The organism is Candidatus Accumulibacter sp. ACC005 (assembly GCF_907163215.1).
Classification (GTDB): Bacteria; Pseudomonadota; Gammaproteobacteria; order Burkholderiales; family Rhodocyclaceae; genus Accumulibacter; species Accumulibacter regalis.
In genome coordinates this window covers 229,112-286,782 of record NZ_CAJQUB010000005.1, presented here as the reverse complement: position 1 = coordinate 286,782, position 57,671 = coordinate 229,112, and the positions used below count along the sequence as shown (strand labels likewise).

At 64.5% G+C, this 57,671-nt stretch carries 44 protein-coding genes and 7 pseudogenes (1 of these 51 cut by a window edge); 20 read left to right on the top strand and 31 right to left on the bottom strand.

Annotated elements, in window-relative coordinates; genetic code table 11:
- Positions 1 to 653 (top strand): annotated as a pseudogene (locus QZ613_RS06405) (DMT family transporter) (it extends 264 nt beyond the left edge of the window).
- A gap of 42 nt (positions 654 to 695) precedes the next feature.
- Here QZ613_RS06405 and QZ613_RS06400 read toward each other — a convergent pair.
- Positions 696 to 1,547, bottom strand: a pseudogene (locus tag QZ613_RS06400) (Tn3 family transposase); the annotation flags it as partial.
- A gap of 135 nt (positions 1,548 to 1,682) precedes the next feature.
- On the opposite strand from QZ613_RS06400, the gene QZ613_RS06395 reads away from it, so the two are divergent.
- Together QZ613_RS06395 and QZ613_RS06390 are read left to right on the top strand one after the other, a co-directional pair.
- Complete coding sequence (locus QZ613_RS06395; protein WP_043564369.1) at positions 1,683 to 1,937, top strand: plasmid stabilization protein; 255 nt, start codon at positions 1,683 to 1,685, stop codon at positions 1,935 to 1,937.
- On the top strand, positions 1,934 to 2,350 hold the full coding sequence (locus tag QZ613_RS06390) for a type II toxin-antitoxin system VapC family toxin (protein WP_291901210.1): 417 nt from the start codon (positions 1,934 to 1,936) through the stop codon (positions 2,348 to 2,350). Before QZ613_RS06395 ends, QZ613_RS06390 begins: the two co-directional genes overlap by 4 nt.
- A gap of 191 nt (positions 2,351 to 2,541) precedes the next feature.
- Here QZ613_RS06390 and QZ613_RS06385 read toward each other — a convergent pair whose 3' ends face one another.
- The 4 genes from QZ613_RS06385 to QZ613_RS06370 all read right to left on the bottom strand — a co-directional run bounded on the left by QZ613_RS06385 (position 2,542) and on the right by QZ613_RS06370 (position 9,423).
- The gene (locus QZ613_RS06385; protein WP_291901209.1) at positions 2,542 to 5,667 is read right to left on the bottom strand and encodes a bifunctional diguanylate cyclase/phosphodiesterase; all 3,126 of its coding nucleotides are present in this window, start codon (positions 5,665 to 5,667) and stop codon (positions 2,542 to 2,544) included.
- Between the two features lies 1 nt (position 5,668).
- Positions 5,669 to 6,991 carry a diguanylate cyclase gene (locus tag QZ613_RS06380; RefSeq protein WP_291866199.1) on the bottom strand — a complete coding sequence of 441 codons (1,323 nt, stop codon included), beginning with the start codon at positions 6,989 to 6,991 and terminating at the stop codon, positions 5,669 to 5,671.
- Between the two features lie 268 nt (positions 6,992 to 7,259).
- Positions 7,260 to 7,709, bottom strand: coding sequence for a response regulator (locus QZ613_RS06375; RefSeq protein WP_043564363.1), 450 nt, complete (start codon positions 7,707 to 7,709; stop codon positions 7,260 to 7,262).
- 82 nt (positions 7,710 to 7,791) lie between these two features.
- Positions 7,792 to 9,423, bottom strand: a complete 1,632-nt coding sequence (locus tag QZ613_RS06370) for an ATP-binding protein (RefSeq protein ID WP_291866201.1) — start codon at positions 9,421 to 9,423, stop codon at positions 7,792 to 7,794.
- Positions 9,424 to 9,822: 399 nt separating this feature from the next.
- Here QZ613_RS06370 and QZ613_RS06365 point away from each other — a divergent pair, with 399 nt between their 5' ends.
- Complete coding sequence (locus QZ613_RS06365) at positions 9,823 to 10,938, top strand: phosphoserine transaminase (RefSeq protein WP_043564360.1); 1,116 nt, start codon at positions 9,823 to 9,825, stop codon at positions 10,936 to 10,938.
- An 85-nt stretch (positions 10,939 to 11,023) separates the two neighbouring features.
- Entirely contained in the window at positions 11,024 to 12,196 is a 1,173-nt protein-coding gene (locus tag QZ613_RS06360) for a 3-phosphoglycerate dehydrogenase family protein (protein WP_043564474.1), read from the top strand.
- 79 nt (positions 12,197 to 12,275) lie between these two features.
- Here QZ613_RS06360 and QZ613_RS06355 read toward each other — a convergent pair whose 3' ends face one another.
- Positions 12,276 to 13,286 (bottom strand): histidine phosphatase family protein, encoded by a 1,011-nt coding sequence (locus QZ613_RS06355; protein WP_291981825.1) that lies wholly within the window; start codon positions 13,284 to 13,286, stop codon positions 12,276 to 12,278.
- Positions 13,287 to 13,461: 175 nt separating this feature from the next.
- The gene (locus QZ613_RS06350) at positions 13,462 to 16,011 is read right to left on the bottom strand and encodes an FtsX-like permease family protein (RefSeq protein ID WP_291981823.1); all 2,550 of its coding nucleotides are present in this window, start codon (positions 16,009 to 16,011) and stop codon (positions 13,462 to 13,464) included.
- A gap of 152 nt (positions 16,012 to 16,163) precedes the next feature.
- On the opposite strand from QZ613_RS06350, the gene QZ613_RS06345 reads away from it, so the two are divergent.
- Both QZ613_RS06345 and QZ613_RS06340 read left to right on the top strand, forming a co-directional pair.
- Positions 16,164 to 16,913, top strand: coding sequence for a transporter substrate-binding domain-containing protein (locus QZ613_RS06345; RefSeq protein ID WP_291981821.1), 750 nt, complete (start codon positions 16,164 to 16,166; stop codon positions 16,911 to 16,913).
- A gap of 15 nt (positions 16,914 to 16,928) precedes the next feature.
- Positions 16,929 to 18,314, top strand: a complete 1,386-nt coding sequence (locus QZ613_RS06340) for a GGDEF domain-containing protein (RefSeq protein ID WP_291866210.1) — start codon at positions 16,929 to 16,931, stop codon at positions 18,312 to 18,314.
- 139 nt (positions 18,315 to 18,453) lie between these two features.
- Here the strand turns inward: QZ613_RS06340 and QZ613_RS06335 are convergent.
- Positions 18,454 to 19,512 (bottom strand): annotated as a pseudogene (locus tag QZ613_RS06335) (glycosyl hydrolase family 65 protein); the annotation flags it as partial.
- 126 nt (positions 19,513 to 19,638) lie between these two features.
- On the opposite strand from QZ613_RS06335, the gene QZ613_RS06330 reads away from it, so the two are divergent.
- Positions 19,639 to 20,769, top strand: coding sequence for an ISAs1 family transposase (locus tag QZ613_RS06330; RefSeq protein WP_291868322.1), 1,131 nt, complete (start codon positions 19,639 to 19,641; stop codon positions 20,767 to 20,769).
- Between the two features lie 16 nt (positions 20,770 to 20,785).
- Here the strand turns inward: QZ613_RS06330 and QZ613_RS06325 are convergent.
- The 5 genes and pseudogenes from QZ613_RS06325 to QZ613_RS06305 all read right to left on the bottom strand — a co-directional run.
- Positions 20,786 to 28,390, bottom strand: a pseudogene (locus QZ613_RS06325) (glucoamylase family protein); the annotation flags it as partial.
- Between the two features lie 195 nt (positions 28,391 to 28,585).
- Positions 28,586 to 29,779, bottom strand: coding sequence for an AI-2E family transporter (locus QZ613_RS06320; protein WP_291866706.1), 1,194 nt, complete (start codon positions 29,777 to 29,779; stop codon positions 28,586 to 28,588).
- A 158-nt stretch (positions 29,780 to 29,937) separates the two neighbouring features.
- Positions 29,938 to 30,252: a BON domain-containing protein gene (locus QZ613_RS06315; RefSeq protein ID WP_042330203.1), complete on the bottom strand. Its 315-nt coding sequence runs from the start codon at positions 30,250 to 30,252 to the stop codon at positions 29,938 to 29,940.
- 97 nt (positions 30,253 to 30,349) lie between these two features.
- Complete coding sequence (locus QZ613_RS06310; RefSeq protein ID WP_043564358.1) at positions 30,350 to 30,604, bottom strand: GlsB/YeaQ/YmgE family stress response membrane protein; 255 nt, start codon at positions 30,602 to 30,604, stop codon at positions 30,350 to 30,352.
- Between the two features lie 702 nt (positions 30,605 to 31,306).
- Positions 31,307 to 31,507, bottom strand: a pseudogene (locus tag QZ613_RS06305) (CsbD family protein); the annotation flags it as partial.
- 953 nt (positions 31,508 to 32,460) lie between these two features.
- Here QZ613_RS06305 and QZ613_RS06300 point away from each other — a divergent pair.
- From QZ613_RS06300 to QZ613_RS06280, 5 genes and pseudogenes are all read left to right on the top strand, one after another.
- Complete coding sequence (locus QZ613_RS06300; protein ID WP_043564355.1) at positions 32,461 to 32,664, top strand: CsbD family protein; 204 nt, start codon at positions 32,461 to 32,463, stop codon at positions 32,662 to 32,664.
- Positions 32,665 to 33,033: 369 nt separating this feature from the next.
- Positions 33,034 to 33,568, top strand: a pseudogene (locus QZ613_RS06295) (transglutaminase family protein); the annotation flags it as partial.
- Between the two features lie 112 nt (positions 33,569 to 33,680).
- Complete coding sequence (locus tag QZ613_RS06290; RefSeq protein WP_043564353.1) at positions 33,681 to 34,970, top strand: cation:proton antiporter; 1,290 nt, start codon at positions 33,681 to 33,683, stop codon at positions 34,968 to 34,970.
- A gap of 203 nt (positions 34,971 to 35,173) precedes the next feature.
- Positions 35,174 to 35,662, top strand: coding sequence for a phasin family protein (locus QZ613_RS06285; protein ID WP_043564352.1), 489 nt, complete (start codon positions 35,174 to 35,176; stop codon positions 35,660 to 35,662).
- A gap of 873 nt (positions 35,663 to 36,535) precedes the next feature.
- A pseudogene (locus QZ613_RS06280) lies at positions 36,536 to 36,784 on the top strand (transposase); the annotation flags it as partial.
- A 38-nt stretch (positions 36,785 to 36,822) separates the two neighbouring features.
- On the opposite strand, the gene QZ613_RS06275 reads toward QZ613_RS06280, so the two are convergent.
- The 7 genes from QZ613_RS06275 to QZ613_RS06245 all read right to left on the bottom strand — a co-directional run bounded on the left by QZ613_RS06275 (position 36,823) and on the right by QZ613_RS06245 (position 40,767).
- Positions 36,823 to 37,107: a hypothetical protein gene (locus QZ613_RS06275; RefSeq protein WP_043564349.1), complete on the bottom strand. Its 285-nt coding sequence runs from the start codon at positions 37,105 to 37,107 to the stop codon at positions 36,823 to 36,825.
- Between the two features lie 337 nt (positions 37,108 to 37,444).
- A complete protein-coding gene (locus QZ613_RS06270) occupies positions 37,445 to 37,735 on the bottom strand; it encodes a GlsB/YeaQ/YmgE family stress response membrane protein (RefSeq protein WP_043564347.1) in 291 nt (96 codons plus the stop codon).
- Positions 37,736 to 37,883: 148 nt separating this feature from the next.
- Positions 37,884 to 38,087 (bottom strand): CsbD family protein, encoded by a 204-nt coding sequence (locus QZ613_RS06265; RefSeq protein ID WP_043564345.1) that lies wholly within the window; start codon positions 38,085 to 38,087, stop codon positions 37,884 to 37,886.
- A 357-nt stretch (positions 38,088 to 38,444) separates the two neighbouring features.
- Positions 38,445 to 38,867, bottom strand: coding sequence for a carboxypeptidase-like regulatory domain-containing protein (locus tag QZ613_RS06260; RefSeq protein WP_291866695.1), 423 nt, complete (start codon positions 38,865 to 38,867; stop codon positions 38,445 to 38,447).
- Positions 38,868 to 39,513: 646 nt separating this feature from the next.
- Positions 39,514 to 39,825 (bottom strand): hypothetical protein, encoded by a 312-nt coding sequence (locus QZ613_RS06255; RefSeq protein WP_291866693.1) that lies wholly within the window; start codon positions 39,823 to 39,825, stop codon positions 39,514 to 39,516.
- Between the two features lie 82 nt (positions 39,826 to 39,907).
- Positions 39,908 to 40,126 carry an osmotically-inducible lipoprotein OsmB gene (locus QZ613_RS06250; RefSeq protein ID WP_043564340.1) on the bottom strand — a complete coding sequence of 73 codons (219 nt, stop codon included), beginning with the start codon at positions 40,124 to 40,126 and terminating at the stop codon, positions 39,908 to 39,910.
- A gap of 350 nt (positions 40,127 to 40,476) precedes the next feature.
- Complete coding sequence (locus tag QZ613_RS06245) at positions 40,477 to 40,767, bottom strand: hypothetical protein (protein WP_043564338.1); 291 nt, start codon at positions 40,765 to 40,767, stop codon at positions 40,477 to 40,479.
- A 216-nt stretch (positions 40,768 to 40,983) separates the two neighbouring features.
- Between QZ613_RS06245 and QZ613_RS06240 the strand changes: the two genes are divergently transcribed.
- The 5 genes from QZ613_RS06240 (at position 40,984) to QZ613_RS06220 (ending at position 45,398) form a co-directional block, all read left to right on the top strand.
- Positions 40,984 to 42,464, top strand: a protein-coding gene (locus QZ613_RS06240; RefSeq protein ID WP_291981884.1) for an IS3 family transposase whose coding sequence is annotated in 2 segments (ribosomal slippage) — positions 40,984 to 41,371 and positions 41,371 to 42,464 — 1,482 coding nt in all. Because the reading frame shifts where the segments join, the coding sequence is not laid out codon by codon here.
- A gap of 169 nt (positions 42,465 to 42,633) precedes the next feature.
- Positions 42,634 to 43,371, top strand: coding sequence for a Crp/Fnr family transcriptional regulator (locus QZ613_RS06235; protein ID WP_291866688.1), 738 nt, complete (start codon positions 42,634 to 42,636; stop codon positions 43,369 to 43,371).
- Positions 43,372 to 43,561: 190 nt separating this feature from the next.
- Positions 43,562 to 44,266 (top strand): Crp/Fnr family transcriptional regulator, encoded by a 705-nt coding sequence (locus QZ613_RS06230; protein ID WP_291866686.1) that lies wholly within the window; start codon positions 43,562 to 43,564, stop codon positions 44,264 to 44,266.
- A gap of 275 nt (positions 44,267 to 44,541) precedes the next feature.
- Entirely contained in the window at positions 44,542 to 44,757 is a 216-nt protein-coding gene (locus QZ613_RS06225) for a glycine zipper 2TM domain-containing protein (protein WP_043564334.1), read from the top strand.
- A 440-nt stretch (positions 44,758 to 45,197) separates the two neighbouring features.
- Positions 45,198 to 45,398 (top strand): hypothetical protein, encoded by a 201-nt coding sequence (locus QZ613_RS06220; protein WP_043564332.1) that lies wholly within the window; start codon positions 45,198 to 45,200, stop codon positions 45,396 to 45,398.
- 156 nt (positions 45,399 to 45,554) lie between these two features.
- Here the strand turns inward: QZ613_RS06220 and QZ613_RS06215 are convergent, their stop codons facing one another.
- On the bottom strand, positions 45,555 to 46,775 hold the full coding sequence (locus QZ613_RS06215; RefSeq protein ID WP_043564456.1) for a YbfB/YjiJ family MFS transporter: 1,221 nt from the start codon (positions 46,773 to 46,775) through the stop codon (positions 45,555 to 45,557).
- Between the two features lie 102 nt (positions 46,776 to 46,877).
- Between QZ613_RS06215 and QZ613_RS06210 the strand changes: the two genes are divergently transcribed.
- Complete coding sequence (locus QZ613_RS06210; protein ID WP_291981819.1) at positions 46,878 to 47,759, top strand: LysR substrate-binding domain-containing protein; 882 nt, start codon at positions 46,878 to 46,880, stop codon at positions 47,757 to 47,759.
- A gap of 12 nt (positions 47,760 to 47,771) precedes the next feature.
- Here the strand turns inward: QZ613_RS06210 and QZ613_RS06205 are convergent, their stop codons facing one another.
- The 8 genes from QZ613_RS06205 to QZ613_RS06170 all read right to left on the bottom strand — a co-directional run bounded on the left by QZ613_RS06205 (position 47,772) and on the right by QZ613_RS06170 (position 55,682).
- Positions 47,772 to 47,912: a hypothetical protein gene (locus QZ613_RS06205; RefSeq protein WP_291903922.1), complete on the bottom strand. Its 141-nt coding sequence runs from the start codon at positions 47,910 to 47,912 to the stop codon at positions 47,772 to 47,774.
- 167 nt (positions 47,913 to 48,079) lie between these two features.
- Entirely contained in the window at positions 48,080 to 50,056 is a 1,977-nt protein-coding gene (locus QZ613_RS06200) for an acetoacetate--CoA ligase (protein ID WP_291903921.1), read from the bottom strand.
- Positions 50,057 to 50,090: 34 nt separating this feature from the next.
- Positions 50,091 to 50,498 (bottom strand): thioesterase family protein, encoded by a 408-nt coding sequence (locus tag QZ613_RS06195; protein ID WP_043564328.1) that lies wholly within the window; start codon positions 50,496 to 50,498, stop codon positions 50,091 to 50,093.
- A 119-nt stretch (positions 50,499 to 50,617) separates the two neighbouring features.
- A complete protein-coding gene (locus QZ613_RS06190; RefSeq protein ID WP_291864577.1) occupies positions 50,618 to 52,420 on the bottom strand; it encodes an acyl-CoA dehydrogenase C-terminal domain-containing protein in 1,803 nt (600 codons plus the stop codon).
- A gap of 162 nt (positions 52,421 to 52,582) precedes the next feature.
- On the bottom strand, positions 52,583 to 53,308 hold the full coding sequence (locus tag QZ613_RS06185) for a hypothetical protein (protein WP_291864581.1): 726 nt from the start codon (positions 53,306 to 53,308) through the stop codon (positions 52,583 to 52,585).
- Position 53,309: 1 nt separating this feature from the next.
- Complete coding sequence (locus QZ613_RS06180) at positions 53,310 to 53,975, bottom strand: energy-coupling factor ABC transporter permease (protein ID WP_291864584.1); 666 nt, start codon at positions 53,973 to 53,975, stop codon at positions 53,310 to 53,312.
- Between the two features lie 22 nt (positions 53,976 to 53,997).
- The gene (locus QZ613_RS06175) at positions 53,998 to 54,930 is read right to left on the bottom strand and encodes an FAD-binding protein (RefSeq protein WP_043564322.1); all 933 of its coding nucleotides are present in this window, start codon (positions 54,928 to 54,930) and stop codon (positions 53,998 to 54,000) included.
- Positions 54,931 to 54,932: 2 nt separating this feature from the next.
- Positions 54,933 to 55,682, bottom strand: coding sequence for an electron transfer flavoprotein subunit beta/FixA family protein (locus tag QZ613_RS06170; protein WP_043564320.1), 750 nt, complete (start codon positions 55,680 to 55,682; stop codon positions 54,933 to 54,935).
- Positions 55,683 to 56,099: 417 nt separating this feature from the next.
- On the opposite strand from QZ613_RS06170, the gene QZ613_RS06165 reads away from it, so the two are divergent.
- On the top strand, positions 56,100 to 56,675 hold the full coding sequence (locus tag QZ613_RS06165; RefSeq protein ID WP_043564318.1) for a TetR/AcrR family transcriptional regulator: 576 nt from the start codon (positions 56,100 to 56,102) through the stop codon (positions 56,673 to 56,675).
- A gap of 162 nt (positions 56,676 to 56,837) precedes the next feature.
- Here QZ613_RS06165 and QZ613_RS06160 read toward each other — a convergent pair whose 3' ends face one another.
- The gene (locus QZ613_RS06160) at positions 56,838 to 57,113 is read right to left on the bottom strand and encodes a type II toxin-antitoxin system RelE/ParE family toxin (RefSeq protein ID WP_043564315.1); all 276 of its coding nucleotides are present in this window, start codon (positions 57,111 to 57,113) and stop codon (positions 56,838 to 56,840) included.
- The gene (locus QZ613_RS06155) at positions 57,113 to 57,382 is read right to left on the bottom strand and encodes a ribbon-helix-helix domain-containing protein (protein ID WP_043564313.1); all 270 of its coding nucleotides are present in this window, start codon (positions 57,380 to 57,382) and stop codon (positions 57,113 to 57,115) included. The genes QZ613_RS06160 and QZ613_RS06155 overlap by 1 nt, the downstream gene beginning before the upstream one ends.
- Positions 57,383 to 57,671: the final 289 nt, after the last annotated feature.

Sequence of the window (57,671 nt, the reverse complement as noted above, 5' to 3'; positions counted from 1 at the left end):
CCTGGCGCTGCACTTCGCCACCTGGATCACTTCGCTCGAATACACCTCGGTGGCCAGCAGCACGGCGCTGGTGACCACCAACCTGCTCTGGGTCGGCATTGCGTCGTTTCTGCTCTTCGGCGAGAAGCCGAGCGCGGTGATGGTCCTGGGCATCGTCATCTCGCTTTCCGGCAGCCTGCTCATCTTCTGGAGCGACAGCCAGAGCAGCGTTGCCGGCAGCGACCCCGTTGCTCGGCAACTTCCTGGCCATCGTCGGCAGCTGGTGCTTTTCCGCCTACCTGCTGATCGGGCGACGCCTGCGCGCCAACCTGCCGCTACCCGCCTACGTCTGGCTGGCCTACGGCAGCGCCTCGCTGTTTCTGCTCGTCGCCTGCCAGTTGAGCGGCACGCCGCTCGGCGGCTACACCGGCGCCGCCTACCTGATCGCGCTGGGCATGGCGCTCGGCCCGCAGCTGCTCGGTCATACCGCGTACAACTGGTCGCTGAAACACGTCTCCGCGACCTTCATCGCCGTGGTCACGCTCGGCGAACCGGTCGGCAGCGCGGCGCTGGCCTGGATATTTTTCGCTGAGGCCTTCGCTCTCGTGCAGGGAATTGGCTTTGTGCTGCTGCTTTTCGGGATCTATCTGGCCGCGCGCGGCGAAGGACGCTGAGGCAGCTTGGGGCTGTGTAAGCCGGAACCGCCGAAAATTCCGTCATCCCAACTCCAGCCCCGCCACGAGCGCATCCAGGTCGATCACCTTGCCATTACTGAGGAAGGTATAGTGCCCGTTCAGGAAGATGTGCCGCCAGGCTGTCAGCGGAATTTGCGTAATCAGCGCCAGTGTCTTGGTGTTGCCGCGTGCCGCGAACTTTGTCAGCAGCTGCGACAGGAGGGCTGAGTTGTAGTAGATGATGGCGTTGGCGATCAGGAGTGCGCACTGCTTGCTGATCTCGATTTCGATGTCGGTGCGCCCGGTCAATTCCTTCTTTCCGCCGACCTGCGCGATGGTCGAGCGTAGCTGGTGGTAGGACTCGATGCGATTCTGCGAGCGGTGCACGTTACGTTCCGGTTGCGGATCGCGCAGGTAGCGCAGCGTGTAGATGCTGCGGATCAGCTTGTCGAACTCGAAGATCGCGTGCCGCGTCGGGTTCGGCGATTGGTGAAACGCGGCTCGAAGCGTTGGCCGAACCAGTGCAGGATGGCGAAGTTGGCCTTGTTGACGCTGTGCATGTCGCCGGTGATCGCGGTCGGCGCGATTTCCGAGGTATTGCGATAGCAGATGTCGAACACATGGTGGCCTTCGTATTCGTGCACGCCGATGAGGTAGCCGTCGAGCGGCACATGGTTGCACAGCCGCGTGTAGGCAACCGCGCCCTCGCCGCGCCCAAAATATTTGCGCGAGTCGCGCCTTCACGGTCGGCCGCTCGACGCCAAACTGCTGGCCATCGACAGCACCGTACAGCGTCTCAAGGTCGAACGAGTAGTATGGGAAGATGGGCAGCGCGGCGATGGCGTTACTGACGCGGTCATTGGCGGCATGCAGTGAGGCCTGGCGCAGATACTGTGTAAGCGCCCTACGCCACCACGTTGTCGCAAAACAGATGTTTTCCGACACGGCTAACGCTCTCACTCAGCCTTGAAGGAATGCATTCGTTTTAGTAAACTAGATGCATCGAATGCATTCTTATGAGGTGCCGCTATGGCGATGCTGACAGTCCGCAATTTGCCCGACGATGTACACCGCGCGTTGCGGGTGCGTGCCGCTCAACATGGCCATAGCACTGAGGCCGAGGTCCGCGAGATTCTGGCGATCGCGGTCAAGCCAGAGACGCGCGTTCGCCTGGGTGAGGCCCTTGCAGCATTGGGCCGCAAGATCGGCCTCACGAACGAGGATTTCGAGGTCATCCACCAAGAGAGAGACAAGACGCCGGCCGCGCCGCTGAGGTTTGAATGATCGTTCTCGATACCAATGTCGTCTCCGAGGCGATGAAACCAGAGCCGCATCCGGCCGTGCGGGGCTGGCTGAATGATCAAGTCGCCGAAACGCTGTATCTGTCCAGCGTGACGCTGGCAGAGCTTTTGTTTGGCATCGGGACGCTCCCAGCCGGCAAACGCAAGGACATGTTGACACAGACTCTTGACGGTCTGATGGGACTGTTCAGGGATCGGGTGCTGCCATTCGACATCGATGCAGCACGGCGCTATGGCGAGTTGGCCGTGAAGGCCAAGTCCGGCGGTAGAGGATTCCCAACCCCTGACGGCTACATCGCAGCGATCGCAGCCTCGCGGGGGTTCATCGTGGCGTCACGCGATACAAGTCCCTATAAGGCCGCCAGCGTCACCGTCATCAATCCGTGGGAAGCGTAGAGATGCTCAGATGCCGGCGGATGACACAACTGCTCGTTCTATCCGCCTCAGGCTGACCGAACTTTCGGCGGTTCCGGCTTACAACCCCAGCTTGCCCTGCGCCCGATGAGTCGGGCAAAAAAACACCGCCGACCGCGTGGCGCAGAGAATTCCGACCGCCAGCTCCCCGCCACCCGGCCGGTCGTTCATCGCTATCCGTTTTCTCGGGGGCCCGCCAGGAAAACGTCGAAATCGGCGACCGGCAGCGGCCGGCTGAACAGGTAGCCCTGGTAGGCATGGCAGCCCTGCGCCGCCAGGGCGTCACGCTGCGCGGCGGTTTCGACCCCCTCGGCGATCACCGACAGGCCAAGCGTGCTGGCCAGGGCGATGATCGTGCGCGCGATCACTTCGTCATTGGGATCGGTGAGCAGATCGCGCACAAAGGACTGGTCGATCTTCAATTGATCGAGCGGCAGGCGCTTGAGATACGACAGCGACGAATAGCCGGTGCCGAAATCGTCCAGGGAAAAGCCGACGCCGTGGTCCTTGAGCGTACCCATCCGGTCGATCATTCCCTGTACGTTGTCAAGCAACATGCTCTCGGTCAGTTCGAGCTTCAGGCGTTGAGGATCCGCACCGCTGCTGGCCAGAACGGCGAGCACCTGGTCGACAAAGTTCGGCTGCCGGAACTGCCGCGCACTGACATTGACCGAAACGGTAAATCGCCTCGTCCCCACCTGCTCCGCCCAGACGGCCAGCTGCGCACAGGCGGATTCCAGCACCCACAGCCCCAGCGGCAGGATCAGACCGGTTTCCTCGGCGAGGGGAATGAACTCGGCCGGCGAGACGAATCCGCGCTGTGGATGCTGCCAGCGGACCAGCGCTTCGGCGCCGATGACCGCACCGGCGGCGTCCACCTGCGGCTGGTAGAAAAGACGCAATTGATTCCTCTGCAAGGCTTCGCGCAGGTCTTTCTCGAGGCTGGCGCGAGCGGTCACCACCGCCTGCATCTGCGGGTCGAAGAAACGCAGGGTATTGCGGCCCATGGCCTTGGCTTCGTACATCGCCAGGTCGGCGCGCTTCATCAGTTCGTCGATGCCTTCCTGACTGTCCCCGAACAGGGTGATGCCGACGCTTGGCGTATTGTGATACTCGTGCCCGTCCAGATCGTAGGGGCGATTGAGTGCGGCAAGGATCTTCTCGCCGATGCTCCGACTCTGGCCAGCCGCTTCCTGCGGTTGCCGGGCGAGGTCCTCGAGCATGACCACGAACTCGTCGCCGCCGAGGCGGGCAACCGTATCGCGTTCACGAACGCAGGCCGACAGCCGCTTGCCGACCTGTTTCAGCAAACGGTCACCCATGTCGTGTCCGAGGGTATCGTTGAGCGTCTTGAAATTGTCGAGATCGATGAACAACAAGGCCCCCTGTCGGTCTCTGCGCGTACTCGCCACCAGCGCCAGGCGCAGACGGTCGTGCAGCAGGCGGCGGTTGGGCAGGCCGGTCAGCGCATCGTAAAAGGCCAGATGGCGGATCTCTTCCTGCGCCTGCTTGCGCATGGTGATGTCGGTCAGCGTCGACACGTAGTTGGTGACTTTCTCGTCGCCGTCCCGGACTGCGGAAATGGTCAGCCATTCGGGGTAGATCTCGCCGTTCTTGCGCCGGTTCCAGATTTCACCCTGCCAGGTTCCCGTGCGCTGGAGTGTGTCGCGCATCGCCGAATAGAAGGTGGCGTCGTGGCGGCCCGAACTGAGCAGCTTCGGCGTCCGACCGACACAGTCCGCAGAGGAGTAGCCCGTGATCTCGGTGAACGCCTTGTTCACGCGCAGAATGACGCCGTTGGCGTCGGTAATGAACATTCCCTGCTGCGACTCGAAGGCCGTCGCAGCGATGCGTTCCCACTGCTCGGCCTGCTTCTTGTCGGTCACGTCGTGCGAGACGACAAGCACACGCATCACCTGACCGCTCTTGTCGTTGATCACTTTTCCCGTCGACGCCATGTGCCGGACGCTGCCGTCGTGTCGCACCAGGCGGTACTGCAGTTCCTGACCGACGCCGGTTTCCGCCGTCTGCCTGAACGCGTCGATCACCCGCTCACGGTCATCTGCATGCACGTCGGCGAATGAATCGCTGCCCTGCAGGTCTCTGCTCACGCCAAAGAACTGCCGATACGAGGGACTGTTGTAGAGCCGCCGCCCTTCGAGATCGAGGACGGCGATGTGTTCGCCGATGCTTTCGGAAATCAGGCGGAAGAACTCGCGTTGCTCGCGCAGGCTGGCTTCGAGTTCCTTGCGCTCGCTGATCTCCTGGGTCGTACCGACAGCGCGCAGCGGTTGGCCCGAAGCGTCGAACTCGACCTCGGCCCGCTGCGCAATCCAGCGCACGACGCCGCCGATGACGACGCGCAGTTCGACGGCCAGGGGCTTTCCGGCCAGCGCCATGGTGCTGGCTTTCTTGAGCGCCTGACGATCATCCCGATGCACCAGTGCCATGAAGCCGGCAATGCTGCCGCCACTGCCTGCGGGAAGGGCAAAGATCCGGCGGGTCTCGGCCGACATGCGAACCTGTCCGCTGGCCAGGTCGACGACCCAGCTGCCGACACGAGCGACCGCCTGCGCGCGCTCGAGCTCGGCTGCGCTGGCCTGCACTTCGGCGGTGCGCTGCGCGAGAGCGCTGCCCAAGCGGCTTATGTCATCGATGTGCTGCCGATGCGCGCGCGTCAGGAAAGTGATCAGCAGCAGCGCGACGACGACGCAGACGATTTGCACGAGGCCGTAGAGCATGGCCGGCGTTGACGGTTGCGGCGGCAGCAGGGCCGACCGCTCGGCGACCACGAAGCCGGTTATCGCGGCCACGGTCAGCGCCGTGAGCAGGAGCGCCGTGCGCCTGCCCAGCAGCCAGCCGCCCATGAGAATAAGCAGCGGGTAAGCGATGATCAGCAACGCCCGCACCCCCCCGAAGAACGGCGACAGGCTGGTCACGGCCAACCACAGCCCCCAGACCAATACCGCCAGCGCGGTACGCACCCGACCACTGTCGAGCAGGCGCAGGGCGCTCGTGGCCAGCAGCACGATGGCGACCGGCCCGACCGCCCGCCAGGGCTGATCCGGGATGATCAGCAGCATGGTCAGCAGCACGCATGCCGCGGCAACGAGAATGGACCAGGCGGTGTAATTGAGGAAGCGTCGCGAAGGGAGCCAGCTCTGCGTCTGACCGTCGCCCTGTTCGAGCAGGTCTGCGGAGGCAGCGCCGAGCACGGGGAGGCCCTGCCCTCCGCCATCGATAGTCGATGCCGCCGGGCGGTTATCCGCGCCTTCCGGCGGTTGCTGCGTCTCTACCAAGCTAGGCCCTTGTCGTTTCGGCGAGTTCCCGGAAGAAACGGTAGCAGCTGCGGCCCGCTTTCTTGGCGTGATACATCGCCGTGTCGGCGTTCTTCAACAACCGGCTGACGTCTTCGCCGTGCTCCGGATAGACGGCAATTCCGATGCTCGTCGAGATGTCGATGCGGTGTGGACCGATGGCGAAGGGACGCTTGACCGCAGCGAGGACCTTGCGGGCGACAACTGCCGCATCGGCGGCCTTGTCGATCTGCGCCAGCAGAATCACGAATTCGTCGCCGCCGACGCGCGCGACGGTGTCGGAACTCCTCGGCGCACAGCCGCGCAAACGGAGCGCGACCTCCTTGAGCAGGAGGTCGCCGACATCATGACCGAGGGTGTCGTTGACCGGCTTGAAGTCGTCCAGATCGAGGAACATCACGGCCAGCGTCCCCTGCTCCCTGCGCACCTGTGCCAGTGCCTGGAACAAGCGGTCGCTGAGCAGCATGCGATTGGGCAGGTCGGTCAGCTGGTCGTGGTGGGCGAGGTGCTGGACGCGCTCGTCGGTGGCCTTGCGTTCGGAGATATCCTGCATGATGGCGACAAAGTGTCGAATACTCCCGTCGCCGCCGGTGACCGGCGAAATGGTCAGCGCCGCGTCAAAAAGGCTGCCGTTCTTACGCCGGTTGACCAGCTCTCCGGTCCACACCCGCCCGGCCAGAATGGTCTGCCACATGCCCTCGTAGAAGTGCCCGTCCTGCTTCCCCGAATTGAGCATTTCGCCGGGATTGTGACCGACGACTTCGGCGGTCGCAAAGCCGGTGATTTGCGTGAACGCCGGATTGGCCCATTCGATCGCTGCCGAGAGATCGGTGATCACGATGCCGCTGGCCACGGCGTTGAGTGCCGCATCGAGCAGGTGCAGGCGTGATTCGAGCTTCTGGCGGACCAGCGCATGCCGTATCGCTCGCCCCAGCGCATCGTGCTGGAACAACTGTCCCTTGGGCAGATAATCCTGCGCGCCTGCCTGCAAGGCCGCTTCGGCGAGTTGGTGGTCATCCTGGCCGGTGAGAACGATGATCGGCACCGTCGGCGCAGCGGCTCGCATACGTTCCACGGTGGTGATTCCGGCGGAATCCGGCAGCGACAAATCGAGCAGCACCACGTCAGGCTTGTTGAACGCAGCGGCCGCAATCCCGTCGGCGAGCGTTGACGCCCAGATCACCGGATCGTCTTCGCCGATGCGCTTCAGGCCGGCAAGGCGAACATTGCTTCGAATCAGGCCCAGATCACCGGGGTCGTCCTCGATCACCAGGATCGAGATCCGCCTGCGGGTCGACTTCTTCATGCGCTACCCCCGTCTCTCCCTTGCCGCCCACCACCGGCCGACGCGAACACCAGGCCAGGCACGCCGCACGCCCGGGTGCCTGGCCTGCTCCCGCCGACGCGTTCGGCGCCGATTTCGCTGGTTCCTGTCGGGCCCCCAAGGCGGTTCCCCTGGAACAATAGCAGCACTTTCCCTCTGTCGCGCATCGTTGCCATCCGCGTCCGGTGCAAGATCAAGCCAATGCCTTGATGGCAGCGTTTCGCACGGGCTTGCTCACGGCGCTCCTCGCTCATCGATTCTCGGGCAACCTTACCAGAGAGATCCAATACTCGCTCAGCTGACGAATCTCGACGATGAATTCATTGACATCCAGCGCCTTGGTAATGTAGCCGGAGGCACCGAGGCGGTAGCTGTCGCGTACGTCACGATCGACTTCCGAAGTACTCAGGACGACGACCGGAATGTCACACAGGGCCGGATCGCCCTTGACCACGGCGAGAAACTCGCGGCCGTCCATGCGCGGCATGTTCAGATCGATCAGGATCAGGTCGGGACGCACGGCCATGGCAAAGCGCCGACCTTCCCGCTGCAGGTACTCCAGCGCCTCGCGACCATCGAGGACGTGCTGCAGGTCGACGTGAAGGCGGTTCTCGGTCAATGCCCACTTGACCAGGTGCGCGTCAGCCGGCTCATCGTCGGCGAGCAGAACAACAAAGGGCGACAGGCGTTTGCCGATCATCTTCGTTCCCGGCGAGCAGTCTGGCAGCGCGCGAAGCAGGCAGCAGCCCCGAGCAGGCGCTTCGACCGCGGCGTGAGCATCGTCAAGCGCTTTCCCGGGGCAGCGGCAGTGACACGCAGAAGCGGCTGCCCTGCCCCTCTCCGGGCGAGTCGGCCCAGATGCTTCCACCATGGTGCTCGGCAATCTTGCGACACAGCGCCAGGCCGACGCCGCTGCCCTCATAGCTGGCGCGGCTCTGCAAGCGCTGGAAGACCTGAAAAAGGCGGCCGATCTGGCCGCGGTTGATGCCCACCCCGTTGTCGCTAACGGTCAGGCACCACTGCGCGCGCGCGACCCGGCTCGCCACCCTGATCTCCGGGCGCCGCCCGGCGACGCGGAATTTGGCCGCGTTGGCGATCAGGTTCTGCAGCAGGCGCAGGATTTCGTCGGGGCGCACCCAGGCGCGTGGCCAATGGCCACGGACGCTGATCTTGGCCTGCGCCTCGGCGATCGCCGGCTGCAGGAAGAGCAGTGCCTCGTCGACGATGGCCCGGGTTTCCAGCCAGGTGGGCGGCTCGCCGAGGCGACCGACGCGCGAATACTCGAGCAGCGCAACGAGCATTTGATCGAGACGGCGGGCACCTTCGATGGCGAACTTGAAGTGCTCGCGCTGCTCGTCGTCCAATTGCCCGGCAAGACCGATGCCGAGCAATTGCAGGTAACTGGCGACCATTCGCAAGGGCTGCCGGAGATCGTGCGAGATGGCGTAGCTGAACTGCTCCAGTTCGGCGTTCGAGCGTTTCAGCTCCTGCTCCGCCTGCTTGCGTTCGGTGATGTCCTGGGTCGTCCCCAGGCAGCGCAGCGGCGTGCCATCGGCGGCGCGCGTCAGATCCGCTTGCTGGCGGACATGGCGCAGCGTCTCGCCGACAATGATTCGATGTTCGTGCTGGAAAACCGCGCCATCGGCGAGTGCAGCTCGCCAGACCTCCTCGACCGCCTGGCGGTCGTCGGCGCAGACGCGCTCCAGGTAACTGCGGTAACTGCCCCGCGTGCCTGCAGGCAGGCCAAAGATGCGGCAGGTTTCCGCCGACAGGTGCATTTCGTCGCTGGCCAGCTCGTAGGTCCAGCTGCCGACATGGGCGACCGACTGGGCGCGGATCAGCTTGTCCTCGCTCTCGCGGAGAACGACCAGCGTCTGGTCCAACTCGCGCACCTTCTGCTGCAGGTCGGCCTGCAGGCTTTCCTGCTCGCGCATCAGCCGACAGGTGCGGATGGCCGAGTGCACCGCGACGAAGACCCGCTCGGCGCTCAACTCCGACTTGAGCAGGTAGCCGTCGATCTGGTAGTCGCTGACCACCTGTCGCTGCGGCGCGTAGCCCGGTTGCCCGGTGATCAGGACGATCTGCACGGTACGCCGCGCCAGCTCGTCGCGGATATGGCGCACCAGATCGAGGCCCGCGCGGTCGGTTTCCATGACCACGTCGAGCAGGATCAGGGCGATGTCCGGATGGGCGGCGAGCTCGTGCTTCGCTTGTTCGGCCGAAAAAGCATCGATGAGCCGCAGCCCTCGCCCGTCGATGTGCAGCTCGTGCAAGGCCAGGCGAAGAACGTGGTGCACGTCGGGCTCGTCGTCGACCAGCAGGACCTTCCAGGGGTCGTTGGCGAATTCCACGTCGACCGACGCCGCGGCGGACAAGCCGGCGAGCAAGTTGGCATCGTCGATCATCTCGGGCATAACGAGAACTCCTGTGCAAAATCCTTTTGGCTGCGATGAACCGCAGCCGCGACAAGCGCGCATCGAGCGCAGAACCGATCCCGGTTCGCCGAGCGCCGTCGATCACAGCGCCTCGGCCGAGGCAGATAACAGTCTATTACGACAGCAGCGCCGACTTCTTTAGGCCTGGCAGGCAAATGTCGGAATTCAAGGCTCCCGGAGTCGAGGCGGGTGCTGAAAGCTCGCCGCAAGCGCGGTCTGCGGCGGCAGCAAGAACCACCTCGGCAACCACTGCACGCAGCGCTTGCCTGCTGCCGGCAAAAAGACACTCTGCTACAATCCCGCTCTTCTTCAACGCCGGCTGGCAGCGCTTGGCCAAGCCCGTGATCAGCGGTTTCCTTCTCCCGGACAGAGGCAATGATGCAACCCACAGCAAAACCCAACAACCCCAATTTCTCGTCGGGACCGTGCAGCAAACGCCCCGGTTATGACGTCAACGCTCTGCAGCTCGATACCCTCGGTCGCTCGCACCGCTCGGCGCTTGGCAAGAAGGCGCTCGCGCTGGCCTGCTCGGAGACGGCGCGCATCCTCGGCTTGCCCGCGGGCTACCGTGTCGGTGTCGTCCCGGGATCGGATACCGGCGCCGTCGAGATGGCCATGTGGTCGCTGCTTGGCGAACGTGGCGTCGATGTCCTGGCCTGGGAGTCCTTCGGTTCGGGTTGGGTCACCGATATCGTCAAGCAGCTGAAGCTTGCCGATGTGAAGGCGCTCAAGGCCGACTACGGCGATATCGTCGACCTGGCGCAGGTCAACTTCGCCAATGACGTGGTGTTCACGTGGAACGGCACGACCTCGGGCGTCAAGGTACCGAATGGCGACTGGATTCCGGCGGACCGCGCCGGCTTGACGATCTGCGACGCAACCTCGGCCGTCTTCGCCATGGACCTGCCGTGGGACAAGCTCGACGTGGTGACCTTCTCGTGGCAGAAGGTCCTTGGCGGCGAAGGCGCCCACGGCATGCTGATCCTGAGCCCGCGCGCCGTCGCCCGCCTCGAGTCGTACACCCCGCCATGGCCCATGCCCAAGGTCTTCCGCCTGACCTCCGGCGGCAAGCTCAACGAAGGTATTTTTCGCGGCGAGACGATCAATACGCCGTCGATGCTCTGTGTCGCCGACTACCTCGACGCCTTGCAGTGGATCGAGGGCATCGGTGGCGTCAAGGCGGCGATTGCGCGCAGCGAAGCCAACCTGGCGGTGATCGCCGATTTCGTCGCCGCCCATGACTGGATTTCCTTCCTCGCCAGTGATCCGGCGACGCGCTCCAACACCAGCGTCTGCCTGAGTCTTGAACTCGACGCCGAGCGCGTGAAGAAACTCGTCAAGCTGCTCGACAGCGAAGGCGTTGCCTTCGACATCGGCTCGTACAAGGACGCGCCGGCAGGAATTCGCATCTGGTGCGGCACCACCGTCGACAGCGCCGATCTGCGGGCGCTGATGCCGTGGCTGGCCTGGGCCTACGCGCAGGTGGCGGCGTGAGTCGCCGAGCACTGCAGCAGGCAAGGCGCTGGCTGGCAAGCCGTTCAGCGTCATCACACAACCTCTCAATTTGAGCGACACTTTCATGTACAAGGTCAGAACCTACAACAAGATCGCGCTCAGCGGTCTCGATCGTTTCCCGCGTCAGGCGTATGAAGTCGGCAGCGACATCGCGCATCCCGACGCCTTCCTCCTGCGCAGCCAGAAGCTGCAGGGAATCGAAGTGCCGCAGTCGCTGCTGGCCGTCGCCCGCGCCGGCGCCGGGGTCAACAACGTGCCGGTCGCCGAGTACGGCAAGCTGGGCATCGTCGTTTTCAACACCCCGGGGGCGAATGCCAACGCGGTCAAGGAACTGGTCATGGCCGGCATGCTGCTTAGCTCGCGGGCCATCGTCGACAGCATGAACTTCGTGCAATCGCTCGGCGACCTCAAGGATCCGGCGGAAATGTCGCCGCGCGTCGAAAAGGAAAAATCGCGCTTCGCCGGCAACGAGCTCAAGGGCAAGACGCTGGGCATCGTCGGCCTCGGTGCGATCGGCTCGATGGTCGCCGAAATGGCGCTGGCCATGGGCATGAAAGTGGTCGGCTTCGACCCGGTGTTGTCGATCGACGCCGCCTGGCGCCTGTCCAACGAAGTCAGCCGGATGGAGAACCTGCAGTCGCTGCTGGCGCGTTCCGACTACGTGTCGATGCACGTGCCGGCCGTCGATGGCACCCGGCACATGATCAACAACGACACCCTGGCGGCGATCAAGTCCGGCGCCGTCCTGCTCAACTTCGCTCGCGAGACGATCGTCGACTCGGCCGCCGTCCTGCAGAGTCTCGCTGCCGGCAGGCTGGGCAAGTACGTCTGCGACTTCCCCGAACCCTGTCTGCTCGCTCACCCGCAGATCATTGCCATGCCGCATATCGGCGCGAGCACTGAAGAATCCGAGGAAAACTGCGCGGTGATGGCCGCCAATCAGCTGGTCGACTACCTGGAGAACGGCAACATCGTGAACTCGGTCAACTTCCCGACGATCAGCATGGAGCGCAGCCCGGGCACCTCGCGTATCGTCTTCTCCAACGACAATGTTTCCGGCGTGCTTGGCCAGGTGCTCTCGGTACTCGCCGAGAACAAGGTCAACGTGGTGGACATGATGAACAAGAGCCGCGCCGAACTGGCGTTCAACATCGTGGACGTCGAAACGCCCCCAGGCGACGACGTGGCCCGCGCCATCGGCGCGGTCGAGCACGTGATTCGGGTGCGCGTGATCTGATCGCAAGACCCGCCGGCAGCGCCGGCGGGTCCCCACGCCCCCTGCCGGCGCTGACGATCGGGGCCGGATCAGGGCCTCCTCAGCGCCCCTTGGCCAGCCTCTTTTCCAGCTTATCGACCAGTTTTCGCAAAGCCGGTTCGGCGATCAGGCGCTTGGCCTTCTTCACGTCCAGCCAGCGCCGCTCGCGGTGACTCTCCTCCCACTCGTCTTCGGGAACGCTTTCACTGACCGCCATCGGGAAGACCGCGACAGTGCACACGCCACCCCACTTCTTGTAGTCGTAATCACCCATCGGCTCGTCGTCGAGACGGCCACGAATGCCCGCCTCCTCCAGGGCCTCCTTTTCGGCCGAATCGCGTAGCGACAGCTCGGGTTCCTTGACTCCCTTCGGAATCACCCAGCGCGTCGCCTTGCGCGAGGCAATGAGCATGATCTGCAACTGGCCGTCGACCAGGCGATAAGGCAGAACCGCCGACTGCGTATAAAAATGATCCGGAACCGGGCCGCGTTCGTCGTCCTGGCTGCCGCCATTCCCCTTGCCCTTTTCGTCCCTTGCGTCCCTCTCGTCGGGCAGCTCGTCGGGAACCTGGCCGGGTCGGGTCACCGAGACCAGGGTCGCGCAGCCGCGCGCCAGCGTCGGCCAATCGGCGAACACTTCCAGATGCGCCAGCGCCGAGGTCGGCAGGACCTTGCCGTCGTCGGGGATTTCGAGCTCGCCCTCGGCCAGGTAGGCAAGCAGATCCTCCAGGCCGGGATTGTGTCCGACCAGCATCACTCGCTCGGCGCCCTGCGGGCAATCAGCCAGCGCCGCGAGCAGGAACTCGGCCGGTGCGGCATAGATGCGCTCGTCCCAGCGCACCTTTTTCAGCGACAGCCCCATTGCCTCACAAGCCGCCTCGGTCGTCGCCCGGGCGCGCTCGGCTGGCGAGCTGAGGACGACGTCCGGACGCAGCTTGCGGTGCCTGATCCAGGCGCCCATCTTGCGGCTACCGAGACGACCGCGGCTGACCAGTGGGCGATCAAAGTCGTCCTCGCCGGTGGTCCAGTCCGATTTTCCATGCCGCAACACCAGTAATGTCTTGCCCTTCATTCTCAAACTCCTTCTGCGCGCAGCGATTGGTGAACAAACGGGCTGCAAAGCGAACCCCGAAAAGCACCACGCGGTGGCGCCGGTGGAACAGCAATGATAACGGAAGGTGCCGCCGCTCCGCAGGGGCGCAGCGTGGCTGCGGCGTGTGGCTGGGCGTGGTCAGCTACGCGCAGCCTCACGCGCTGCCGGCGCGCAGCGTTTCCAGCGGCGCGCTCTGCAGCAGTCGCGAGGCGGCAAACCAGCCAGCGCCGGTGACCAGGACCGCGCCGCCGACAACGGCCGCCAGCGGCAGCCAGAAATTGATCGCCACCTCGAACTGGAACGCCTCGCGGGCCAGAAACTGCCCGATGGCAATGGCTCCCAGCGCGGCAATCAGACCGGACAGCGCGCCAATCGCTGCAAACTCGGCCAGCAAGGCGCGCCGCAGCTGTTCCCGACGGGCGCCCAGGGCACGCATCACCGCCAGTTCGTAGCGCCGCTCCTGTGCTGCCGACGCCAGGGCGGCGTAGAGCACAACGACGCCGGCGGCGAGCGTGAACAGGAAAATGAACTGCACCGCCTGCGCCACCTGATCCATGATCGACTTCAGCTGGCGCAGGATGGCGGCGACGTCGATGACCGTCAGGTTGGGAAACTCGGCCAGCAACGGGTTGACCAGATCCGCCTTCTCCGCGGGCAGGTGAAAACTGGTGATCCAGCTCGCCGGGTAGCCTTGCAGAACTGCCGGCGCCGTCAGCACGAAGAAGTTGACGCGCATCGTGTCCCAGTCCACCTTGCGCAGGCCAACGACGCGCATGCTGACCGTCTCGCCAGCGATGTCGAAATCGATGCGGTCGCCTACGGACAGGCCCAGCGTTCGCGCCAGACCATCCTCCACCGACGCCGCCGCCTCGTCCCTGCCCTCGAGGTCGGCCGCCGAGAACCAGCGTCCGTCACTCAGGTGGTTGCCTGCGGGCAGGTCGGCACGCATCGACAGATTGAACTCGCGTTCGATCAGGCGTTGCGCGCGATCATCGCGGTAGTCGGCGGCGCTGACCGGGGCCCCGTTGATCGTCGTCAGACGCCCGCGAATCATCGGCGCCAGTTCTGGCAGCAATCCGCGTGCGGCCAGCGCCGCGCGCACCGGCGCCACCTGTTCGGGCTGGATATTGACCACGAAACGGTTCGGCGCATCGGGCGGAACGGCTCTCTGCCAGGCGTCGAGCAGATCGCCACGGGTAACGGTCAGCAGGATCAGGGCCATGAAACCGAGGGCCAGGGCGACGATCTGCACGACGCTGGCCGACGCCCGCCGTTCGAGGCTGGCCAGGCCATAGCGCCAGCCGATGCCACCGGCGGTGCCGGCGCCGCCGCGCGCCGCCGCAGCCAGGCGGATCACCAGGCGGGCAATCAACGAAAACACCAGCAGCGCCGCGCTGAAGCCGGCGACGACGTAGGCGCCAAGCGCGATCTCGCCGGCAACCCAGAACATCAGGCCCGTCAGAACCAGAAAACCGATGAGATAGCCACCCAGCAAGGCTGCCTGCGGATTGCCCAGTTCGCCGCGCAGGACGCGCAGCGTCGGTACTTTCTTCAGTTGCAGCAAGGGCGGGACGGCAAAACCAAAGAGCAGCAACATGCCCACCGCCACGCCCTGCACCACCGGCAATAGGCCTGGTGGCGGCAACGGCGTGGCCAGCAACTGCGCCAGCCAGGCGTGCAGCGCGAAATGCGCCAGATAGCCGATGGCGCAACCGACGCCGGCAGCGAGCAGGCCGAGGACGGCGAACTGCCCCAGATAGAGACGCAGGAGAAGCCCCTGCGTGGCACCCAGACAGCGCATCACGGCACAGGGATCGAGATGCCGCTGGACGTAGCGCCGGGCAGCGAGCGCCACCGCCACCGCTGCCAGGACGACGGTCAGCAGGGCCGATAGACCGAGGAATTTCTGCGCCCGGTCGAGGGCGATGCGAATCTCCGGGCGGCCGTTCTGCGGGTCCTCCAGGCGCTGACCACGCACCAGGCGCGCTTCGATCTCACGCTGATAGCGCTTGACGAGCGCCGCGTCGCCCGCCAGGAGCAGGCGATAGCCAACGCGGCTGCCGACCTGCAGCAAGCCGGTGGCCGGCAGATCGTCGAGGTTCATCAGCAGACGCGGCGCAACGCTGAAGAAGTTGATGCCCCGATCGGGTTCCAGGGTGAGCACCGCCGCAACCCGCAGTGACGATTGTCCGACGGCGATCTGATCGCCGACACGCGCTGCCAGCGTCGATGCCAGACGCTCGTCGACCCATAGAGTTCCCCTGGCCGGGATGCCGTCGGCGGGTGCATCGGGAGCGTTCAGTGCCGGTGCAACGCGCAGCGAGCCGCGCAGGGGATAGCCGGTGCCGACCGCCTTGACCTCGGCCAGCTGGGAACGCATGTCGGCTCCCCGGCCACGACTGACCATGCTCGGGAAGGTTTGCGTCTCGACCACCTGCAGGCCGCGCGCGCGTACCTCGTCGGCAAAAGCCGCCGGCCACGGATGATCTGCGACCAGCAGCAGGTCGGCGCCGAGCAACTGGTGCGACTGGCGTTCGAGCGCCTGGCGCACGCGATCGGTGAAGAAGCCGACGGCGGTCAGCGCCGCCACAGCGATGACCAGCGCCGCGGCCAGCAGGCGCAACTCGCCGCCACGCCCGTCGCGGCGCAGCATTCGCCAGGAAAACGACAACAGCGAGCCAAGGTTCATGTCAACACGGTACAAGATCCACCGCTCCCGGCACAAGAAAAAGCCATCCGCATCTCGCTTGCTGCCTGGCGCGCTGCCCATGGCCGAGGGCCTGTCGCCGCGGGCCATTGGCAACCAGGACGGTCGGCGATGTTAGACTGGCACCCTGCGACATCAAGGGGAGCGCTGTGAAGGCCCGGACACCTCGCCAGGCGTGCTGCTTACTGCTTCTGGGACTCGCCGCCGGCGTGCTGGCACACGCGGGTGAACGCGTCCTGCGCGTCGCCATCCTGACCAACTCGCCACCGATGTCGTACACCGACGCCAGCGGCAAGCCGGCTGGTTTCAACGTCGGCGTGGCGCGCGCCTTGTGCGAGACCATGAAAGTCCGCTGCGAGTTGACCGTTGTCGAACTTGCCAAGGTCGTCGATGCCGTGGCTGCCGGTGAGTTCGACTTTGCGGCGGTCAGCCTGCTCGCCACGCCGGCACGCCAGGCCAGGGTTCTCTTCTCGAAACCGTATTACCGCTCGAACAGCATCTGGTTTTCCCAGCCGGGCGTCACGCCAGGCGCGACCAGCGCCCGTGTCGCGGCGGTCGCCGGCAGCGCGCAATATCGCTATGCCAGGGCGCAGGGCTGGAACGTCGTCGCCGTCGACCATCACTCTGCGCTCCCTGCCTTGCTCAGCGCAGGCAAGGTCAACGCGGTGCTGCTGCCGATGGCCACCTCCCTGAGCTTGCGCGCCAACCCCTTGATCCAGTCGCTCGGCCTGGAGACGACGGTCTTGCAGGCGCCTGAGTTGAGTGGTGACGTTGGCTTCAGCATCGATCCGCGAAATCCGCAATTGCGCGACCACATCAACGCCGCCTTCGATCAGATAAAACGCGATGGGCGCTTCGATCGCCTAAACACCGAGTACCTTCCCTTTCGCTTGCAGTAGTCGAGGAAACGACCGTTGACCGCTCTCCTGCGCACTCTTCGCGGCGCCCTCGCAGTGGACTGGCGAGCATTCCTGCGTGCGCACTGGACGCAGCGCAGCTGGCCTGCAGGAAAGGCTCTTGGCTGGCTTGGCGCGCTCTTCGGCGTGGCCTTCCTGGCGCAGATTCTGTGGCTGGCGAGCGACCAGCGCCAGGTGCTGGAGAGCTCCGAGCGCCTGCTGGAACGAACCGTCCCGAGTACGCTGGAACACTTTCGCGTGGCGCGTAACCTCGAACAGCTGCGCCTCGAAGGCGAGCGCGTTTTTTCGGGCCGCACGCCCGTCGCGCGCCAACAGGCCCGGTTCATCGTCAGCCTGCTGAGCAGCCACCCGGCGATGCTCGCCGACAGCAGAGTCGCCGCGCTGGCCAGGGAGGTTGACGCTCTTCTCAGCCAGGCCGCGCGCCAGGGCATGAGCGAGCAGCACTACGCCGAATGGGAAACACTGTCCAGTCGCTTGAGCCTGTTGGCCGACGATATCTCGACCGAAGGCGTCAATCTGGCCAGCGCCGACCTGCAGCTGATGTCGACGACCATGCTGCGCAGTCAGGTCAAGCTGGCGCTGGTTATGGCGCTGGTCGCCCTCTTTTTGGGCGGTTTCCTCTTCCTCATCCACCGGCATTTGATTCGCCCCTTGCAGGAAATGGACGATGCGCTGCGCGAACTGCGTTCCGGGCAGGCGTTGACGCCATTCTCGACGACCGCGATGGCCGAGATCCGGGCCGTCGAAGGGGCTATCGGCCAGTTGCGTGAGGTCATGCACGAGAACGACGAGGCGCGCCGGCAACTGCACTTCCTGGCCACCACCGACAGTTTGACGGGGATGTTCAATCGCCGCCATTTCATGGCCCTCGCCGAGGACGAGCTCAGACGCGCTCACCGCTATGGGCGGCCAATCTGCGTCGGCATGGCCGACCTGGACAATTTCAAGGGCATCAACGATGGCCATGGGCACGCCGTCGGCGACCGGGTCTTGCAGTCGCTCGCCGAGTTGTTTGGCCACACCTTGCGGCAGTCGGACTGGGTTTGCCGCTACGGCGGCGAGGAGTTCGCCTTCCTCTTTACGGAAACCACGCTCGACGAGGCGCATCGCCTGGCCGAGCGACTGCGTCAGCATGCGGCGGAAACGTCGATCGACGTCGGCGATGGCAGCGGCGGGCTGCAGCTGACCCTGAGTCTCGGCTTGGCGGACGCCTCGACCGGGTCGCTCGAGGCGGCTCTCGGACGTGCCGATACGGCTCTTTACGCGGCCAAGGAGGAAGGGCGCAACCGGGTCGTCATCGCGGCTTCCGCCAAAACGCCGAGACCCCCGCCGGAGGAAGGCAAGGACCTGGATTCACCGACAGGCGAACGCGGGCGCAAGTGATCCGCGCGCGGCACCCCGCGAACCTGTCCTCGGGCCGCCCGACCCGCTCGCCAGGCGCCCGGGCCGTGGCGTCGGAAAAGCCGGCAAGCGCTCGTCGAGGCAGCGCCTGCTGCGCCGGCGTGCCCGCCGGGAGCACGCTTCACTCGGCACGCAAGACCACCTCGACGAGGTGTTCGCGATGGTCGTCGACGAGCGGAATTTTCCGGTCGTTTCGTTCTTCGCCGTCAACCGTGACGCTCATCGACCCGTGCCCACCGTGCTCGCCAATGCCCTCCCGGGCGACGGCAATGTGATAAACGGTTTCCCTGTAGCGGTAGTGGATCTTGAATGACGGCCAGTTCGCGGGCAGGCACGGCGCGAGATTCAGCCGGTCCCCCTCCAGCCCGAGGCCGAGAAGGGATTCGACGATCAGCCGATACATCCAGCCGGCCGAGCCGGAGTACCAGCTCCATCCGCCGCGCCCGGTGTGCGGGGCGAGCGCATAGACGTCGGCAGCCATGACGTAGGGCTCGACCTTGTAGGTGGCGACGGCTTGCGCCGATGTGGCATGATTCACCGGGTTGATCATCGCCGTCAGTTCCCATGCCCGCCGAGCGTCGCCCAGGGCGGCAAATGCCATCGCTGCCCAGATCGCCCCGTGCGTGTATTGCCCGCCGTTCTCGCGCACGCCCGGCACGTAGCCGCGAATGTAGCCAGGGTCGAGAGTCGACCTGTCGAAGGGCGGATCGAGGAGCTGGATGAGCGCGTGCTCGCGGCGCACGAGGCGCTCGTCCACCGCCCGCATGGCCATCCGCGAGCGCAGCGCGTCACCCGCTCCGGAGAGCACCGACCAGCTCTGCGAGATCGAATCCAGCTGGCATTCGGCGTTGCTTGCCGAGCCGAGCGGCGTGCCGTCGTCGAAGTAGCCGCGGCGGTACCACTCGCCGTCCCAGCCATGGCGTTCGAGATTCTGGCGCAGCCGCGCGCCCTCCGCCGTGCAGCGCTCGGCGAAGGCCAGGTCGCCCTTCGCCCGCGCCAGGGTGCTGAACTGCCCGAGGACGTCACACAGGAAGAAGCCGAGCCAGACGCTCTCGCCCTTGCCGCCGATCCCCACCAGATTCATGCCGTCGTTCCAGTCGCCCGAGCCGATCAGCGGCAGGCCGTGCTCGCCGAAGCGCAGTCCGTGGCCGATGGCGCGCACGCAGTGCTCGTAGAGGCTGCAGGGCAATCGCATGAATGCCAACGTCGTTGACCCTCTGAAATAATCGTTTACGCTCAAGCAGTTACGAAAGATCTGTCCACAGCCCCTTGATTTGTGTAGTTTTCTGTCTTTTTGGAGTTTTCCATGAGCGCAGAAAACAAGGTCCGGCTGGTTGACGTATGGGTGGGTGTGCGCGATCCGAGACAGGTCACGAAAGTGGAGCACGACCTGGTCGAACTGCTGGTGGTTTCGGTCAGCGCGGTCCTGTCAGGCGCCGACACCTTCGCCGAAATCGAGGCCTGGGCCAAAGAGAAGCTGGACTGGTTGCGGCAATATCTGAAACTTGAGCAGGGCATTCCCTCGCACGACACCATTGGCCGGGTCTTTGCGGCGATCAATCCCGACGAATTCGGGGCGGCCTTCGTGCGCTGGGTAGGTCAGGTACTGCCCGTGCTGGCGAACGGCGAAGTGGTGGCCATCGACGGTAAGACCAGTCGTCGTTCAGGAAGGGTGGGCGCCACACCGCTTCACCTAGTCAGTGCCTTCGCAGCCCAGGCGAGCCTGGTCCTCGGTCAGCGGGCGACGGCCGAGAAGTCGAACGAGAAGACCGCCATCCCTGAACTGCTGGCGACCCTGGCCCTGGAGGGTTGTATCGTCACTATCGATGCCATGGGCACGCAGCCGAACATTGCGCAAGCCATTCGCAACCGGGGTGCAGACTATATCCTGGCGGCCAAGGGCAACCAGCCGAGGCTGGCTGAATCGATCGACGACTTCTTCAGCGCCTTTGAGGCGGCGCCGGGCAAGACTCCCCACCAGTTTCACGAAGTCGTCGAGAAGAATCATGGCCGGCTCGAAGTGCGTCGCTGCTATGTCTTCGATCAGCTCGACTGCCTGCACGCCCCCGAGCGTTGGCCAGACCTGCAATCGTTTGCGGTGATCACCACCGAGCGAACGATCCGGGGAAAAACAACCTCGACTGAACGCCGCTCTTACATCAGCAGTTTGGTGCCAGACTCGCAGCGGATGAATCAAAGCGTTCGCTTGCATTGGCGTGTCGAGAACAGCCTGCACTGGTGCATGGATGTGGTCTTTGGCGACGATCAGATGCGGGCCTGCTCCGATCATGCCGCACACAACCTGGCTGTCTTGCGTCAGTTCGTCTTGAATCTCATCCGCCTTTCCCCGGTCAAGCGCAAGGGTGGCCTCAAGACTCAGCGCCTGATCGCCGCCACGTCCGATTCCTTCCGGGCTGAACTCCTGGGTCTTGTATAGGATTCATGCGATTGCCCTGGTAGAGGCTGGCCGCCTCGGTAGAGCGCCCGGGCAGGTCGTAGTAGGAATCGTCGCCCGGGTTTACCGGGCGGCCTTCGAGGAAGTGCACCTGTTCATCGAGCACCCCGGTGTCCGCGCTGCTGCTCACGTAGCGGCACACCGCCAGCGGCAGCCACAGGTAGTCGTCCGAACAATGCGTGCGCACGCCGCGGCCCGACGGTGGATGCCACCAGTGCTGGACATCTCCCTCCTGGAACTGACGGCTGGCACAGAGCAGCAGGTGCTCGCGGACCAGCCCGGGCTCGACGTGGATGAGCGCCATCACATCCTGCAACTGGTCGCGGAAGCCAAAGGCGCCGCCGGATTGGTAGTAGCCGCTGCGCGCCCAGAGGCGGCAGGCCAGCGTCTGGTACATCAGCCAGCCGTTGGTCAGGACATTCACCGATGGATCAGGTGTTTCCACCTGCACCGCGCCGAGCGTGTGCTTCCAGTACTGCCACACCGCTTCGAGTGCGCTGCGCGCGGCCGATGGGCCGCGGAAGCGCTGCACAAGCCTGCCGGCGTCATCGGCGTTGCGCCCGACGCCAAGCCGGAAGACGATTTCGCGCGCCTCCCCGTCGGCCAGTTCGAAGCCGACCTGGATCGCGCCGCAAGGATCCAGGCCGGCGCCCACCCTGCCGGACAGGTGCGAGCGTCGCATGGCGGACGGATTTCTCAGCGTGCCGTTGCGGCCGAGGAATTCCGTACGGTCGCCGCTCAGGTTGCGCTTTAGGTCATCGACGTCGAAGAAGGCAAGGCGATCGGCAAATTCCGCGCTGTAGGGATTTCTGGCGAACAGGGCGCCGCTGCGCGGATCGATCTCGGTAACGACATGCATGGCCGTTTTCGCGGGCACATCTCCCAACACCCACTCGATATAGCCGGTCGCGGAGAGCTTGCGCGGCCGGCCCGATTCGTTGCGCACTTTCAGCACCGAGAACTTGACGGCGGCGTCGATGGCCACGTAGACCCACAGTTCGGAGCGAATGCCGCCGGAGCAGTGTTCGAAGACGCTGTAGCCGAATCCGTGCCGGCTGACATAGGGCGCCGCTGCGCGCACGGGCAACGGCGTCGGCGACCAGAACTGGCCGCTCTCTTCATCGCGCAGGTAGAGAGCTTCGCCGCTGGCGTCGCACACCGGGTCGTTGTGCCACGGAGTGAGACGGAATTCGTGCGCGTTCTCGCTCCAGGTGTAGCCGACGCCGTTCTCCGAGACGACGCTCCCGAAGTTTGGATTGGCCAGGACGTTGACCCACGGCGCCGGCGTCACCTGGCCGGGCGCCAGGCTGATCACATATTCCCGCCCATCCGGGGTGAATCCCCCCAGCCCGTTGCACAGGATCAGATCGCCGCGCGGCGTCTCGCTGGCGCCGGTCGTGTCGGGCCGGTCCTCGCTGCGCTGGGCTCGCCTTGCCACCATGCGGGGCACGCGCGGCGCGGCGAGCCGACGATAGTCGAGCTGTTCGGCCAGCGTTCCCCGGCCGTCCGAGATGACCGCACGCGCGACCGACTGGAGCAGGACGCGATCTTCGCTGGAGATGTGCTCCGCAGACCTTACGAAGATGCCGCCCGGCCGGTCGATGACGCTCGCTTCGATGCCCGAGGCGATGAATCCCATGATCCGTTCCTGCAATCGCTGCCGATAGCCGGCGTGATCCTCGTTCCAGATCACCAGGTCCACCGCCAGTCCCTTCAGGCGCCAGTAGGCGTGTGCCTGTACCAGCTGGCGCACGAGATCGATATTGGCGGCATCGCCGATCTGCAGCAGCACGATCGGCAGGTCGCCGGAGATGCCGTAACCCCACAGTCCCCGACTGCCCGCGGCGATTCGTGCTCAGCAAGGCCGCGTCCGCGCGCAGCGAAGCGTTGGCGTAGATGACGGAACTGGCCAGGCGCGCGTAGAGCTGCGCATCGGCCTCGCTGGCGTTGAGCTGCCGCAGCACCACCTGGCTGTGCGTCCAAGGTCAGATCGAAGACGCGGTCGCAGAGGTGCCGGTCCTGGTATTTCTCGATCAGGCTCAAGGCCATGTCGCGCGAGCTGCCGATGCCTGAAACCATGTCGATGGTCGCCGTCTGCTCGGGATCGAGGACCAGCGAACAGCGGATGGCGACGATTGGATCGAGCACCGAACCAGCGCTGCCGGAAAGGGCCGCGGGGTCGCTCATCGCCAGGGGCGCAGCAGAACTTCTCCCCCGGCCGATAAAGCGCAGGCGATCGGTCTCGTAGGACATCTCGCCGATACCGGCCCCCTGCACCGTCAGCAGGTGGAACATCCAGGGCGCCTGCTCGCCGAGCGAGCGGGGCCGGCGGGCTGCACAGGATCGCGCAGCATTCGCGCAGGATCTCGGTCTGCACGAACAGGTTGCTGAAGGCCGGATGCAGGACGTCCGCGGCCGGCGGCGCGATCACAACTTCCGCATAACTGGTGACGTCGATTGCCCGGCGTTGTCGCGATCGGTTGGTGATGCGCACCCTGCGCAACTCGATGTCATCCTCCGGCGAGACGATGATCTCGGTGTGCGTTTCGAATTGGCCGTCGTCCGCGCCGTCGCCGGCAGCCACGGAAGCAACGGAGGCAACGGAGGCAACGGAATCACGGCGGCGAAACTCGGCCCTCCCCTCGGAAAAGATCGCTTCGTAGTGCTCCGGCCGCTTGTCCGTCGGCTGATAGGCGGTTGACCAGAAAGCAGCACTCCGCGTATCGCGAACGTAGCAGACGGTGCCCCAGTGATCGCAACTGGGATCTTCGCGCCAGCGCGTGACGGCGAGATCCTTCCAGCGGCTGTAGCCGCCGCCGGCATGGGTGACCATCACGTGATAGCGGCCGTTGGACAACAACTGCACCTCCGGGACCGCGGTGTCGGGGTTGCCGAACACCCGGATCGGCGTTTCCGCCGCCAGCGACGGCGAGCGCACCGCCGAGAGTTGGGCGGTGTGCGTAAACAGGGCCGTCGTCCGGGGAATGCGCTCCTGGAGCAGCAGCATGATCGCCTGGAACAGCGGCTCCGATTCGAATCGCCGCTGCATCGGACGCTCGAGCACCAGATACGCCAGCGCGAGCAGGCTCATGCCCTGGTGATGGGCCATGTGCGAGCGCACCACGACGTGCGCTTGCCCGCGTCGCTGCCGTGCAGGCGTGTAGTCGATGGCTTCGAAGAAGCCGAACTTGCCGATGAAGCCCTCGGCCGCCAGCCGCTGCAGATTGAGGCACGCCTGCTCGGGCGCCACCATCAGCGCCAGGGCCGAGGCGTAGGGTGCAATCACCAGGTCGTCGGCCAGTCCGCGCTTGAGTCCCAGGCCGGGTACGCCGAAGGCGCGGTACTGGTAGTTGAGATGCACGTCGACCGTGTTATAGCCCGATTCCGACATGCCCCAGGGCACGCCACGCAGCTGCCCATACTCGATCTGCCGGGCCACTGCCGCCTTGCAGGTCTGGTCGAGCAGCGTATTGTCGTAGGTCGGCATCACCAGTAGCGGCATCAGGTACTCGAACATGGAACCGCTCCAGGAGAGCAGAACCGGTTCTCCGTCGCTGCCGGTGAGCAGGCGCCCGAGGGCGAACCAGCTCTCCTGCGGCAGTTGCCCCTGCGCAATGGCCACGAAGTTGCACAACCTCGCTTCCGAGGCCAGGAGATCGTAGTAGCCCGCGTCGACGCGCCGCTCGGCGACGTTGTAGCCAATGCTCAAGAGATGGCGTCGCCTGTCGTACAGGAAGTCATACTCCATGCGCGCGAATTGCAGGCATTGCAGTGCCAGACGCTCGATCGCGGCCATCCTGTCGCCGGCCGGGCCACTACCGGCCTGGGCCAGTTCGCGCAGCGTCGGTACGGCAGCGCCAGCGGCGAGCCCCTCCTGCGCACCCGCAGCCGACGCCAGACCTTGCCGCGGAGCGAGGAAGCAAAGCTCGTCGAGCGCCTCGCGGCATTGACGCGCAAGCGCCTGCGCCCACCCCTCGTCGCGACCTTTTCCTTCCTGCCCGGGCGTCGTGACCTCCCCGCCATGCGGACTTTTCGCCACCTGGGTGGCCAGTTCGGCGGCGCTGGTCGCCAGACGCGCGAGGCATGCATGCGCCGCCGTGAGGCTCTCCGGACGGGCAGCCGACGCGGATTCCAGTTCGTTCCGAAATGCCTTCGCCTGCTCGACGCCAGCTTCGCCCGCCGCGTCGAGAAAAATCCGCAGCGTGTCGCCCAGGCCTGCGAACAGCTGTGCCGGCAGTATCCTGTCGTCGGCAAGGGCGAGCAGACCGGCGCGCAGGGTGAGCAAATGGCCGGCAAGGTTGCCGCTGTCCACCGTCGAGATATACAGGGGCAGCAGCGGCTGCAGCGTCTGCGTGTCGTACCAGTTGTAGAAGTGCCCGCGGTGTCGTTCCAGCGCGTCCATCGTGTTCAGGGTGTTCGCCGTGCGCTCGAGAACCTGTCCGGCGACGATGTAGCCGAAGTCGTAGGCGGAAAGATTCGCCAGCAGCGCCAGCCCGATGTTGGTCGGCGACGTGCGATGCGCGACCGCGGCAACGCGATACTCCTGAACATTGTCCGGCGGCAGCCAATGGTCGTCCGCGCCGACGAAGTGGTCGAAGAACGCCCAGGTGCGGCGCGACAGCGCGCGCAGAAAGAGCGTCTGCTCGCCGCTCAGGGTCGCCTTGCGCGGCGCCAGCGGACGGCTGACCCACCAGGCAATGAGCGGCGACGCAAACCACAGGAGGAGGATCGGCCCGGCCACCGCCAGCACCGCCGGCCTCGCTGCCGCCAGGTGGATCGCCGTCACGGCAGCCACGGCCGGGGCCAACCACATCGTCCGAAAAGTGGCTGCGAGCGTACCGCGGTCGCGTTCGCCCGCCTCGCGATCCGCCTCCGCGGACGGATTCCATTCGAGCAATCGCGAGCGGGTCGCGAGCATCCGCCAGACCGTGCGGGCGATCGCCTGCAGACTGAAGTACGCCTCGTACGGCAGACAGGCGAGTTCGAACACCAGCTGCATCGAGTGCCGGTAGGCCGAGCGCGTGACGCTTGCCAGGTGCTGCCTCACGAGCGCCTCCTCGGGCTTGCGGAAGACGTCGAGGAGAGCGGCGCACAGGGGCGGAAGCAGCATGATGCCGATCGCCGCCAGGGTCCACAACCAGGCCGGCGCCAGCAGCGTCCATCCCGCCAGAAGGAGCAGCGTCAACGCCGCGGGGACGAGGCTTCGCCGCAGGTTGTCGAAGAGCTTCCACTGCGACAGCAGCGAGAGGGGATTCCTCTGCCGCGTGTTGTCTTCCCCGACAGGCGCGCCCGGAACGCGCCGGCGTAGCCATCCCGCCAGTTGCCAGTCGCCACGGATCCAGCGGCTGCGCCGGCTCACATCAGCGCTGTAGCGGGTCGGGTAATCCTCGTAGAGGTGCACATCGCTCAACAGTCCCGCGCGGGCGTAGCAGCCTTCGAGAAGATCGTGGCTAAGAACGCGATTTTCCGGGAAGCGCCCGCCAACTGCCTGCTCGAAGGCATCGACGTCGTAGATTCCCTTGCCGATGAACGATCCTTCTCCGAACACGTCCTGGTAGACATCCGAGACCGCGCGCGTATAGGGGTCGATGCCCGGCTCGCCCCCATACAGGCGCGCATAGCGCGAGCGGTTGGTCGCCGGGAGGCCGATCGCCACGCGCGGCTGCAGGATGCCGTAGCCCGCGCTGACGCGCCGTTTCGCGGCATCGTAGCCGGGGCGATTCAGCGGGTGCGCCATGGTGCCGACGAATTTGCGCGCCGCATCGCGCGGCAGTTGCGTATCGGTGTCCAGCGTTATCACGTATTTAACGGACGAGAGGACCGCGCTATCCCCGACGACGAGCGCAAAGCCGTCCCTGGCGCCACCGCGCAGCAGCGCATTCAGGTCGGCGAGCTTGCCGCGCTTGCGCTCGTAACCCATCCACAACCGGTCCTCGGCGTTCCAGCGCCGCGGGCGATGGAAGAGGAAGAAGAGGTCATCCCTGATGCGGCTCCCGTCAGCGCCGTACTTCTCGTTCAGCTCGCCGATCCTCTTGCGCGCCAGTTCCAGCAGCGATGCGTCCTCGGGGAGCGATTCCTCGCCAGCGTCGCGGAAATCGGTCAACAGGCCGAAGTGCAGGCGTTCATCGCGATTCGCCAGAAACCTGACTTCCAGCGCCTCGATCAGCTCCTCCACTCCGGACGCGCTGGTAAGCATCGTCGGGACGACGACCAGGGTGCGTGCGTGGGCCGGGATGCCTTCGCTGAAATCCATTCTCGGCAGGGGGTGCGGCGCCACGAGCAGCGTTGCCAGCCAGTTCACCAGCGCTACGCCCAGTTGACTGGCAGCCAGCAGAGAGACGATGCCGATCGGCACCAGCAGCCAGTCAGGCGCCCCGGCGGCAAACGCCTGCGCCAGCAAGCCTGCCGCGACGATCGCCGTGATCAGAGCGATGCCGCCCAGGTACGCGAGCAATGGGAAGCGGCCTGCCGTCGCGCACAAGGCCTCGGCGCCGGTACGGCGGACCTGCGCTGCGCGCTCGAGTTGCGGCAAACCCTTGTCGATCAGGTAGTAGCCGACGTGCCCGGCACGATCGCCAGCGCCGCTGCCAGCATCGCTCGCCACTGCACCCATGCGCGCCAGGTCGACCGCCTTGCGGGCAACCTCGACCTCGGATAGGGCCCCCTGCTTCGCTATCCTCTCGATGGCATGGCGATAGCGATCGCGGGTGGCAAAATCCATCCGGCCATAGGTAGCGCCCGGATCCTCTCGCAGCGTGTTCTCGACGACACTCTGGGTCTCGACGAATGTGCGCCAGTCCGTCGCGCCGAGAACCCGCAGACTGCCGATGCTGTTGCTGATCGAGACCTGATCGGCGGCCTGCTGCTGGTTCTCCGCGTGCACGAGGTGCTCGATGGTCAGACCCGATTCCGACAGCCGCTGCTCGATCCAGGTCAAGGGCAGTGCCAGCGTGGGACCGCGTCCCTGCAAGCGCCGTGCGAGTTCCGCGACGAAGCCGCCGACCATCGGCGGATCCGAGCATGCCATGTCGGCGATCACCAGGATCAGGCTCTTTGGATCGCTGACTGCGGTCTCCGTCATCCGCTCCGCCCAGGTCGCGGCGAGGTTTCGCTCGGCCCAACCGGCTGCGATGCGCACGCCGACGCGACGCAGATTCTCGATGACTGCCAGCCGCAGCATGATCGGGATCGCCCACAACTCGCCCAGCTTCATCGGGCTGATGCTCTGGTAGGACGCCACGAAGCCGCTCAAACTGTCAATATCCACGCGACCATCGCCGTGCGCAATGGTCTCCAGCGCGATGTCGTACACCCGCGGACGACCGGCCGACGGCCCGTGCGCCAGGCGCGGGAGTTCGCGGCTGTAGCCCTCTGGCAGGTGCCGCTTGGCGGTGCGGATCTGCTCTTCGATGAGATAGAAATTATCGAGCAGCCATTCCCCGGCCGGCATCATCCGGCGGCTCTCCGTGGCCGCCGTCGTCAGCAGTTCGCACACGTCGACCAGGGTGCTTTCGTTCTCTGCCAGCCGAGCCAGGAGCCGGTCCGGTGCCTGCCCGGCAATCAGCCTGTGCGCGGCCGCGAGCGCCTCGCCGTGCAGCGCCATTTGATCGGCGCTGTACAACTCGGAGCGCAACGGGGGTTCTGCGTCGGGTAAGGCCCTTGGCCCCCCGTCACCGCGAAGCGGGGCTTTCAGGGACCGAATATAGCGGCTGCGCTTGCTGTCGACGTTCAACTGAAGGGATCCTTTTCTGAAAACGAAATCGCCAGGCAGGGCGGCACGGCGAGGAATGTGTGCCGCCTACTCCCCCAGCAGTTCCGCCACCGGCTCTAGTTGCTCGACATGCTGAGCCACCACTTTAAGGATGACCGTGATCGGGATGCTCAGCAGCATTCCCCAGATGCCCCACAGCCACGCCCAGAAAAGCAGCGAGACGAATACCGCTGCCGTGTTCATCCTGGCGATCCGGCCGGTCATCCAGGTAGTCACGAAGGTTCCGACGAAGGTGGCGACCGCCAGCGAGGCACCTGCGGGCAGCAGCGCCATCGACAGGGTATCGAACTGCATGAAGGCGGCCATGCCGATGGCGGCGGCGGTCACCGCAGGACCGAAGTAGGGAATGACATGCAGCAGGCCTGCGGCGACGGCCCAGGCGCCAGCGTTCTCGAGGCCGATCAGACGCAGTGCGAGCCAGGTAAGCAGCGCCACCAGCACGTTGGTCGCCAGGAGCATGGACATGTAGCGCTGGACCGATGCGTTGATGTCATCGAGGATGCGCACGGTGATCTTCCTGTTCGCAAGCGTCGGACCCGCGAGTCGCACCAGCTTCCTCTTGTAGGTGTCGCCGGACAGCAAGAGAAAGAAAGTCAGGAAGAGCACCATCGCCGCCTGGCCAATCAAACCCACGGCTCCGACGGAGTTGGCCAACAGGAAGTCGCCGAGTTTGAAGCCGGGAGTGTCGATGACGACGCGGGTTGCCGGCCGTCTGGGCGTTGAGTCAATACCTGCCGCCTGGCTGGTCGCCTTTTCGATCTCGCTGGCAGCGGTTTGCACCTTCTGCATGGTACTGGTCTCGCCCTTGTGAACACTGGCGAGACCGGCCGACACCTTGCTCACGCCCCCGGGTACCTGATCGAGGATGGTCTGAAACTGCCCACGCAGCGAGTAGGCGCCCAGGGTGAGCGCACATACGACCCCCGCCATCACCACGGTGCTACCCAGCGCGCGCGGTATTCTGATCTGTTCCAGCCAGACGACCAGAGGATTCAGCGTGTAGGCGAAAAGTAGTCCGAGCAGCAGGGTGATGACAAAGAGCTGTGCCCATTCCAGTGCGAAGACCACGCCTATGGTGGCGAGGACGGCCAGCGACACGGTTTGCGTGCCCGGCCTGATACGAACCGTCGGCGGCACGTCGAACGCCGCCGCGGTCTCGCCGACCGGGGGCTGGGCATCGCGACTCGCGGAGGGTCGCTGGGCAGGGACGCGCAAAGGCATCGCTATTTCGCCGGCTGCTGCGGGTGATTGGCGGCTGACCGCACGCTATTCACGCATCGGCTTGGCTGCGCGAGTTCTTTCGCTCGCGGCAGGCGCTTCGCAGCCACCACCGGATTGCAGGCTCCGGCGGTGGCCGCGAATGGTCATCTTGCCATCGCTCACTTGACCCGCATGTCGTTCTTGACGGAGGTGACGCCACCGACGGTGCGTGTCACCGCAACCGCCTTGCTGATCGCCGCCTGCGAACTCACGAAACCGCTCAGTTGAACCGCGCCCTTGAAGGTCTCGACGTTGATCTCGGCGGATTTCAGACTGGGCTCGTTGAATATGGCGGCCTTGACCTTGGTGGTGATGACGCTGTCGTCCACATACTCGCCGGTCCCCTCCTGCTTCGAGGTTGACGCGCAACCCACGGCGGAGACCAGCGTTACCGCCAGGAACAGTGCGGAAAGATACTTGCCAAGTTGTTTCATGATTGATTCTCCTGATTGAGGTTGAACAGAACTTCCAGATTCCGGCGCTCTATCGATACGCCGCGCATCGACACTGACCTTCGCTCGGACTTTCGGCCTAGCGAAGGCCGCGCGAAAGCGCGTGGTACACCAGCAACAGCACGCTTGCGCCGACGACGGCCACCAGCAGGCTGTAAAGATTGAATCCGCTTACACCGGCCATCCCGAAGGTATTGAAGAGCCAGCCGCCGATGACTGCGCCGACAACACCGAGCACGATGTCCATGACGGCACCCTGCCCGGTGCCACTCACCATCTTGCTGGCGATGAACCCGGCGATGAGCCCAAGTACGATCCATGCGACTAAGGACATGATTGCCTCCTGTATCTGCAGCTGTCGGGCCTCGGCTATTCAGTATCACGCGGCAGGGCCCGACCATCGCTGCCACATCGCCCCACCCGCTCGCGCGCTTATCAGCCGTGCGACCGTATGACGCCCGCCGCGAAGGCGTTTCCCCAACCGACACGCGAACCTGCTGCTGCGCGGCTCACCCACTGGGTCGAATGCTCAGCAGCAGCGTATTCAAAATGCACAATTCGGTCTGTACGGTGGCGCACATTAGTTAGTGCGGGAGGCCATCCCTGCGCGCGGCGGGGTGATGTCACGCCCGGCCGCCTTCCGCAGTGCAGTCGACGGCAGCTGCCTCGTGCCGCCTTTTCGCTTCTCTGCGCGGCGCGTCGACGATAAGCGGGGCGAAGCCCGCAGGAGGCGTCGCAGCGCCCCTTGAGCGGAGGCGGCGGCATGACACCGATGAAGCGTCTATAGCTGGTCATGATGTGGGTCCTTTACGAAAGCCCCCGCCTCGGCGATCCTGACGCAGTGCGCGGCGCCGAGCTGCGCATTGCGGCAATCTGATCAGGAGGCGTTCGGCAGTGGGTAATCCGACAATTGGTAGTCCTTGTTGCGCTTTTCGAAGCGTCTGATCTGCGCGTCGGCTTTTTCCTGGGTGATGCCGTAGATCTCCTGGATCTTGTCCGAGAGCTCGGCCCGCTTGCCGGCAATCACAGGTTGGTAGTCCCTGTTGCGTTTTTCGAAGCGTTTGATCTGCGTATCGGCCTTGTCCCTGGTGAAGCCGTAGACCTCCTGAATCCTGCCCGAGAGTTCGGCCCGCTTGCCGGCAATCACCGTCAGTTGCTCGTCGGTGAGCTTGCCCCACTGCGCTTTTACCTTGCCCTTGAACTGCTTCCAGTTCCCTGCGACGATATCCCAGTTCATTTCAAGCTCCTTGTGTTCGTAACCCGAACGGCGGAATTGCCAATCGGACATCCTTTGTTGCCGCCGGTTTTTCGCCACCAACGCTCCGCACATGGCGACAGACGGAGGAAGTGGAGGAGTCGCTGCACCGACCACGTTCACCAGTGGACGGATTACCAGGAAACGCCAGACTGTGACTGCAGCTTGGGCGCATGACCCGGCGCAGTCTGTACGCTAGCGTACGCAGAGCCGCACTCGTGCACCGGTCGACGAGGGCCGTGATGGGCTGGCCGCGGCTATCGGGAACCCGGCTCGGCCCGCGCAGCAGAAGCTGCCTTCGCTCCCGGTTTCGGTTCGGGCGCCCTGGATTCGGAGTTTTGGCTTCCATGACCGGGACCCCTTGCCGTGCTGCCACCCCTTATCCCCGATCATCGTGAGTCGGTCGATGTCGGCCTGCCCGGACTGCTCTGCCCACGCGGAGTCCTTGGTCTTTGATCAGGTGAACGACCTGCCGCTTGATGCTCGGGTCGAAGGCCTTGGGTTTTTGGCTCATCAATTCCCTCCAAAGGTGGATCATCCCCCTATCGAGGTGTCCGAACCCCTGGAAAGTCGTCGTGCTTTCGGCGGCGCTGGGGCTGGCCGTCGGCATCATGGTGATCCGGCGTTGATTCATGCACCGGGGAGCACGACATTCCCCGGATCCATTGCCCGCACGAGCAGCGCAGGCACTGGCAGAAGGCCCCGACCGTACATTTCCAAAGCAGCCGATCATGACCATGTCCCTTGCACAGCACAGGTGGGCACCGACACCCACGCCGGCGCCTATGTCGGCTAGCGCACAGAACCTGACCCCCGTTCGATATTAGAGTCCCTGCATCGACACCGGGCATCGCCTGTTTGATGACCAGGAGTCGCAGGACGAACCGTAGCGGGCTCGACTATCCGACGTATCAGCCATGAGTCAGGAGTTCACGATGAACAAAGATCAAGTCAAGGGCGCAGCGAAAGACCTGGGCGGCAAGATTCAGGAAAAGGCCGGCAAACTGGTAGGCAGCACTGAGCAACAGGCAAAGGGACTGAAAAACCAGGCTGAAGGCAAAGTGCAGGAACATGTCGGCGACCTGAAAGAGAACCTCAAGGACGCCAGGGACGCGGTCAAGGACGCCTTGAAACCGTAGCCCCAATGGGCATACCTGCCCATCGCTTTGACGAAGCGGCCGCCAATTGGCGGCTGTTTCGTTTCCTGTGCTCATAGGCGTGGCGCTATGCTCCCTTCCTCGCAGCGAGTGACATCAGCTTCAACGCATCGCGCATCGTCGGCGGGCACTTCCCCGGCGACGGGCAACGCGTCTTCCGCATCCCTGCTGAACTTCACCTCCTGGCACCAGCGCCGGAGCAAGGGCACACGCCGGGTGTTTCGAGTACTTCCAGAACGGGTCTGGTGATCTCTTGCGGTCACCAGCCAGCACTCCGGAGCGCCAGAGCGACTTCCATGGATGGGGGACAGGTGGACGACGTCGCTGCGGAGGCGCGCGCCACAGATCGCCCTCCAGGATCTGCCGGAAGAGACGCTGGTCTTTCTGCTCGGCAGCCGCTATTGCGAAACCGATCGACTGTCCGCCGAGGCATGGCGTCTGTTCGCGCACACGCCGCCCGGCTCGGCACGCGTGCAGGCGATCTGCGATTTCGTCCGCCAGCGCATCCGCTTCGGCTACCAGTTCGCACGCCCGACCAAGACGGCCTGGGAGACCTACAACGAGCGCGCCGGCGTTTGCCGCGACTACGCTCATCTGGCCATCACCTTCTGCCGCTGCATGAACATACCGGCCCGCTACTGCACCGGCTATCTGGGCGACATCGGGATCACGCCGGGGCCCGGTCCGATGGACTTCTCCGGCTGGTTCGACGTCTATCTCGGCGGCCGCTGGTACCCCTTCGACGCGCGCAGCAACGTTCCTCGCATCGGACGCATCGTTCATGGCCCGCGGCCGCGACGCCGCCGATGTCGCGATGGTCACGACCTTCGGCCAGAGCGTCCTCAAGAGCTTTCTCGTGCGCACCGACGAAGTGTCCACGGCCTAGTGGAAGGACGGCGCAGCCATGTCTGGCATCGTATCGTTGACCTGCCCCGTCCGCCGGCAGGGACTGGAAGGTGCAGCACTGCATTCGCGACATTCAAGAGGGGGAAGCGGCAATGACGGGAGCACTGTGGTTCCTGCTGGTGGGCGGGCTGTTGCTCGTCATGGGTCTGACCCCGTCGTTCATCAAGCGTCTACCGGTCACCTCGGCGATCATCTATCTGTCGATTGGCCTGGTCGTCGGGCCGACGCTGCTCAACGCCTTTCACTTCAACCCGCTCCGAGAATCGGCACTGCTGGAAGTGCTGACCGAAGTGGCGGTGCTGATTTCGCTATTCGCCGCCGGCGTCAAGATGCCTGCCCCGATGCGGCTCGATCGCTGGCGCACACCCCTGCTTCTGGCATCGGCATCGATGGCACTCACGGTGGCCATGGTTGCCGCCTTTGCCCACTTCGTGCTCGGGCTGTCCCTCGGCGCCTCGGTTCTTCTCGGCGCCATCGTGGCGCCAACGGATCCGGTCCTCGCCACCGACGTCCAGATCCGTCATCCCGGCGACCGCGACCGCCTGCGCTTCGATCTCACCTGCGAAGCCGGCATGAACGACGGCAGCGCCTTCCCGTTCGTGATGCTCGGCCTGGGTTTGCTCGGTTTGCACGACCTTGGCGAATTCGGCCTGCGCTGGGCGCTCGTGGATGTCTTGTGGGCGACCGTAGCCGGGATCGCGATCGGCGTTGTCCTCGGTTCCGCTCTCGGCCGGCTCGGCTGGACTCTGCGCAGCAGACGTTTCGACCACGAGCTCATGGACGATTTCCTGGGCCTGGGCCTGATCGGCGTCGTTTACGGGGTCAGCGAACTGGTCAATGCTTGGGGCTTCCTTGCCGTATTCTTCGCGGCCGTCTCGCTTCGACAGACCGAAGTCAGGCTGATCAACGCCCGGGCCGACAACCTGGAAAAAGGGCTTGCCGGGCACGACCCGGTCGCTACGTCAGGGGGCGGCGATCCGGTGGCGACGGTCAGCCAAGGGTCACTGGTCTTCAAGGAGCATCTTGAGCGGATCTCGGAACTGCTGCTGATCCTGCTCGTCGGGGGCTCGCTGTTCCTCGATTCGTGGAGTTGGCGCGCGGTGAGCCTCGCCCTCTTCCTGTTCCTCGTCGCACGCCCGCTCAGCGTGGGCATCGGGCTGCTGGGCTCGCGCACGCCAGCGCGCGTTCGCGGCATGGTGGGCTGGTTCGGGGTGCGTGGGATCGGCTCGCTCTACTATCTCGTGTACGCCATTGAACACGGTCTCCCGGAAGATGTGGCGCTGGAGCTCATCCACATGACCCTGATCGTCATCACGATGTCGATCCTCGTCCACGGCGCCAGCGTCAAGCCCCTGATGAACCGCTTCTGGCGAGCGGGCTGATGGACGCGATCGCTGCCGATATCGCCCGGGCAGCGAAGAAGGAATGAAAAGTCTGGCGCTATGTACGGCAGCGAACAGTGTTTGTGGAATTTTTCGCCCAAGCTGCACTTTGGATTCGAAGTTCGTGCATGCCTGAATCACTGTTCTGGATTGGCATATCCGTACCGCTGAATCCCTGTTTTCATTCCCCAAAGGAGTAACACATGCTACCTACCAGCCCGAACCTGACCGCCACCGCCGAGATCAACACCAATGCCTTCATGACTTTGTCGAAGCTGGCATTTTCCAACCTTGAACGTCTGGCTACCCTGAACCTGAATGCGACTCGCGCTGCATTGGAGGGCGGTACCGTCGCCGTCGGCTCCTTGAGCCAGAGCAAAGACGTGAAGAATCCGTCGAAGCTACTGGCCGGTGCGGCCGAGACAGCGAGCAACAACGCCACCGAATACCTCAAGGGCGTGCAGGCGATAGCCGCCGAAACGCAGAAAGAGGTGACCAATCTCGTCGGTTCCTACTTCTCTCCCCATGGCGAGGGTGGAAACCCCAGCGCGGGCTGGCTCAAGGGCTTCGAACAGTTCAAGGGCTTTGCGCAGCAGATTACCGACATGACTGCCGCCAACGCTAAGGTGGCCCGTGACGCAAGCGCCCGAATCGCAAGCTCGGCGGCCTCGCTTTCAAAGAAAGACGCCTAAGCACGCAGACCGTGGTGTTGATGATAAACCCCGCCATGCCGGGGTTTTTTTTGGCCAAAGCCGTTCGTGGGGCGCCTGCCTCCGGGATGCTTGTGCCGAAACCTCTCGGGTGCGCTGGCGCACAGACCTGGTTCGCTTGCCAGCCCATGCTGCAAGTAGCCAGCTATCCCGCGAACCGACAATACCGGCGAAAGCCAGGCGTTTGAACACGCTTGATGACGGCGCACCAAGGAGAGTGAAGTGACGGAGAACTACCCAAAGATCCTGCCATGGGTTGCCAGCAAGGCGGGGGTTCGTGGCGCCAAGGCGGAGATCTTGTGGATGGAGGCCCTGCGCGATGCCAGCGACCGGTGCTCCGTACGCGAATCCTCCGAATACTGGAAGGTGGCCGTTGATCACCTGCTCGCATCCTTGGCGTTTCATGTGCGCGCCTGGTCGCGAACGCAATCATCTAGTACAACTCAGCCATCCTTTCGCGGCTGTCGACGAAGTTCGAGGCAGGCGGCAACGCCAAGACACTGGCACTGATCACACAGATATGACCAAGTGATCGACCTGAATGCGCTCGTCGCCGGACTGGAGTTGGGGTGACAGAAGGTGCTGCGGTTCGGGCTGACACCGGCTTGACGTAATCTAATTTCACCAGCCACCGTCATTGCGAGGAGGCGTAGCCGACGCGGCAATCCAGTGCCATTCTCTGACTCCTTGTCCGCCACACCAGCCAGGCGAAAAACAGAATTTCTGGATTGCCACGTCGGCTACGCCTCCTCGCAATGACGTGCGGGCTGGCGGGAGCGCCGCAGTTAGCCGGCGCCCTAACCCGACGATGCCACACGCTCGTTCAGGCAATGTTCCATCGGCTGAAGACCCAGGCAGGCAGGACGGGCGCGCGACGCCCTACACAAGCAGGCGGACGAGCCGGTGTTCGGAAACATCGACGCGGTGACGGGCTTTCGTCGCTTCTATTTGCGCCGGTTGAAGAGGGTCAGCGGCGAGTGGACGCTGGTTTTCATGGCGAGAAATTTCAAGCGCCTGGCCGTATTGGCCCACAGCCGGGTGGATAAGGGGGACCCTCGGAAAAGCCGGAGAATCAGGCAAAACCGGCTTTTCCCCACAGGGTGAAACACGCCAGCTTTGCCGACGTTCAGTCCGGCCGGCTGCTAGAGCTGCGACTTGAAGTACTTGAATGAATGAACGAAGGCGTCGCGAATCTTCTCCATTTCCGCAACCATGCCGTCCCAGGAGTCTTCGCCGGCAGCCTTCAGTTCTTCGAGCTTGCTGAGGGCCAGCTGGGACTGGTGGCGCAGCTTGCCCATTTCCTCCGCGTACTTCTCGCGCGCCTCGGCCTTCGCTTCCTTCGCTTTGGCTTCCAGCTCGCTCATTTTCGTATTCGCTTCATCGAGTTGAAGTTTCATCTTCTCGATGTAGTCGTCTCTCTTTGACATGGCAATAATTCCCGTGGTTGAAAAGCGTGAAAGGATTTGGCGTGAAGGCGGTCAGGCAAGCTGTGAATGGCCCCGATTCGTGCGTGCTGACGCACTTGAGCACCATGGTCAGCCTAACCGGAAAGGAACAGGGACTCTGTGCGCTGGCGTACAGACCGGGGCGAGGCGTGGCGTCTGATCCTGACCCGGGTCGCCCCAGAAAACGGATCGCAAAGTAGGCCACGGCAGGTTTTTCGTTCCCGGCGGTGGGAGTGACTGGCCATCATTGGCATCCGTCACTTGATCCGCATGTCGTTCTCGACGGAGCTTGCGCCGCCGACGGCGCGTGTTAGCTGTTTCACGATTTCTTCTCCAGATCGAGGTTGAACAGGGCTTCCCGTACGCCGCACAGGCTGGCGTGGTACACCAGCAGCAGCGTGCTTGCGCCGACGACGGCCAGGAGCAGGCTGTAGAGCTTTAATCCCCCACCGCTGGCCATCCCGAAGCTATTGAAGAGCCAGCCGCCAACGACTGCGCCGACAACACCGAGAACGATGTCCATGACGGCGCCCCGCCCGCTTCCGCCAACTATCCTGTTGGCGACGAGCGCGGCGATGAGTCCAAGTCCGGCCCATAGTAGTAACGACATGATTGCCTCCTGTATCTGCAGCTGTCGGGCCTCACCATTTCCGGAGTCCAGCGACGCGGCCCAACAGTCGCTGAAGCATCACCACACCGGTTCGCACGCCTGTCAGCGGCACGCGCCCCTATCGGATCAGGCGAGCGGTCTACGGTCGCTAATCCTTGTTGCGCTCTTCAAAGCGCTTGATCTGCGCCTCGGCCTCGTCTTTGGTTGTGCCGTAGGTCTCCTGAATCCTGCCCGCGAGCTCGATGCGCTTGCCGGCAATCAATTCCAGCTGCTCTTCGGTAAGGCTGCGCCACTGCGCTTTTACCTTGCCCTTGTACTGCTTCCAGTTCCCTTCGACGATATTCCAGTTCACATCAAACTCCTTGTGTCCGTGACCCGAACAGGCAAACGGCCGATCGGGCAAACTGCGTCGCCGCCGGTTTTTCGCCCCCGGGGCCCCGCACAGCGCGACCAGTGGGAAGGGACACAGAGTGCCGAGCGCACGCACCGGTGGACGGATTTCCTGGCAACGCCAGCCAAGACGGCAAGTCTGGGCGCATGGCCCGGCGCAGTCTGTACGCTGGCGTACCCTGAGCCGAACTCGGCTATCGTCGACGACCGCCATGTTCCGCTTGTGGGGGGCAGGAACCCGGCGTGGCCCGCCACGGGCCAGCGCGTCGCCTGTCAGGTGACTAGATCATGCGGCCTTGCGGCGACCGCGCTGGCACCATTATTCCTCGGCCCAACGGAAATCTACCGTTTTGAGCGCTGTCGCGTCGACGGCAACGGAGCGCTCGATCGCCTTGCCGGCGTAACTGGCGACCACCCGATATTCGCCTGCCGGCAGTTTCGCCAGGAACCACGGTCCGTCGGAGATGGCCTCCACAAGCGTCTTGCCCCTCGCGTCAGCGACGGTCACCCGCACATTGCTCAGATATGCCCCGGAGGTCATGGCGAATACCAGCTTCAGGTTGAATTCACTGACGCGTTCCCTGAGACTCTGGAGCGACTCGTCGCCGACACCGCCCGACACATAGGACAAACCACCCGCCTGGTGGACAATGGGTCCGTCATCGGCTCCGACATCGGTCACGAATGACGCAAAGGTCATCGCAGCGATCAGCAGGCCGGGGACGAGAAAGTTGTTCTTCATGATGGAACTCCTATTTGCGGGCCGAGGCCCTGATGTGCAGCCCAGGAGGAAGCCTGCGCAGCGTTGCCGCTGACAGTCGGCCTGGCCGAATCCGATTGAGTGCCATCCTATGGGGAAGAAACCCCTGTCGTCTGTTCGCTAGCACACGGAAAACCGAGGAAGCTCCAACGCAGGAAGATCGACTGTCACGCCGCGTGGCGGCGACCAGCTTCAGCTTGGCCGCGACAGCCCAAGGCCGGAGGCCGCGCGGGTACCGCCGTGGCGCTAAGCGTTCCGCGGGCGGGGGCGTTGCTGGTGATGAGCACCAAAAGCGCCTTGCGGGTCACGATGGCTGGCCCGAGCGGGAAAGAGCGGGAAATGGCGGCAGCGTGGCGCGCACGACGCATTGCTGTGTACGCCAACGTACAGAGCGCGTGGCCCGAAAAGAGTAGCGTGGAAAGCGGTGACCTCGAGTCGACCTGTCTGTGCCATTCGGTCACCTCACCTCTTCCAAAGGAAAGTACATGAACAGCATCATTTACCTCGTCGGCCTAGTCGTCATCGTCCTCTTCGTCCTATCGTTTCTCGGGCTTCGATAAAGGGTCAAGGAGTTCGCCCGAGCTTGGACAATCCGGGCCCGTGACGGGACGCGCGCGTTTGCGACATCCTACTCCTTGTCGCCCTTGGCAGCGTCCTGGATGGCCTCGCCGGCCTTCTCGACCTGCTGTCCAGCCTTCTCCACCACCTTGTTGATTTCCTCGCCGGCCTTCTCGACCTGCTGTCCAGCCTTCGCTACCACCTTGTCGATTTCCTTTCCTGCGTGCTCTGCCGGGCCTTCGCTTTCGTGCTTCTGGCAAGCGGACAGTGCCAAGAGCAGTGCGCTCACGAGCAAAGTCGCGCGGATTGATCCACCTGCTTTCATCTCTGATATCTCCTGGTAATTCTGCTCAATCGATTGGCCCGCAACGGGAGCGACCATGAGGGTCGCGTCGCCCGCGGGATCAGGGTAACGAGCGGGCGCGAGCTATCTGCCGGGGAGGCAAGGTGCCTCGCGCTGCGCATCACTTCTTGCCGACGTCGTGGCCGATCACGCCTCCGACCGGGGCGCCGCCGACGGTTCCGACGCTGCTGCCGTCCGGAAGAGTTTCTACTCCGAGGGCGCCGGCGCCGGCGTCGATGCTGGTCGCCTTGTCCTGCGCAACCATGTCCGCGCAGGCACCAAGGCCGAACAGAACAGCCGCAGCGAGGGCGCTGAACGTGACTCTACGAATCGTTTTCATGGGCTTTCCTCTTACTCAAACAAGGTTTTTTTGGCACGTTTTTTACGGGTCCACCAGGGCTGCGACATGCGCAACAGGCAGTTCGTTCGGCCACAGGTACGCTGCTTGCAAGTGTCGCGCGCCGCCAGGGCGCAGTCGCTGCACTCTGGCCGGCCCCGATCACTGCAGGCTAAGCAGACGCGCTTTTGCGGTCTGTCTGCCAGCGAACATAGGCGCAATCGAGGCGGGTGCCGGCTTGTGCGACGCCGCCCAGGGTTCCGGGCGACCGGCCAGCCCACCCATCAGCCAGCGAACGCAGAACGTTCTCTGTACGCTGGCGCCCATGGCGGTTGCTCAGTGGCTACAGGCGATCAGGCGAGTTCGTTGATCGCGCTCTGGATGGCGTCGTCCACGAGTTGCCGGGCAGCGGGGCCGTCGCCGAGGATGGTCTCCCACTGAAGGCGCACATAGCTCGAACGGCTGCGGCTCTTGAGCACCAGGGTCTGCCGTCCGCGGGCCTCGCCGACGGCAAAGTCGGTGGCGTAGCCGAGCAGGTCGTGCACCCCGTGCTTCCACATTCCGGCCTGGACGGCCGCGATAATCGCCGCCACGCGCCGATGAAACTCGAGAGCCACTTCGGTCGTGAATTGATCCTTGTCCATGCGGGTTCCAGTGACTGATTGAGCATTGAAAACAGGCGGCTGTGGGACGCGTGAGGCCGAACCACCGCTTCTCGCCATGAGCCTGCACAGGCTGCGCCGACCCCCTGTGCCAATATGACCTGAGACACCTACCCCTGACGAATTAGAGTAGAAAGGTAGGTTTCCATCATGACAAACGATACGAAGGATCTGATGAACGGACAAGCCGCACTGGCGATGGATGACGCGTTGGAAGGAGCCCGTAGGGCGACTGGAAACGCGTCATCCATCGCGCCGCCGGACCCCGAGGTGGTGGCGACGGCGCGCCGCCGTCATTTCTCCAGCGCAGACAGGCTGCGCATCCTGGCACTCGCCGACGGCTGCACGAAGGTGGGCGAAATTGGCGCCCTGTTACGCCGGGAGGGCATCTATTCCTCCCTGCTCGCCACCTGGCGCAAAAAGCGCGCGGCGATCGAACAGGCCGCACTCGAACCGCAAAAGCGCGGGCGCAAGGCCGACCCGGCGCTGGCCGAGGCGCGGCGGCTGGAGCAGCTCACCCGGGAGAACGACCGCCTGCGTCGCCAGCTCGCCCAGGCCCACACCATCATCGATGTCCAAAAAAAAGTTTGTATGCTGCTGGGGCAGCTGACGGACGACGCGCCGGACGGGAGATCCTGATGCACGCGGTCAATGTCCTGGCGCCAGAGGTGGGGCTGGCACCCGCTTGCGCGGCCTTGCGTATCCCTCGCAGCACGGTCTATCGGGATGATGCGCGCCGGCGGTGCTTGAGTGCTCCGCCGGTGACGTCATCGCCGCGACCGGCGCCACCGCTGGCCCTCAGCGATATCGAGCGGCAGGCGCTGCGCGACGTGCTGTGCAGCGAGCGCTTTGCCGATTGCGCGCCACCGAGCATCTACGCCACCCTGCTCGACGAGGGCATCTACCTGGGCTCGGTGCGCACCATGTACCGCCTGCTGGCCGCCGATGGTCAAGCGCGCGAAAGGCGTAATCAGCTTACTCATCCTGCCTACTTCAAACCCGAACTGCTGGCCACCGGGCCGAATCAGGTCTGGAGTTGGGACATCACGAAGCTCAAGGGGCCGCTCAAATGGACTTGCTTCCAGCTGTACGTGATCCTCGACATCTTCAGCCGCTATGTCGTCGGCTGGTTGATCGCGCCGCGTGAAAGCGCTGAACTGGCCAGGCAGTTGATCGCCGAGACCGTCGCCAAACAGGGCGTCGAGCCACGCACGCTCACCGTCCATGCCGACCGCGGGACCAGCATGCGATCCAAGCTTGTGGCAGAACTGCTGGTGGACCTCGATGTGGCCAAGTCCCACAGCCGTCCCTACGTCTCCGACGACAACCCCTTCTCGGAGGCGCAGTTCAAAACCCTGAAATACCGCCCTGACTTCCCCGAGCGCTTCGCCAGCATCGAAGAAGCCCGCGCTCACTGCCAGCGCTTCTTCCAGTGGTACAACGAACAGCATCGCCATTCCGGCATCGGCTTCATGACTCCAACCGCCGTTCACCATGGCCAGGCTGCAGAGCTGTTCGAGCAACGGGCCGGCACCCTGAACGCCGCCTACGCTGCTCACCCGAGCCGATTCAAGGGCAACTGCCCCCAACCTCCCAGGCTGCCCGTCGCCGCCTGGATCAACCCGCCCAAGCAGGAGAACACGCCGACGAAAATAGACGTCCCCTGCTCACTAAATTAATGTGCATCGGTGTCTCAAAGTCATTGACACGTTCCGCGAACGCCCGGGTGCGTCTGTGCGCTGCTGCACATAGCCAATACGCAGCGTGTATAGTCAACACACCTCGAAGCTTCAATTCGCGTGCGTCGGCAAGCTCGTCCGATCGCTGCTGATGACGGAATCAACCGCCATGCCCTTGCCTCCCCTGATCTCTGCCACGCATGACCCGCGCCAGAACCACCTGCTCGCCGCCTTGCCGGCGGACGAGTACGCACGCCTGTTTCCCCGTCTGGAACTAGTCCCGATGCCGCTCGCCGAGGCGCTCTACGAGTCCGGCATCCAGATGCGCCATGTCTATTTTCCCACCACCTCGATCGTCTCCCTGCTCTACGTCATGGAGGATGGCTCATCGGCTGAAATCGCCGTCGTCGGCAACGAGGGGATCGTCGGCGTGTCGCTGTTCATGGGCGGCGAAAGCACGTCGAGCCGGGCCGTGGTGCAGAGCGCCGGCCACGCCTACCGCTTGCAGGGCCAACTGCTGAAGGATGAGTTCTATCGCGCCGGCCCGATGCAGCGCCTGTTGCTGCGCTACACGCAGGCGCTCCTGACGCAGATGGCGCAGACGGCGGTGTGCAACCGCCATCATTCGCTCGACGAGCAACTGTGCCGCTGGCTGCTGCTCTCCCTCGACCGCCTGCCCTCGAACGAACTGGTCATGACGCAGGAACTGATCGCCAACATGCTCGGCGTGCGCCGCGAAGGCGTTACCGAAGCCGCCGGCAATCTGCAGCGGGCGGGCATGATCGTGTATCAGCGCGGGCGCATCACCATACTCGACCGGGCGGCTCTGGAGGCGCGCTGCTGCGAGTGCTACGCGGTGGTCAGGAAGGAGTTCGAGCGCCTGCTCCCCGAGGTGACTGCACGCTAGTGTTCCTTACAACAGCACGTGGCCGCGCTGCTGTGTGCGCTACCGCCCGGACGGTCGTCGAGTTTCGCTGCACACTCTGCGCAATGAAGTTCTCATCCGGGCGAAACGGTTCGCTCCTGGTCCGCATCGGACACCGGGATAGCAGCACCTCTCCGGTTGCCGGTTACTTCTTTGCATCGTGAGGAGCGACGTGCCAACACCGGTCCCTGCCGCCGCAAATCGACTCATCGAGGCCCTGCCGCACAAAGACCGGCGGCGTCTTCTGGCCGCTTGCGAGCCGGTCGAACTGACCTTTGCCGACGTTCTCGCCGAACCCGGTGAACGCATTCGCCACGTCTTCTTTCCCACGACGAGCTACATTTCGCTGATCACGCCGATCGACGGCTGCGCCAGCCTGGAGGTGGGTCTGGTCGGCGACGAAGGCATGCTCGGCATCTCGCTCATCCTCGGCGTGGAGATTTCGCCGCTCAGCGCGCTGGTACAGGGCGCAGGCCTTGCGCTGCGCATGAACACCGCGCCGTTTCGTCGCGAACTCGCTTTCAGTCCGGCGCTGCAGGGGATACTCAAGCGCTACCTGCATGTAGTGATGGGCCAACTCGCGCAATCCGCCGCCTGCGCCCGCTTTCATGTCGTTGAAGCGCGTCTCGCCCGTTGCCTCCTGATGACGCAGGACCGGGCGCAGTCGAATGCCTTTCATGGCACGCACGAATTTCTGGCCTCGATGCTGGGAGTGCGTCGGGTCGGTGTGACGAAGGCCGCGACCGCACTGCAAAAACGCAAGCTGATCGGCTACAGCCGCGGGAACATCAGGATCCTCGACCGCGGCGGCCTGGAAGCCGCTTCCTGCGGCTGCTACGAGGCCGACAACGCCACCTACGCGCGAGGGATGGCTTAGCCGGCATCCTGACCCCGGGCTGCAAGCGGTCGCGCACGGAATCGACCTGGCGAGGCAAGCGGCAGCTCGCCGCTGGCCTGCCGGCTATGTGCCCCAGCAGACAGACGGCGAAAGAACCTGGAAGTACGATAAGCCATCCGAGTCAGCCGGCCGGCGATGTCCGCAGGATGGCGGTCCGGACCGCCCGCAATCGCGCCCGGGGAAGCCGAGTCATGAATCGTACTCGAGCGGGCGCGAAGAACCGGTAACAGCACGTTCAGGAAAGAGGTAATACCATGGAAAAGACGCAAAGAATCACCTTCGGTGCAGTTGCCATAGCCATACTGTTCGCCCTCGGTGGTTGTTCGGGCATGTCGACGCAGGGCAAGAACACCGCCGTTGGCGCGGGCGTCGGTGCCGTTGGCGGTGCCGTCCTTACGGGCGGCAGTGTGCTCGGAACCGTCGGTGGCGCAGCCGTTGGCGGCGTCGTCGGCCACGAAGTCAGCAAATGACGGTCGACCTGCCATACGCCGTCCCTACCGGGCCGGCACACATCACTGGCTCATTGTCGTCGGCCCGCCACGACCTTGCGCCGTGGGTCACACCCGTGACAGCAACTGCAGTGTTGCCACGCTGTATGGAACAAATAGCTTCCGCCTACCCCGAGGGTTTCGCGCCGCTGTCAGGCTTGCTGAAAGCCGCGTCGGGAATGCGGCGCCACCCCCCAGCCCACACGTCATTGCGAGGAGGCGCAGCCGACGTGGCAATCCAGTTCCATCCTCTCACTATTTCCCCGCCGCCTTCATTGATAACGCGAAAGGCCACACCTCTGGATTGCCGCATGGGCTTCGCCTTGTCGCCATGATGGCGGGTGTTGGGTGTTGGGTGGTTGCCGAAAGTCTCATCAAGGATGCAGCACTACAACTAGATGGTCCACCAGGAGAGCGCAGCAATGAAACTCGGAAAAACTGTCAGCACAGCCTTGCTCATCGGCGTCAGTGCCCTGCTGCTGACCTTGCCTGCCTGCCAGAAACAGGAAGGCCCGGCAGAGAAGGCTGGCAAGGAAATGGACAAAGCGGTCGAGAAGGTCGGCCAGCAGATCGAAAAAGCAGGTGAGAGCGTCCAGGACGCCGCCAAGGACGCCAAGAAATAGACGTCGCTACCAGGGCCGAGCTCGCTGAGCTATCCACATGACGGTATCGAGGTCTCCAGCGTGATCCGGAAACCGGAAAGTGGAAAGCTGCAAGCACGGTTCGTCGCGCCAGCGCCAGCGGGCGCAACCCGTCAGCCAGCCCTAGCGAACGCTTGCTCAGCTCTGCGGACAGGTTCCGGTGACAGCAGCGCTCAGCGACAGGTCGCGGCGCTCGACAAACTTGAGCAGCAGCAACAATAACGTACCAACGGCCATCACTGCGGCCGCCAGGTGCAGACCGGCAGCGTAGCTACCGAGGCTGCCGGCGAGCCAGCCGGTGACCGCCGGTGCGATGATCTGCGCGGCCCCGTAGGAAAGCGTCATCTTGCCCATCATCTTAGCCGGGCGCGTCGGATAGTAGCGCCCGGCCATGGTCAACACCAGGCTCACCATGCCGATGAAGGTGCCGCCAAAGAGCAAGGCGCCGGCCAGCGCCGCCACCAGGCCGTCGCCCATCACCGGCAGGAGAATGCCGACGATCTGCAACACGGCGGCGAGGATCAGGGCGTTCAACTCGCCGGTCCGCCGGGCGATCAGGTCCCAGACGATGCACGCCGGCGCAGCCGCCGCACCGAGCGCCAGGAAGACCAGCGTGCCGCGTCCCGCCAGACCGGGCAGGTGGTCGATGATGGCGACGATGAAGGTCGCGCTGACCACGTAGCCGAAGCCGGCGCAGAAATAGGCCGCCATCAGCAGGCGCATGAAAGCCGCGCTCGGAGGATTGTCGAGCATCTGCTGCCCGCCCTTGGTAAACGTGCTGCGATCGGGTGCCGGCAGCCAGCGCAGCGCCGGGATGAGCAGCAGACTGCCGATCAGCGTAAATGCAAACCACTGTTCGCGCCAGTCCAGCCAATGACTCATCAGCGCCACCGCCGCCGCACAGCCGGCAATTCCCAGGCCGATCCCCGAAAAGTGAATACCGAGTTCGCTGCGATGATTGTGCCGAATCAGCCAGTTGAGGATCAGCCCCGTGCCCAGCAGCATGCCGGCGGCGCTGCTCAGGCCGGCGACGAAACGCGACAGCGCCCAGATGGCCACGTCGGTGGTCAGGCCCATGAGCGCGGTGCTGAGCACGGCGACGACCAGGCCGATCCGGTAGAGGCGATCCTTGAGCACCAGGTCGCTGATCAGTGAAGCCACCACGGCGCCGCTCAGGTAACCGGCATAGTTAATCGCCGCCAGCCAGGCGGCCGCCCCGACGCCCAGTCCCGCCTGTTGCTGCATCAGCGGCAGCAGTGGCGTATAGGCGAAGCGGGCGACGCCGAGGACCAGCATCAGGCTGCAGATACCGGCGCCCAGCACATGAAAACGTTCCAGGCGTTCTTTCTGCTCGTTCATGTCCAGACGTCCTTTTGAGTTGATGGCCAAACGATAACTGCTATAAACTATCTCCACAAATGAATAGTCTAGATTAGTCAATTCTGTAATGGAGATATGTCGATGGAGCTGATCGCACTGCGCACCTTCACCGCCGTCGTCGATGAAGGCGGCGTTCTGGCCGCCTCACGCAAGCTGAACACCGTCCAGTCAAACGTCACCAGCCGCATCCGCCGGCTCGAGGAAGAACTGGGCGCGGCGCTCTTCTTCCGCAGCGGGCGTGGTGTGGCGCTGGCTCCCGCCGGCCGGGTGCTGCTCGATTACGCGCGCCGCATGCTGCACCTCGAACGCGAGAGCGGCGCCGCCGTTCGTCTGGTCGGCGACGGTGTCGGCGAACTGCGCATTGGCAGCATGGAGACCTTTGCCGCGCTGCATCTGCCGCTGGCGCTGAAGGCCGTCCGCGCCAGGCATCCCCGCCTCGAACTGCGCATCGAGACCGACACCAGCGCAACGCTGGTCAACAAGGTGCTGACCCACAAGCTCGATTGCGCCATCGTCGCCGGTCCGATCGAACACCCGGATCTGCGCTTCGATGAACTGGTCATCGAGGAACTGGTGCTCGTTCATGCTGCCGACACCGATCCGCGGTTGCAGCCGCTGATCCTCTTCCGCGAAGGCTGCGCCTATCGCACACGCGCCCTCGCCTGGCAGCGCGCCAGCGGCCACGCCGTCGCCGAGGCCATGGAGTTCGGAACGCTGGACGGGATTCTCGGTTGTGTTTCCGTCGGCCTGGGATGGACCCTGATGCCGCGGCGGGTCGTCGAGCAATCGGCGCACACCGCCGATCTGGTCGTGCAGACGCTACCCGGAAGAAATCAGCCAGGTGCCCACCGGCATGATCTACCTTGCCGAAGCGCCGCCGATGGCGGCGCTGCAGACGCTTGGCGAGGCGGTGGCAGTCGCGACCCCGTCATAAATGCGGTCACGTTCCCAGCTCCCGGGTAAGCAAGCGGCTTGTCAGCGCCCCGGAAGCGTGGATTCGACCGTCCTGCCACCGTAGCCGAACTGCTTGTCGCGGCCCTGGATGATGTCCGTGTGCACAGCGCGCGGAATCGTCACGCCGTAGAGATCACGGGCGAAGGGTTGCTCGCTGGTCACTACCGTGAGAAGGAATCAGTCGACAATTCCAGCCGTTCGCCATAGCGTCGCGAGAGCGCCGAGGATAGCTCTTGCCCTCACCTCGCTTGACCCAATCGCGGGGGGCGAAAAGGACTCGGTTCGCGGGTTGCCTCTGTTGGACCTGAGGACGCGCCCTGCCCGGGCGGTCAGCGGCTCAATTCAACTCGATCGCAGAAGTACGCCAGCGCTTCCGGGTTGGCCAGTGCCTCGACGTTCTTCACCGGCCGGCCATGGACGACGTGGCGCACGGCCAGTTCGACGATCTTGCCGCTCTTGGTGCGCGGAATGTCGGCGACCTGCAGCACCTTTGCCGGCACGTGCCGCGGCGTCGTGTTCTGGCGCACCTGCTGCTTGATACGTTCGATCAGCGCGTCGTCGAGGCTGATTCCCTCGCGCAGCTTGACGAACAGCACGACGCGCACGTCGTGCTGCCACTCCTGGCCGATGACCAGCGACTCGACGACTTCCGGCAGTTGCTCGACCTGGCGATAGATCTCGGCGGTGCCGATACGCACGCCGCCGGGGTTGAGGACGGCGTCGGAGCGGCCGTGAATGATCATCCCATCGTGGGCCGTCAGTTCGACGAAGTCGCCGTGGCACCAGGTGTTCGCGAAGCGGTCGAAGTACGCGCCGTGGTACTTGGCGCCGTCCGGGTCGTTCCAGAAACCGATCGGCATGGCCGGGAACGGCGCGGTGCAGACGAGCTCGCCGCGCTCGCCACGGCCGGCAGGAATCGGCTGGCCGTCGTCGTCGAAGACGTCGACCGCCATTCCCAGGCCGCGACATTGCAGTTCGCCGCGGAAAACGGGCAGGATCGGGCAGCCGAGCGCGAAGCAGGAGAGGATGTCGGTGCCGCCGGAAATCGACGCCAGCAACAGGTCGGCCTTGATATCGCCATAGACGTAGTCGAAGCTTTCCGGCGCCAGCGGGCTGCCGGTCGAGAACATTGCCCGCAACGCCTCCAGCCGGTGCGTCGCGCGCGGCTTCAGGCCGGTCTTGGCAAGCGCGTCGATGAACTTGGCGGAGGTGCCGAAGTGCGTCATCCGCTCGGCGTCGGCGTAGTCGAAGAGGATCGTTCCGGCCTTTCCCGAAGCACCGGCAATGAACGGCGAACCGTCGTAGAGGAGCAGCGTCGCCTGCGAGGCGAGGCCCGAGACCAGCCAGTTCCACATCATCCAGCCGCAGGTGGTGAAGTAGAAGACGCGGTCGCCCGGCTTCACGTCGCCGTGCAGCTGGTGTTCCTTGAGGTGTTGCAGCAGCGCGCCGCCGTGGCAGTGCACGATGCACTTGGGAACGCCGGTGGTTCCCGAGGAAAACATGATGAACAGCGGGTGCTCGAAAGGCAGTGGCACGAAGTCGATCTCGCCGGCCTGGCAGGGCGCGATGAAGTCGGCGTAGCGCTGGCCGTGGCGGATCGCCGCCACGTCCGGGGCAGCGTCGAGGTAGGAAACGACGACGCAACGCTCGACGGTCGGCATCTCTGCGGCGATCTGCGCGTTCCTGGCCATGCAGTCGACGCGTTTGCCGTTGTACCAGTAGCCGTCGACGCAGAGCAGCACCTTGGGCTCGATCTGGCCGAAGCGGTCGAGCACGCCCTGGACCCCGAAGTCGGGCGACGCCGACGACCAGATGGCGCCCAGCGAAGCCGTGGCCAGCATGGCGATCAGCGCCTCGGGCATGTTCGGCAGGTAGGCAGCGACGCGATCGCCGCGGCCGACGCCGACGGCTTGCAGCGCCTGCGCGCACCGTGATACCTGCGCGTACAGCTCGGCATTCGGGAGACGCCGCCTGACCTGGTCTTCGCCCCAGAAGACCAGCGCGTCGGAGTCGTCCCGGCGGCGCAGCAGATTCCGTGCGTAGTTGAGGCGGGCTTGCGGGAACCAGCGCGCGCCGGGCATGCGATCGCCGTCTTCGAGAACCGTCTCGCCGCGCTCGCCGAGGGCTCCGCAGTCGTCCCAGACCGAGGTCCAGAACGCTTCGGGATTGGCCACCGACCAGCGCCAGAGGCTGGGGTAGTCGCTGCAGCCAGCGTTCCAGCGCGCATTGACGGCGGCCATGAAAGCGCTGAGCCTGGCGCTGCCGATACGTTCGGCGCCTGGGCGCCAGAGAGCCTGCTGATCCATCACCCCTCCTCCTTGCTGCGACTGGAAAATGCGTTTACGACAGCTGCGCCCGCCACTCGTCCGGAATCGGCGCCGACTTGCCGCTGGCCACGTCCATCCAGACGATTTTTGCGTCGCCTGTGGCGTAGAGTGTTTCATTGTCTTGCAGGCGAATCTCGTAATGCGTCTGCACGCTGCTGCGCCCGGGATGACCACAGAACATGCGTACTTCGAGCATTCCGGGGTAGTTCAGCGGTACCAGGAAGGTGCACGCGGCGTTGATGATCACCGGCGCCGTGCCCCGCGGCAGCACCTTGAAGCCCAGCGTTTCGAGATACTCGACGCGGCACTGCTCCATGTAGCGGAAATAGACGGTGTTGTTGACGTGTCCGTAGGCGTCCATGTCGCCCCAGCGAATGGACATCAGGCTGGTCTGGACGAGCTTGCGTTGGCTTGTTGGCATTGCGTTTCCTGTGGTCGGTCGAACCCCGGCGGCTGATGATCGGGCGCACCGGCGATCGACGATCGCCGGCGCGTGCGCAAGGCGGTCAGCCAGCCGGCCGGCTGGCTCGCTGAAGCTGCTCAGAACATGTCTTCCGGCAACGCCATCACGCCGACGGCGCCGTCGGTGATGCTGCTCGCCAGGCCGCCGGCACGCGACAGGAGGTGGTCGGCGTAGAAACGCGCGGTGACCACCTTCGCCGCGTAGAAGGGATCGGCGTCGCCGCCGTCTATCCTGCGCTGGGCGATCAGGGCGGCGCGTGCCATCTGCCAACCACCGGCGACGATGCCGAGCAAGGTCAGGAACGGGACGGAACCGGCAGAGGCGGCGCGAACGTCATCACGATAGGTGGCGACGATCCAGTCGCCGGCTTCGGCCAGCGCGTCGATACCCGCCGCCAGGCGCTTGCGGATGGCGACAAGATGACTGCCTGCCTCGCCGGCGAGTTCGGCCAGCTCGGCGTCAAGAGCACGCATGGTGGCAATCAGCGCCTGTAGCGTGGCCCCCCCCTCGCGCCCGATCTTGCGCCCGATCACGTCGTTGGCCTGAATGGCGGTGGTGCCTTCGTAGATCGTCGAGATCTGCGCGTCGCGCAGGTGCTGCGCGGCGCCGGTTTCCTCGACGTAACCCATGCCGCCATGGACCTGGATGCCCATCGAGGCCATGGTCACCCCGCTCTCGGTGCTCCAGCCCTTGACCACCCCGATCATCAGGTCGACGAAAGCCTGGTTGCGCTTGCGCTCGTTGGCGTCGGGATGGTGGACGGCGGCGTCGTGTGCCGCGGCGACGACGTAGGCCAGGGCCCGTGTCGCTTCGGCGTGCGCGCGCATGGTCATCAACATGCGGCGCACATCCGGATGGACGATGATCGGCACCTTCGGGCCGCCGCGTACGCCGACATCGGTGCACTGGATACGGTCGCGGGCGTAGTCGCGCGCGCGCTGATACGAGCGCTCGCAAGCGGCAACGCCTTCCAGGCCGACGCCGAAGCGCGCGGCGTTCATCATGATGAACATGTACTCGAGACCGCGATTCTCCTCGCCGACCAGGTAGCCGACGGCGCCACTATGGTCGCCGAAAGCCATGATCGCCGTCGGGCTGGCGTGAATGCCGAGCTTGTGTTCGATCGATACGCAATAGGCGTCGTTGCGTTCGCCGAGGCTGCCGTCGTCGTTGACCATGAACTTCGGCACGACGAAGAGCGAAATGCCCTTGACGCCTTCGGGCGCAGTCGGCGTCCGTGCCAGCACCAGATGGACGATGTTCTCGGCCATGTCGTGGTCGCCGTAGGTGATGAAGATCTTCTGCCCGAAGACCTTGTAGCTGCCGTCGGCCTGCGGCTCGGCGCGGGTGCGCACGGCGGCCAGGTCGGAGCCGGCGTTGGGCTCGGTGAGATTCATCGTCCCGGTCCACTCGCCGCTGACCATCTTCTCCAGATAGTCCTTCTTCAGCTTCTCGGAGCCGGTGAGCACCAGCGCCTCGATGGCCCCGTTGGTGAGCAGCGGGCAAAGGGAAAACGAGTGATTGGCCGACTTCCACATCTCGGCGACCGCCGCCGCCACCACCTTGGGCAGGCCCTGGCCACCCCACTCCGGCTCGCAAGCCAGCGCCGTCCAGCCGCTGTCGGCAAAGAGCTTGTACGCCTGCTTGAAACCGGCCGGCATGGTCACCGCCTTGTTGTGCCACCTGGCCCCTTCCAGGTCACCCGGGATATTGAGTGGTGACAGCACTTCCTCGGCAAACCGGGCAGCCTCCTCGAGAACGGCGTCGACGAGATCAGGCGTTGCTTCTTCGCAGCCCGGCAGCTGGGCCACCTGGTCGAGCCCGGCGAGCTCCTTGAGCACGAACTGCATATCGCGGATGGGGGCAATGTATTCACTCATTTCATTCTCCTTTGACTTGCGAGGACAACGATCATCAGCGTCATGACCGTCTTGGGGGGTGCTATTCAAGCGGGCAGGGGCTTGCGCGCACTGCCCTGATCTCAATCAAAAAAAACCGTTCTCTTCGCCCACCGGCAGGCCGCCGCTTGGCCGCACTTCGACTCACTCGCGCGTCCCCCACGGCGCCATGCTCGCCGACGCTGCGGCCTCCCTGGCCGTCCGCGACGGCGTGGCCCGCTTCCCGCCGTGCTCGCTTGCCGCCTGGCGCGACGAAGCGCGTCTTTGCCGGGCGGCACGCCGACGGCGGAAGAACCACCCGCTGGCCAACAAGCCGAGTACAGCCAGGGCAGCGTACAAGGCCCAAGCCTCGACGCCCACTGCCGCTTCCGCTGGCCGCTGGCCAGCCGTCGCCGGCGCTGCGGTGGGCGGCGCAGACTTCGCCGCGGGACGCGTTGCCGGCGAAGCACCCGCTTCAGCGGCGAGGCGGGCCTCCACCCTCTTCAGCTCGGCAAGATCCGCCTCCAGCCAGACCAGCTTTTCGGTCAGCGCCTGTGGCGCGTGATCCCGGTCGCCGAGCATCTGCAGCGTCCTCCGTTGCAGTCGCAGCAGGTCGCGACCGAGCTCGCTGGTCGAAGCACGTCCCGCCGGCAGGGACAATTCCCTGCTCAGGCGCAAAGTCAGGCCTGCGTCAGCCGGCGCCTTTCGCCCCAGCGCCGGGCTCTGTTCCGGCACTTCACTGCCATCGGCACCGGCAGCCAGCAGGATCAGTGCCGCCACCGCTGCGGCGTTCAGGCCGCGGCAGTCCCAGGGGCAGCGCTTTCTGCCGGCGCTCAGCATGGCGCAGCCGTAGCGTATGCGGTGCGATCGGAAAGGCGTGTCAGACGGCAATTCATTTTCGTCCGAGGAACTGCGCATCGTCGAAATCGGCGAGAAGTTCCGGTCTGAAAACGGCAAACAGCGTGGCCATCATTCCCGACAGCCAGGCCTCGGAAAAACCGAGCAGCAGAAAATACGGCAGATACTCGCCAGCCAGGTAATCGGCCGAGTAAGTCCCGCTGAGCACCAGCAGCGCGCACGCGCTCAGACCGACCGCGATCAGCGCCAGCGCCGAGGCAAAGAAGCCCTTGCAGAAGATGTAGACAAAAATATGGCGCGGCAGCAGCCGATCGACGAGACGATGCAGCACATGACTCACCGCGACACCGACGCCAGCCATCAGGAGGGCGTTGACGGCAAACGACTGCCAGCCGGCAAAACCGTTCAGCCCGACCCCGACCAGCACCAGGCAGAGACCGATGAAGGCCAGCGCCCAGCCGAAGCACAGGGTGAACACCGTTGCTCCGAGCAGGTGCAGCGAGAGACCAGGCCTGACCCCGGCCTGCAGGTGCCAGAGGACGATAAGGGCAACGATCGTCGCCAGGAAGGCGTTCAGGCGTGCGCTGTCGGCCAGAACCCGCCATGGCGCCCGCCGCACGGCAACCAGCGCGACCCCGACGAAAAGGAGCCAGGAGAGCAGAATCCAGCCTCCGCCCAGCAGGCCGTCCGGCAGGTTCACGCTGCCCGCCGCCCGCCTTTGCTCAGCCGAGTTCGGCGAGCAACGCCGGCAGGACCTCGAAGAGGTCGCCGACCAGACCGTAATCGGCGACCTGGAAGATCGGCGCCTCGGCGTCCTTGTTGATGGCCACGATCACCTTGCTGTCCTTCATCCCGGCCAGATGCTGAATCGCACCCGAGATGCCGACGGCGATATAGAGCTGTGGCGCGACGATCTTGCCGGTCTGGCCGACCTGGTAGTCGTTGGGAACGTAGCCGGCATCGACCGCCGCGCGCGACGCCCCCAGCGCAGCGCCCAGCCTGTCGGCCAGCGGCTCGAGCAGCCGATGGAAATTGTCGCCGTTGCCCATGCCACGGCCGCCCGAGACGATGATCTTGGCGGCGGTGAGTTCGGGCCGCTCGGACTTGGTCAACTCGCGATTGACCAACTTGCTCTTTCCGAGATCGGCAGCAGCCGCCAGGTTTTCCACGGCCGCGCTGCCCCCCTCGCCCGCTGCTTCAAAGGCGGTCGCACGCACGGTGATCACCTTGATGGCGTCGCTCGACTGCACGGTAGCCAGGACGTTGCCGGCGTAGATCGGGCGGACGAAGGTATCCGGCGTTTCGACGGCGACAATCTCGGAGATTTGCGCCACGTCGAGCAACGCGGCAACGCGGGGCATGAAGTTCTTGCCGACCGTCGTTGCGGCAGCGACGATGTGACCATAGGCCGCCGCGTTGGCGACCACCAGTGCGGCAAGATTCTCGGGCGACTGGTCGGCGAACTGCGCAGCGTCGGCAAGCAGGACCTTGCCCACACCGGCGATCTTTGCCGCTGCGTCGGCCGCCGGCGCGCAGGCGCTGCCGGCCACCAGCAGATGCACCTCAGCACCGATCTTGCTCGCCGCGGTTACCGCGTTGAGCGTCGCCGGCTTGATCGAGGAATTGTCGTGTTCAGCAATGACGAGTATGGCCATGATCAGATCACCTTCGCTTCAGTCTTGAGTTTCATCACCAGGTCAGCGGCGTCAGCCACCTTGATGCCCGCGCTGCGCTTCGGCGGTTCGGCGACCTTGAGGGTTTTCAGACGCGGCGTGACGTCGACGCCCAGCGCTTCCGGATTGGTCGTTTCGAGCGGCTTGCGCTTGGCCTTCATGATGTTCGGCAGCGTCGCGTAGCGCGGCTCGTTCAGGCGCAGGTCGGAGGTCAACACCGCCGGCAGGGCGACTTCGATGGTTTCCAGACCGCCGTCGATTTCGCGGGTGACCGTCGCCTGCTCACCGGCAACGACGATCTTGGAGGCGAACGTCGCCTGCGGCCAGTTCATCATGCCGGCCAGCATCTGTCCGGTCTGGTTGGCGTCGTCGTCGATCGCCTGCTTGCCGCAGAGAACGATCTGCGGCTGCTCCTTCTCGCACAGCGCCTTGAGCAGCTTGGCGACGGCGAGCGGCTGCAGCTCGACATCGGTCTGGATCAGGATGCCGCGGTCGGCGCCAATGGCCATCGCCGTACGCAGGGTTTCCTGGCAGTTGGTCACGCCGGCCGAAACGGCGACCACTTCGCTGGCGATCCCGGCTTCCTTGAGACGCACGGCCTCTTCAATGGCAATCTCGTCGAAGGGGTTCATCGACATCTTGACGTTGGCCAGATCAACGTTGCTGCCGTCGGCCTTGACGCGCACTTTGACGTTGTAATCCACCACTCGTTTGACTGGAACGAGAATCTTCAAAACCTTCTCCTTTATCACTTCAAGGTAATCGACAGCAAACGCAGCCGAGGGACCAGCCCGCGGATGACAGTGCCGACCGTTGACCGGACAACAGGCCATACTCTGTCGTATGGATGGCGTACGGTACCGTATGGCAAAACGGCTGTCAATAGCGGCGGCGACGCCAGAGCAACGCTAGCCAGCAATATTGCCTCACTTGAGCCATTCAGAAAAGCCCCGCCCTGCAGTATGGTCACGGCGGGTCGATCGCGCCGTCAGCGTTTGACATTGCCGAACGCTGACCGGACAATACGCCATACCTTGTCGTATGGATGACGTGCGCCAGGCTGTGCCGGACCGCGGCCAGCGGCCCGGGCAGGGGAAGTTGACCCGTCGCGCTGGCGCGCCGCGCGAGACCAGAGAAGGAAGCAGACAGCGATGAAAGCCGACAAGAGCAGCGCCCGCGTCACCCTCGACCGCAACGAATGGATCGAAGCGGCCATTGACGTTCTCGCCGAACAGGGCGTGCAGGGTATGCGCATCGAAGTCCTGGCCAAGAACTTCGGGGTCACCAAAGGCAGTTTCTACTGGCACTTCAAGGACCGCCAGGATCTGGTCGACGGTGTCCTCCAAACCTGGCGCGACGGGCGCATCCGCGACATCGACAAGCAGACCGGAGCCAGCCCCGGCCGCGAACGCGAACAGCTGCTGCACCTGATCGACGTCTATGGCGCGACGCGCAACCGCAAGGGAATCTCGATCGAGCTGGCGGTTCGCGAATGGGCCCGACGCGACGCCCAGGCGGCCGCCATCGTCGAGGAAGTCGACAGCTGGCGACTGCAATGCACCCGCCAGTTGTTTGTCCGCCGCGGCGTCTCCGACGAAGAGGCAAAGAGCCGCAGCCTGCTGCTCTACGCCTACGTCTTCGGGCAGAGCCTGATGGCCTGCGAGCGCTACGACCCGGCGATCGGCGAGCTCAAGCGCTGGATCGCCGAACTGATCGTCAAGGAGTAGGCAGGCGCAGCAGCAAGCACTGCCAGGACCTTCGGCGTTCTTGCGCAGCTTGGGGTCGTCTCTGAGAATGAAGAACAAAGCACGCCAGCAAGGCTCAGTGCTTCTGGCCGTCCTCAGAGTCGCCCTGCAGGAGTGTTTCAGAGTTGGCGGCAGGGGGGCCTGTCAGCGACCCTCTCGGGTGTGCCACAGCCGCAGCACGTAGATGGTGGTTTCCGTAAGTTCATAGCGCATCTCGTAATGCCCCACGAGAATCCGGCGCACCTCGCGCGGCTCGAACTCATCAATCCGTTCGCCGATGCGTGGGTTGGCCAGCAAGGCAGACGGCGCGGCCGCTAGCGCCTGTACGGTGCGCGCAGCCGCCGGCTGGTTTACCGGGGCCATGAAGTCGTGTAGACGAGCCAGGTCGGAGAGCGCCTTGCTGGTCCATTTCAGGTCCATCAGCGCGGCACCGGCGATGGCGTGTCGGAGCTGAGGCTATCCGCCCATGCCTGCACGGCTTGGTGGTCGATGACCCGGCCGGCATCCACATCGGCCAGTGCCTCGCGGGTCAGTCGACTGCGCTCTTCCTCCTGGTCGATCCAGGCCGACAGCGCTTGTTTGATGATCCAGCCGCGCGACCTTTCAAGCCGAGCGGCCATCTGATCGACCTTCTCGGCCAAGGGGATGGGAACGTGTGCGGTCAGCACTTTGGTTTCGGTCTGTGCCATTGCGAAATCTCCTTCGTTTGCCGGACAGCTCGATCTACTTGTGATTGAAATGTAATCATAGTTATTTACAACAAATCACTCAAGCAAGGTATCACCTTGGGCCATACCCTCACTGGTCGTCAAAGCCAGCGCCTGAAATGCGTCAGGATAGAGCTGCTGCAGACCGCTACCGTGGTCGCCCAGTCCGGGCAACCGTTTCCCAGCCACCGTCATTGCGAGAAGGCGTAGCCGACGCGGCAATCCAGTTCCATTGTCTGACTGCTGGTGCGCTCGATCAGCGAAGCGAAAA

Bases quoted from the DNA above. Each gene is read 5' to 3' on its own strand.
- QZ613_RS06395 (WP_043564369.1), top strand. From the start codon at position 1,683: ATGGCGATGCTGACAGTCCGCAATTTGCCCGACGATGTACACCGCGCG.
- QZ613_RS06390 (WP_291901210.1), top strand. From the start codon at position 1,934: ATGATCGTTCTCGATACCAATGTCGTCTCCGAGGCGATGAAACCAGAG.
- QZ613_RS06380 (WP_291866199.1), bottom strand. From the start codon at position 6,991: ATGAAGAAGTCGACCCGCAGGCGGATCTCGATCCTGGTGATCGAGGAC.
- QZ613_RS06375 (WP_043564363.1), bottom strand. From the start codon at position 7,709: ATGATCGGCAAACGCCTGTCGCCCTTTGTTGTTCTGCTCGCCGACGAT.
- QZ613_RS06370 (WP_291866201.1), bottom strand. From the start codon at position 9,423: ATGCCCGAGATGATCGACGATGCCAACTTGCTCGCCGGCTTGTCCGCC.
- QZ613_RS06365 (WP_043564360.1), top strand. From the start codon at position 9,823: ATGCAACCCACAGCAAAACCCAACAACCCCAATTTCTCGTCGGGACCG.
- QZ613_RS06360 (WP_043564474.1), top strand. From the start codon at position 11,024: ATGTACAAGGTCAGAACCTACAACAAGATCGCGCTCAGCGGTCTCGAT.
- QZ613_RS06355 (WP_291981825.1), bottom strand. From the start codon at position 13,286: ATGAAGGGCAAGACATTACTGGTGTTGCGGCATGGAAAATCGGACTGG.
- QZ613_RS06330 (WP_291868322.1), top strand. From the start codon at position 19,639: ATGAGCGCAGAAAACAAGGTCCGGCTGGTTGACGTATGGGTGGGTGTG.
- QZ613_RS06320 (WP_291866706.1), bottom strand. From the start codon at position 29,779: ATGCCTTTGCGCGTCCCTGCCCAGCGACCCTCCGCGAGTCGCGATGCC.
- QZ613_RS06315 (WP_042330203.1), bottom strand. From the start codon at position 30,252: ATGAAACAACTTGGCAAGTATCTTTCCGCACTGTTCCTGGCGGTAACG.
- QZ613_RS06310 (WP_043564358.1), bottom strand. From the start codon at position 30,604: ATGTCCTTAGTCGCATGGATCGTACTTGGGCTCATCGCCGGGTTCATC.
- QZ613_RS06300 (WP_043564355.1), top strand. From the start codon at position 32,461: ATGAACAAAGATCAAGTCAAGGGCGCAGCGAAAGACCTGGGCGGCAAG.
- QZ613_RS06290 (WP_043564353.1), top strand. From the start codon at position 33,681: ATGACGGGAGCACTGTGGTTCCTGCTGGTGGGCGGGCTGTTGCTCGTC.
- QZ613_RS06285 (WP_043564352.1), top strand. From the start codon at position 35,174: ATGCTACCTACCAGCCCGAACCTGACCGCCACCGCCGAGATCAACACC.
- QZ613_RS06275 (WP_043564349.1), bottom strand. From the start codon at position 37,107: ATGTCAAAGAGAGACGACTACATCGAGAAGATGAAACTTCAACTCGAT.
- QZ613_RS06270 (WP_043564347.1), bottom strand. From the start codon at position 37,735: ATGTCGTTACTACTATGGGCCGGACTTGGACTCATCGCCGCGCTCGTC.
- QZ613_RS06260 (WP_291866695.1), bottom strand. From the start codon at position 38,867: ATGAAGAACAACTTTCTCGTCCCCGGCCTGCTGATCGCTGCGATGACC.
- QZ613_RS06255 (WP_291866693.1), bottom strand. From the start codon at position 39,825: ATGGTCGCTCCCGTTGCGGGCCAATCGATTGAGCAGAATTACCAGGAG.
- QZ613_RS06250 (WP_043564340.1), bottom strand. From the start codon at position 40,126: ATGAAAACGATTCGTAGAGTCACGTTCAGCGCCCTCGCTGCGGCTGTT.
- QZ613_RS06245 (WP_043564338.1), bottom strand. From the start codon at position 40,767: ATGGACAAGGATCAATTCACGACCGAAGTGGCTCTCGAGTTTCATCGG.
- QZ613_RS06235 (WP_291866688.1), top strand. From the start codon at position 42,634: ATGCCCTTGCCTCCCCTGATCTCTGCCACGCATGACCCGCGCCAGAAC.
- QZ613_RS06225 (WP_043564334.1), top strand. From the start codon at position 44,542: ATGGAAAAGACGCAAAGAATCACCTTCGGTGCAGTTGCCATAGCCATA.
- QZ613_RS06220 (WP_043564332.1), top strand. From the start codon at position 45,198: ATGAAACTCGGAAAAACTGTCAGCACAGCCTTGCTCATCGGCGTCAGT.
- QZ613_RS06215 (WP_043564456.1), bottom strand. From the start codon at position 46,775: ATGAACGAGCAGAAAGAACGCCTGGAACGTTTTCATGTGCTGGGCGCC.
- QZ613_RS06210 (WP_291981819.1), top strand. From the start codon at position 46,878: ATGGAGCTGATCGCACTGCGCACCTTCACCGCCGTCGTCGATGAAGGC.
- QZ613_RS06200 (WP_291903921.1), bottom strand. From the start codon at position 50,056: ATGGATCAGCAGGCTCTCTGGCGCCCAGGCGCCGAACGTATCGGCAGC.
- QZ613_RS06195 (WP_043564328.1), bottom strand. From the start codon at position 50,498: ATGCCAACAAGCCAACGCAAGCTCGTCCAGACCAGCCTGATGTCCATT.
- QZ613_RS06190 (WP_291864577.1), bottom strand. From the start codon at position 52,420: ATGAGTGAATACATTGCCCCCATCCGCGATATGCAGTTCGTGCTCAAG.
- QZ613_RS06175 (WP_043564322.1), bottom strand. From the start codon at position 54,930: ATGGCCATACTCGTCATTGCTGAACACGACAATTCCTCGATCAAGCCG.
- QZ613_RS06165 (WP_043564318.1), top strand. From the start codon at position 56,100: ATGAAAGCCGACAAGAGCAGCGCCCGCGTCACCCTCGACCGCAACGAA.
- QZ613_RS06160 (WP_043564315.1), bottom strand. From the start codon at position 57,113: ATGGACCTGAAATGGACCAGCAAGGCGCTCTCCGACCTGGCTCGTCTA.
- QZ613_RS06155 (WP_043564313.1), bottom strand. From the start codon at position 57,382: ATGGCACAGACCGAAACCAAAGTGCTGACCGCACACGTTCCCATCCCC.